The 57671-nt window shown below is 61.4% G+C and carries 49 protein-coding genes (2 of these 49 running past the window's edge); 16 read left to right on the top strand and 33 right to left on the bottom strand.

The window, feature by feature from the left end:
- On the bottom strand, positions 1-2574 hold the 5' portion of the coding sequence (locus KY494_RS12160; protein WP_219891100.1) for a PAS domain-containing hybrid sensor histidine kinase/response regulator. 102 nt of this gene lie to the left of the window's left edge; 2574 of the gene's 2676 nt are visible here — the first part of the coding sequence; its start codon is at positions 2572-2574; its stop codon lies beyond the left edge, outside the window.
- 531 nt (positions 2575-3105) lie between these two features.
- Between KY494_RS12160 and KY494_RS12155 the strand changes: the two genes are divergently transcribed.
- On the top strand, positions 3106-5337 hold the full coding sequence (locus KY494_RS12155) for a TonB-dependent receptor (RefSeq protein ID WP_219891099.1): 2232 nt from the start codon (positions 3106-3108) through the stop codon (positions 5335-5337).
- 76 nt (positions 5338-5413) lie between these two features.
- Here KY494_RS12155 and gluQRS read toward each other — a convergent pair whose 3' ends face one another.
- From gluQRS to KY494_RS12090, 13 genes are all read right to left on the bottom strand, one after another.
- Entirely contained in the window at positions 5414-6343 is a 930-nt protein-coding gene (gene gluQRS, locus KY494_RS12150; RefSeq protein WP_219891098.1) for a tRNA glutamyl-Q(34) synthetase GluQRS, read from the bottom strand.
- A 127-nt stretch (positions 6344-6470) separates the two neighbouring features.
- On the bottom strand, positions 6471-6845 hold the full coding sequence (locus KY494_RS12145) for a hypothetical protein (RefSeq protein WP_219891097.1): 375 nt from the start codon (positions 6843-6845) through the stop codon (positions 6471-6473).
- Positions 6846-6999: 154 nt separating this feature from the next.
- Positions 7000-7323: a hypothetical protein gene (locus KY494_RS12140; protein WP_219891096.1), complete on the bottom strand. Its 324-nt coding sequence runs from the start codon at positions 7321-7323 to the stop codon at positions 7000-7002.
- Between the two features lie 102 nt (positions 7324-7425).
- The gene (locus KY494_RS12135) at positions 7426-7761 is read right to left on the bottom strand and encodes a hypothetical protein (protein WP_219891095.1); all 336 of its coding nucleotides are present in this window, start codon (positions 7759-7761) and stop codon (positions 7426-7428) included.
- A 403-nt stretch (positions 7762-8164) separates the two neighbouring features.
- Positions 8165-8641, bottom strand: coding sequence for a hypothetical protein (locus KY494_RS12130; protein WP_219891094.1), 477 nt, complete (start codon positions 8639-8641; stop codon positions 8165-8167).
- A gap of 77 nt (positions 8642-8718) precedes the next feature.
- Complete coding sequence (locus KY494_RS12125; RefSeq protein ID WP_219891093.1) at positions 8719-9324, bottom strand: hypothetical protein; 606 nt, start codon at positions 9322-9324, stop codon at positions 8719-8721.
- Positions 9325-9707: 383 nt separating this feature from the next.
- Complete coding sequence (locus tag KY494_RS12120) at positions 9708-10163, bottom strand: hypothetical protein (protein ID WP_219891092.1); 456 nt, start codon at positions 10161-10163, stop codon at positions 9708-9710.
- On the bottom strand, positions 10164-15158 hold the full coding sequence (locus KY494_RS12115) for an RHS repeat-associated core domain-containing protein (protein WP_219891091.1): 4995 nt from the start codon (positions 15156-15158) through the stop codon (positions 10164-10166).
- Positions 15155-16453: a DUF2169 domain-containing protein gene (locus KY494_RS12110; protein WP_219891090.1), complete on the bottom strand. Its 1299-nt coding sequence runs from the start codon at positions 16451-16453 to the stop codon at positions 15155-15157. Before KY494_RS12110 ends, KY494_RS12115 begins: the two co-directional genes overlap by 4 nt.
- A gap of 2 nt (positions 16454-16455) precedes the next feature.
- Complete coding sequence (locus tag KY494_RS12105) at positions 16456-18597, bottom strand: type VI secretion system Vgr family protein (RefSeq protein WP_219891089.1); 2142 nt, start codon at positions 18595-18597, stop codon at positions 16456-16458.
- A gap of 77 nt (positions 18598-18674) precedes the next feature.
- Entirely contained in the window at positions 18675-19733 is a 1059-nt protein-coding gene (tssG, locus tag KY494_RS12100) for a type VI secretion system baseplate subunit TssG (RefSeq protein ID WP_219891088.1), read from the bottom strand.
- Entirely contained in the window at positions 19697-21538 is a 1842-nt protein-coding gene (tssF, locus tag KY494_RS12095; RefSeq protein WP_219891087.1) for a type VI secretion system baseplate subunit TssF, read from the bottom strand. Before tssF ends, tssG begins: the two co-directional genes overlap by 37 nt.
- Positions 21539-21616: 78 nt before the next feature.
- Positions 21617-22429 carry an outer envelope protein gene (locus KY494_RS12090; protein WP_219133472.1) on the bottom strand — a complete coding sequence of 271 codons (813 nt, stop codon included), beginning with the start codon at positions 22427-22429 and terminating at the stop codon, positions 21617-21619.
- A gap of 448 nt (positions 22430-22877) precedes the next feature.
- Here KY494_RS12090 and KY494_RS12085 point away from each other — a divergent pair, with 448 nt between their 5' ends.
- The 6 genes from KY494_RS12085 (at position 22878) to KY494_RS12060 (ending at position 30189) form a co-directional block, all read left to right on the top strand.
- Positions 22878-24392, top strand: a complete 1515-nt coding sequence (locus KY494_RS12085) for an ABC transporter ATP-binding protein (protein WP_219891086.1) — start codon at positions 22878-22880, stop codon at positions 24390-24392.
- Positions 24385-25461, top strand: coding sequence for an ABC transporter permease (locus tag KY494_RS12080; protein WP_219891085.1), 1077 nt, complete (start codon positions 24385-24387; stop codon positions 25459-25461). The genes KY494_RS12085 and KY494_RS12080 overlap by 8 nt, the downstream gene beginning before the upstream one ends.
- Complete coding sequence (locus KY494_RS12075) at positions 25454-26383, top strand: ABC transporter permease (protein ID WP_219891084.1); 930 nt, start codon at positions 25454-25456, stop codon at positions 26381-26383. Before KY494_RS12080 ends, KY494_RS12075 begins: the two co-directional genes overlap by 8 nt.
- Positions 26384-26404: 21 nt before the next feature.
- A complete protein-coding gene (locus KY494_RS12070) occupies positions 26405-27481 on the top strand; it encodes a BMP family ABC transporter substrate-binding protein (RefSeq protein ID WP_219891083.1) in 1077 nt (358 codons plus the stop codon).
- Positions 27482-27602: 121 nt separating this feature from the next.
- Positions 27603-28439 (top strand): HDOD domain-containing protein, encoded by an 837-nt coding sequence (locus KY494_RS12065; RefSeq protein ID WP_071079117.1) that lies wholly within the window; start codon positions 27603-27605, stop codon positions 28437-28439.
- Positions 28440-28575: 136 nt separating this feature from the next.
- The gene (locus KY494_RS12060; protein ID WP_219891082.1) at positions 28576-30189 is read left to right on the top strand and encodes a M28 family peptidase; all 1614 of its coding nucleotides are present in this window, start codon (positions 28576-28578) and stop codon (positions 30187-30189) included.
- A gap of 43 nt (positions 30190-30232) precedes the next feature.
- On the opposite strand, the gene KY494_RS12055 is transcribed toward KY494_RS12060, so the two are convergent.
- The 5 genes from KY494_RS12055 to KY494_RS12035 form a co-directional block, all read right to left on the bottom strand.
- Positions 30233-31456, bottom strand: coding sequence for an MFS transporter (locus KY494_RS12055; protein WP_219891081.1), 1224 nt, complete (start codon positions 31454-31456; stop codon positions 30233-30235).
- Between the two features lie 135 nt (positions 31457-31591).
- Positions 31592-32617 (bottom strand): formylglycine-generating enzyme family protein, encoded by a 1026-nt coding sequence (locus KY494_RS12050; RefSeq protein ID WP_219891080.1) that lies wholly within the window; start codon positions 32615-32617, stop codon positions 31592-31594.
- Positions 32614-34632, bottom strand: coding sequence for an arylsulfatase (locus KY494_RS12045; protein ID WP_219891079.1), 2019 nt, complete (start codon positions 34630-34632; stop codon positions 32614-32616). Before KY494_RS12045 ends, KY494_RS12050 begins: the two co-directional genes overlap by 4 nt.
- A gap of 16 nt (positions 34633-34648) precedes the next feature.
- Positions 34649-36820 carry a TonB-dependent siderophore receptor gene (locus KY494_RS12040; RefSeq protein ID WP_219891078.1) on the bottom strand — a complete coding sequence of 724 codons (2172 nt, stop codon included), beginning with the start codon at positions 36818-36820 and terminating at the stop codon, positions 34649-34651.
- Positions 36821-37155: 335 nt separating this feature from the next.
- The gene (locus KY494_RS12035; protein ID WP_219891077.1) at positions 37156-38154 is read right to left on the bottom strand and encodes an LLM class flavin-dependent oxidoreductase; all 999 of its coding nucleotides are present in this window, start codon (positions 38152-38154) and stop codon (positions 37156-37158) included.
- Between the two features lie 201 nt (positions 38155-38355).
- On the opposite strand from KY494_RS12035, the gene KY494_RS12030 reads away from it, so the two are divergent.
- Positions 38356-38634 carry a hypothetical protein gene (locus tag KY494_RS12030; protein WP_219891804.1) on the top strand — a complete coding sequence of 93 codons (279 nt, stop codon included), beginning with the start codon at positions 38356-38358 and terminating at the stop codon, positions 38632-38634.
- A 165-nt stretch (positions 38635-38799) separates the two neighbouring features.
- Positions 38800-39927, top strand: coding sequence for a peptidase M24 (locus KY494_RS12025; RefSeq protein ID WP_219891076.1), 1128 nt, complete (start codon positions 38800-38802; stop codon positions 39925-39927).
- Between the two features lie 49 nt (positions 39928-39976).
- Here the strand turns inward: KY494_RS12025 and KY494_RS12020 are convergent, their stop codons facing one another.
- Positions 39977-40414 (bottom strand): hypothetical protein, encoded by a 438-nt coding sequence (locus tag KY494_RS12020; protein ID WP_219133152.1) that lies wholly within the window; start codon positions 40412-40414, stop codon positions 39977-39979.
- A 221-nt stretch (positions 40415-40635) separates the two neighbouring features.
- Between KY494_RS12020 and KY494_RS12015 the strand changes: the two genes are divergently transcribed.
- A complete protein-coding gene (locus KY494_RS12015) occupies positions 40636-40914 on the top strand; it encodes a hypothetical protein (protein WP_219133153.1) in 279 nt (92 codons plus the stop codon).
- Between the two features lie 18 nt (positions 40915-40932).
- Here the strand turns inward: KY494_RS12015 and KY494_RS12010 are convergent, their stop codons facing one another.
- The 5 genes from KY494_RS12010 to KY494_RS11990 form a co-directional block, all read right to left on the bottom strand.
- Positions 40933-41358, bottom strand: a complete 426-nt coding sequence (locus tag KY494_RS12010; protein WP_258194815.1) for a VanZ family protein — start codon at positions 41356-41358, stop codon at positions 40933-40935.
- A gap of 542 nt (positions 41359-41900) precedes the next feature.
- Positions 41901-42665, bottom strand: a complete 765-nt coding sequence (locus tag KY494_RS12005; protein ID WP_219891075.1) for an SDR family NAD(P)-dependent oxidoreductase — start codon at positions 42663-42665, stop codon at positions 41901-41903.
- A 23-nt stretch (positions 42666-42688) separates the two neighbouring features.
- Positions 42689-43210 (bottom strand): TPM domain-containing protein, encoded by a 522-nt coding sequence (locus tag KY494_RS12000; RefSeq protein ID WP_219133156.1) that lies wholly within the window; start codon positions 43208-43210, stop codon positions 42689-42691.
- A complete protein-coding gene (locus tag KY494_RS11995; RefSeq protein WP_219891074.1) occupies positions 43210-44043 on the bottom strand; it encodes a YgcG family protein in 834 nt (277 codons plus the stop codon). Before KY494_RS11995 ends, KY494_RS12000 begins: the two co-directional genes overlap by 1 nt.
- Position 44044: 1 nt before the next feature.
- Entirely contained in the window at positions 44045-44659 is a 615-nt protein-coding gene (locus tag KY494_RS11990) for a LemA family protein (protein WP_258194814.1), read from the bottom strand.
- Between the two features lie 157 nt (positions 44660-44816).
- Here KY494_RS11990 and pyrF point away from each other — a divergent pair, with 157 nt between their 5' ends.
- Positions 44817-45641 carry an orotidine-5'-phosphate decarboxylase gene (gene pyrF / locus KY494_RS11985; RefSeq protein ID WP_219891073.1) on the top strand — a complete coding sequence of 275 codons (825 nt, stop codon included), beginning with the start codon at positions 44817-44819 and terminating at the stop codon, positions 45639-45641.
- A 109-nt stretch (positions 45642-45750) separates the two neighbouring features.
- Here the strand turns inward: pyrF and sbcB are convergent, their stop codons facing one another.
- Positions 45751-47199, bottom strand: coding sequence for an exodeoxyribonuclease I (gene sbcB, locus KY494_RS11980; protein ID WP_219891072.1), 1449 nt, complete (start codon positions 47197-47199; stop codon positions 45751-45753).
- A 145-nt stretch (positions 47200-47344) separates the two neighbouring features.
- On the opposite strand from sbcB, the gene KY494_RS11975 reads away from it, so the two are divergent.
- Entirely contained in the window at positions 47345-47974 is a 630-nt protein-coding gene (locus KY494_RS11975; RefSeq protein WP_258194813.1) for a DUF5610 domain-containing protein, read from the top strand.
- 1 nt (position 47975) lies between these two features.
- On the opposite strand, the gene KY494_RS11970 is transcribed toward KY494_RS11975, so the two are convergent.
- From KY494_RS11970 to KY494_RS11950, 5 genes are all read right to left on the bottom strand, one after another.
- The gene (locus tag KY494_RS11970) at positions 47976-48941 is read right to left on the bottom strand and encodes a GGDEF domain-containing protein (protein WP_219891070.1); all 966 of its coding nucleotides are present in this window, start codon (positions 48939-48941) and stop codon (positions 47976-47978) included.
- A 263-nt stretch (positions 48942-49204) separates the two neighbouring features.
- Positions 49205-49582 carry an HPF/RaiA family ribosome-associated protein gene (locus tag KY494_RS11965; protein WP_034781728.1) on the bottom strand — a complete coding sequence of 126 codons (378 nt, stop codon included), beginning with the start codon at positions 49580-49582 and terminating at the stop codon, positions 49205-49207.
- 195 nt (positions 49583-49777) lie between these two features.
- Positions 49778-50443 carry a DUF1345 domain-containing protein gene (locus KY494_RS11960; protein WP_219133165.1) on the bottom strand — a complete coding sequence of 222 codons (666 nt, stop codon included), beginning with the start codon at positions 50441-50443 and terminating at the stop codon, positions 49778-49780.
- Between the two features lie 42 nt (positions 50444-50485).
- Complete coding sequence (locus KY494_RS11955; RefSeq protein WP_219891069.1) at positions 50486-51736, bottom strand: MFS transporter; 1251 nt, start codon at positions 51734-51736, stop codon at positions 50486-50488.
- Positions 51737-51811: 75 nt separating this feature from the next.
- The gene (locus KY494_RS11950) at positions 51812-52837 is read right to left on the bottom strand and encodes a CDP-6-deoxy-delta-3,4-glucoseen reductase (RefSeq protein ID WP_219891068.1); all 1026 of its coding nucleotides are present in this window, start codon (positions 52835-52837) and stop codon (positions 51812-51814) included.
- Positions 52838-52849: 12 nt separating this feature from the next.
- On the opposite strand from KY494_RS11950, the gene KY494_RS11945 reads away from it, so the two are divergent.
- The 4 genes from KY494_RS11945 to KY494_RS11930 all read left to right on the top strand — a co-directional run bounded on the left by KY494_RS11945 (position 52850) and on the right by KY494_RS11930 (position 55045).
- Positions 52850-53767: an SDR family oxidoreductase gene (locus tag KY494_RS11945; RefSeq protein WP_219891067.1), complete on the top strand. Its 918-nt coding sequence runs from the start codon at positions 52850-52852 to the stop codon at positions 53765-53767.
- A gap of 65 nt (positions 53768-53832) precedes the next feature.
- Entirely contained in the window at positions 53833-54093 is a 261-nt protein-coding gene (locus KY494_RS11940; RefSeq protein ID WP_219133171.1) for a hypothetical protein, read from the top strand.
- Between the two features lie 200 nt (positions 54094-54293).
- Complete coding sequence (locus tag KY494_RS11935) at positions 54294-54563, top strand: hypothetical protein (RefSeq protein ID WP_219891066.1); 270 nt, start codon at positions 54294-54296, stop codon at positions 54561-54563.
- A 242-nt stretch (positions 54564-54805) separates the two neighbouring features.
- Positions 54806-55045: a hypothetical protein gene (locus KY494_RS11930; RefSeq protein ID WP_029496207.1), complete on the top strand. Its 240-nt coding sequence runs from the start codon at positions 54806-54808 to the stop codon at positions 55043-55045.
- An 81-nt stretch (positions 55046-55126) separates the two neighbouring features.
- On the opposite strand, the gene KY494_RS11925 is transcribed toward KY494_RS11930, so the two are convergent.
- Both KY494_RS11925 and KY494_RS11920 read right to left on the bottom strand, forming a co-directional pair.
- Positions 55127-55813: a glycine-rich domain-containing protein-like gene (locus KY494_RS11925; protein WP_219133173.1), complete on the bottom strand. Its 687-nt coding sequence runs from the start codon at positions 55811-55813 to the stop codon at positions 55127-55129.
- 181 nt (positions 55814-55994) lie between these two features.
- Positions 55995-57671, bottom strand: partial view of a CHASE domain-containing protein gene (locus KY494_RS11920; RefSeq protein ID WP_258194812.1) — the 3' portion only. Its footprint extends 186 nt past the window's final position; 1677 of the gene's 1863 nt are visible here — the last part of the coding sequence; the start codon falls outside the window, past its right edge; it ends in the stop codon at positions 55995-55997.

Genomic DNA, 57671 nt, shown 5'->3' with positions numbered 1-57671 from the left:
CGCGCTCGACTGGCTGCGGTCGTTTTCTGCGCCCCAGCCCGTCAATGCGACGAGCACGACGTTGGCGCCGGCCGGTATCCGGCGCAGCACGCGCGCCACTTCGTAGCCGTTCATGCCGGGCAAGCCGATGTCGAGGAAGATAACGTCTGGCAAGAATTGCGATACCACGGCCAGCGCCTGCGCGCCATCGTGGGCCACTTGCGTGGCATGGCCCATCATGTCGAGCACGGCGGCGAGGGTATCGGCCGCATCGACGTTGTCGTCGACCACCAGCACGCGGAAGCGGGGGCCGCTGGCGGCGCTGGCCGGCACGGTCGGGACGGCAGGAGCGGCAGGCTCCGTTGCCAGCAGGGGCAGGCGCACGCTGAACGTGCTGCCCAGGCCGGCGCCGGGACTGGCCGCCGTGGCGCTGCCGCCATGCAGCTCGACCAGGCGCAGCACCAGCGACAGGCCGATGCCCAGTCCGCCCTGAGCCCGGCCCATGTTCTGTCCCACCTGGGTAAACATGTCGAAGACGGTGGCGATCGACTCGACGGGGATGCCTACGCCGCTGTCCCTGACCTCGATCAAGGCCTCGTTGCCATCGCGTACCGCGCGCAAGCTGATATGGCCGCCCGCAGGCGTGTACTTGGCGGCATTGTTGAGCAAATTGCCCAGCACTTGCGCCAGCCGCGTGGGGTCGGCCTCGAGCGGCAGCGGGTCTTCAGCGAGTTGCATCTGGAACTGGTGGCGGCCCGCTTCGATCAGCGGCATGCTCGTTTCCACGGCGCTGGCGATGATGGTTTTCAAGTCCGCGCGTTCCAGCTTGAGTTCGATCTGGCCCCGCGTGATGCGGGCCACGTCCAGCAAATCATTGACCAGGTGCACCATCTGATTGACTTGCCGCTCCATCACGTCGCGCACTCTTGCCACGGTGGCGGGCTTGTCGGCGGCCAGGTGCATGATCTGCAAGCCGTTGCGGATGGGCGCGAGCGGGTTGCGCAATTCGTGCGCCAGGGTGGCCAGGAATTCCGTCTTGCGCCGGTCCATCTCGGACAGGTTGTCGGCCAGCTGGCGCAATTGCTGCTCCGAGCGCTTGCGCTCGCTGATGTCGCTGAACAGTATCGTCAGCAGGCGGCTGCCGGGGCCGCCCAGGCGCGCGGCGAAAACTTCGAACCAGCGCTCCATGGCGACGGCTTCGTTTTCATAGCGCACCGGCGCACCGGTTTTGAGGACCTGGTCGTACAGGTCGAACCAGTGCTGGTCGTGGTCGGGCACGAAGCTGCGGATGGTTTTGCCGATGGCATTGTCCAGACCCGACTGCTTGACGAAGGCGGCGTTGCCTTCCAGGTAGCGGAAGTCCACGGGGCGGCCTTGCTCGTCGTACAGCATTTCAATGACGCAAAAGCCCTGGTCCATCAGCTCGATCAGGGTGCGGTAGCGTTCCTCGCTGCGCCGTAGCGCATCTTCCACCTGTTTCTGGCGCGTGACGTCGAGCAGGACGCCGGGAAATTGCAAGGGCGTGCCATCGGGCGCGTATTCCGCGCGGCCCCGCGCGATGACCGAGCGGTACTGGCCATCGCCGGAACCGATGCGGTAGCTGGCCTCGAATGGCGTGTGCGCGAGTACCGCCTGGCTTATCTGCGCGCTGACTTGCTCGCGGTCCTCGGGATGGATGAGGTCCAGGTAGCGCGCCAGCGGCGCCGCCGTGGGCGCATCGGCATTGACGTGGAACAAGCGCGCCATATTGCTGTCGGCCGTGACCCGGTCGGCCACGATGTCCCAGTTCCAGGTGGCCACTTCACCGGCCTCCAGGGTCAGGCGCAGGGTTTCCTCGTTTTGCTTGCTGGCCGTCAAATCGAGCGAGATGCCGGACAGGGCGATCACGTTACCGGCGCCGTCGCTGGTGCAGGTGCCGCGCATGTGTGCCCAGTGTAGCGCGCCATCGGGCCAGCGCACGCGGATGTCGATCTCGAAATCGCTGGCGCTGGCGATGGCTGCGTGCACCACCGTTTGCCAGTGCTGCAGCTCGCCGTCGAGCATGGCGCCCGTCAGCTGCGCGTAGTCGATGTGGCTGGCAGGCGGCAGGCCCAGATTGGCCTTGAACGCGTCGGAGCAGGCCATGCTGCCGCTGCCCAGGTCGATCTCCCAGGTGCCCATGCGGCCGCCCTGCATGGCCAGGCGCAAGCGCTGTTCCGTCTGCCGTTGCTGTGTCACGTCGCAATGCGAACCCAGCCATTCAACGATGCCGCCGTCGGGCGCCAGCACGGGCAGCATGCGCACGAGCATATTGCGGTAGGTGCCGCTGACGTGGCGCAGCCGGTATTCCGCTTCGAACACGCTCGTCAGATGTGACGGCATGACGTAAGGCCTGTTGCGGTCGTCCGGATGCAGGGCATTGAGCCAGCCGCGGCCCAGCAGTTCGGCTTCGGTCTGGCCCGTGAAGGCGCGCCACGAGGGCTGGTCGGCATCGAACTGGCCGAAGGTTTTCGTGCTCCAGACGATGTCGCAATGGGCGCCCAGCAGTAAATGGGCGGCCTGGGCGGCAGCGATGGAGGACGGGGCGGCGTTGCGGTTCTGGCTCGGTTCTGGCATGGAGGCGATCGACGATGGTGCAAGGGGGGAGGGCAGGGGCCGCCGCCACACTGGAATGGGGCGGCCTTGCAACTCAATTCTGGCGATATTACAACTATTTTTACTCTCTGGGCTGTCTTGCAGGATGCCAATTCTGCTTTCTGCAGGCCACGAGAAAAAGGCGCGCCCTGCGGCAAATCATCGGGTGAAACAGCCAGGCAAGGGCACTGTTGTGGCTGAATAACCACTAGTCAGCCCTTTATGTTGATGAATGAATATTTTACATAACAATATTCTTGCAGCGCACAAGGCGCTTGAATTAAATTGGCGCCTTACTCAAAAGTTGGTGTGCATCAGACATCCCAGAGATGCGGCCGCCACCGCTGTCAGCTTGGAGGACAGCCAGGGCAGAGCCAGTGACGCCAGGAGTGGAGAAACATCCGCTCGCGCTGCTGCACCATGACAGTGCAGAGAACGCCAGCGCCGTACATAAGCCGGAGACAGGTTGGAAGACAGATTTCGCAATTCTTTTTTAAACTTCTGGGAAACAACATGATCAAGATGTCCAAGATGCACCAGCGTTTGTGCGCCAAAAGCGCCGCCATGCTGGCACTGTCCGCTGCCTTGCCTATCGGCTCGGCGTATGCTGATGAAGTCGCTGCTGATACGACCCCTGCCGCCAGCCAGCTGGAAACCGTGACCGTGACGGCGCAGCGCCGCAAGGAAAATATCCGCGACGTACCCGTCTCCGTGTCGCTGCTGCGCGACGAGAAGCTCGACGTGCTGGTATCCGGCGGACAAGACATTCGCGTGCTGGCCGGCAAAGTGCCTAGCCTGAACGTGGAATCGTCGAATGGCCGCACCTTCCCCCGCTTCTACATCCGCGGCTACGGCAATACGGACTTCAATACGTTTGCATCGCAACCTGTTTCCCTGATCTACGACGATGTCGTGCAAGAAAATCCCATTTTGAAGGGTTTCCCGATTTTTGACGTGGCCGGCGTGGAAGTGTTGCGCGGCCCGCAAGGTACCCTGTTCGGCCGCAACACGCCGGCCGGCGTGGTGAAATTCGAATCGGCCAAGCCCAAGCTGGAGAAGGTCGAAGGTTATTACAACGTCTCGACTGCAACGCATAACACCAGCAACTTCGATGGCGCTGTCAACGTCCCCCTGAGCAATGAATGGGCCTTGCGTTTTTCGACCCTGCGCCAGCACCGCGACAATTATGTCGACAACACCTTTACGGGCAAGAAAGATGCGCTGGACGGCTACAACGAACACGCCGAACGCGTGCAATTGCTGTACGCACCGAACACCACGTTCAACGCCCTGTTTAATGTGCATCAGCGCACCACGACCGGCAGCGCGCGCCTGTTCTTCGCCAATGCAATCAAGAAGGGTACGAATGACCTGGTCGATGGTTTCGACCCGCAAAAATCGTACACCAATGGCCAGAACTTCCAGCGCCTGCGCACCAGCGGCGCCAGCGCCCGCCTGAGCTGGGACCTGGACAGCGTCAAGCTGTTTTCGATCACCGGCTATGAAAAGGTCAACAATTACCTGAGCCATGGCGACATCGACGGCGGCGTGCCTGGCGCCCCGAATAATTTGCCATTCCAGGTTGAAACGGCTGGCGGCATCAGCGGCGTCACCCAGTACAGCCAGGAATTCCGCGTCGAATCGAAAAACGCCGGTCCTTTGAACTGGCAGTCGGGCCTGTATTTCTTCGATGAAGATGCCAACGGTTTCACCGACAACTTCAACAGCGACACGGGCGCGCTGACCTCGCACGTGGCCAGCCATCAGAAAAACAAGGCCTGGGCCGCCTTCGGTTCCGTCAACTACGCCGTCAACGAAGATTTCATGTTGCGCGGCGGCTTGCGCTATACCAAGGACAAGAAGGATTTCAACACGGTCGAAGCGGACCGCGTGAAGCAAATCTCCCCCACCAGCGCCGATGTCAGCAAGGGCAAGGTCAACTGGGACTTGAGCGGCACCTATAAATACAACAAGGACGTGAACTTCTACGCCCGCATCGCCACCGGCTTCCGCGCGCCGAGTATCGCGCCAGCTGGCGACAAGGTGCCTGTCACCATCGCTGATGCGGAAACCATCCTGTCCTACGAGGCCGGCATCAAGGCTGACTTGTTCAACCGCCGCGCCCGCGTCGCCTTCAGCATTTACGACTATGAGATCAAGAACCAGCAACTGACCGTGGTCGGCGGCAGCTCGAACGTCAACCGCCTGATCAATGCAGCCAAGACCAGCGGCCGTGGCGTTGAGCTGGACCTGGAAGGCTTCGTGACGCCTAGCCTGAAAATGTCCCTGGGTGGCAGCTACAACTTCACTCAGATCAATGACCCTGGCCTGGCCGTCAGCAAATGCGGTTTTGCTTCCTGCACCATTCTTGATCCGATCAATGCCGCCGGCAACGTCGTTATCAACGGCAATCCGCTGCCACAGGCGCCAAAATGGATCGTCACGGCCACCGGCCGCTATTCGATCCCGCTGGAAAACGGCGAATTGTTCCTGTTCACGGACTGGGCATACCGCAGCAAGATTAACTTCTTCCTGTACGAAGCGGCCGAATACACGGGCAAATCGTTGCTGGAAGGCGGCTTGCGCGTAGGCTACACTTGGGATGCCGGCAAGTATGAAGTGGCCGCTTTTGGCCGCAACATCACCGATACCCGCCGCATCACGGGTGCCATCGACTTCAACAACCGCACGGGCTTCATCAATGAGCCACGTCAATTTGGTGTGCAATTCAAGGGCAACTTCTAATTGCCTGATACCAGGCGCCGGCCCTTGCGGCCAGCGCCTGCCTCAACCCGCCCGGCTCGCGCCGCGGCGGGTTTTTTTATGTGTGTCCGGGAAGGCGCGCCAGCCGCTGCGCCCAGGCGGGAATGGCTTGCCGCCAGAAATCTTCCACGTCGTCGGCGCGCACGTTGAGACCGAGGAAGCGGGCCGCCGGCAGCAGCGCCGACGTCAGCAGTTCGGCGGCATCGGTGCCCGTATCGAAGGCGAGCGCGCCCGTCTGCTTCGACAGTTTCTCGCCGCTGGCATTGTTGACGACAGGCACGTGTAAAAAGCCGGGATGCGGCAAGCCCAGCAAATCCTGCAGGTACAGCTGGCGCGGCGTGGAGTCGAGCAAGTCCGCACCGCGCACCACCTGCGTGATGCCCTGCGCGCCATCGTCGACCACCACGGCCAGCTGGTACGCCCAAAAGCCGTCGCCGCGCAGCACGATGAAGTCGCCCACTTCGCCAGCCAGGTCCTGCCGCTGCGCACCATGCCAGCGGTCGGCAAAGTCATATACGGCTTGCGGCCCCTCTGGCACGCGCAGCCGCAAGGCCCGGGCCGCCTTGCCCGGCGCCAGGCCGTGGCGGCAGGTACCCGGATACACGGCGCCGCCGCCCTTGGGGGCACTCGCCTGCAGTACCGAATCGTGGATCTCCTTGCGCGAACAGCCGCACGCATACACGAAGCCATCGTCCTGTAATTGCTTCAGCGCCGCCTGGTACAGCGGCAGCCTGTGGCTCTGCCACGTCGCCTCGCCATCCCACGCCATGCCGCAGCGCTGCAGGGTAGCCAGGATCGCCATATCGGCGCCCTCGACATTGCGGTCATAGTCCAGGTCCTCGATGCGCAACAGCCACGTGCCGCGATGCACCTTCGCATCGAGATAGCTGGCCATGGCGGCTACGAGCGAGCCCATGTGCAGGGGGCCGGAGGGAGAGGGGGCGAGGCGGCCGATGTAGGGGGCGGTGGGAGAGTTCTGAGACGGCATGCTGTGAGTGTAGGCGGTGATGACAGGCGCTGATGGTTTATTGCTCATGGTGGGGAGCTTTGGCGACAGCGGCAAGTATCGTGCAGGGCGATGGGTAAGTCAAATCCTGGGCTGTTCTCGAAATTGCTTAATTGATAATAAAATGCGTAACGTTATCTTCAATATATGAAATTTCTTCTTTGCAGTAATGCGGGTCATTCAATTCTCTGAAATGTAAATCCTTGTCGAATTCCTTCATTCTGAACCTGTTACTGAGCAGTGCCACCACGCTCCCCTCATCTGGCCAGTCTGAAGAATGCAATGCTATCAATGAATTTCCCAAAGAAATCTCATTGAGAAGACAGTTTTTTATTTTTTTGGGTAGCTTCTTTAATAAATTCAGCCAATGTATCTCACTTGCTTTTGGGTAAAAAACATCACTGTTATTTATGGATTCTATTATTCGTTGCTGCACTTCTATAGATTTATCTATATTGATATGCGATTCACAATTATCATTCATTTTCAATCTGACGGGTGATTTTCTGGCTATTTTGTACTGCAAGATTATGCATGATGGAGGATATTTTTATGTCATGCTGTACGATAACGCTTCCCCACAAAAATTGAAATACTATTTCTGATAGTCCTTTCATTTTTCCGGGAATGCCAGATTTTCATTGAATTTGTTTGACTAGCGATGACTCACTCACGCCGTTGCCTACAGAATTATTTTCAAAGTAATGCATTATTATGTAATCTATTTCGGGGAAATTTTCTTTTATAATAATTAACTCGACAACGTAATCGCCTACCCATCCATTGATATCAAAAATATACAGTCCAGTTCCTGTTGTTGTGGGTTTGGTATGGAATGTATTGATAATGCTATTTATGAAATCGTTTGCTGGAGTTTTTTTCGGTAATGCAATTTCTCCATTGACGAGCAGTAATCCATCAATGAAATCAAAAATATAGCTTGGGGTTTCAAATTTTTTCATTCTGTTATGCGGAATTTTGAATGAGGCATCTCGTATGAATTATTGCAGTGATTCAGCACGGTTCGTAGAGGCAAATATTGTTCCCCATCGGATCTTCGACGTTCAGAAAACTTGCGTAGGGAGTCTGTACGTAATTGACGAAAAAAGCAGTTTTTTCCAGTCGCTCCTTGAGCGTGTCAATATTTTTCGTTGGTAAAATAGATTGATCGTGGCACCTTTGCTACCTACGCGATGCGCTTGCTCAATATTTGAAGGATGCATGAATTCTATTGAGAATTTTTTTTTGGACTCGTGCGCCATTGTCAGGCGGCGACTGGTACCTGAATCACACTGAATGATGCTATCCATCGTAATAAAAAACCCGAGATTGTCAATGTAAAATTCTTTTGCTTCGTCAAAATTCAGGCAGAGTATTCCTATATTGATTGTGTTTAACATGTGATTTTTTTCCTCTAAATAGAATGATTGATTCGTTTGCAGAAAAATATCTATCTTTAAATTTAGAGTCACGAATTATGTCCATTGTCAATAATTTTAATTTTGTGAAATTTTATCAGTTTCTTATTTTCATCAACCAGGCTTATCTTATAGTTTTCTGATTGGGCATAAAAGTAAGCGGAGAAGAAACTTGGATTTAGAAAAATGCAAAAAACATATTTCCAACTATTTTTATATGACTTTTTATTGATCAGTAGATTGATTATTTCTGGCGTGATTAGTTTTGCATTCCAAGCCTTGGATAGCTTAATATGGATATTAGTTCCATTTCTAATTTCAAACGTCATACTTGACAAAAATTCCTTATGCGGATAAATAAGAATTTTCATTTTTGCCCTTTGATTTATTGCGTATGAAAATAGTGCATATTCCAGGATATTCCAATTGATGTCATAGCTGATTGAATAGATGTTGAAGCTGAAATGTTGCCCCATAAAAAATTAAATGCGGAAAATGTTTTTTTTATCTCATCAGGATTTTTTCCCAAGACTTTAGCAAGTAGTTTGGCTAACCTGTTTTTGTCGGCTATTAATTGGTTTTCTGTCGTGTTATATCCATATTTTTTTGTATTTCCTTCATCCCACGATAGCCAAACGCTTTTCATACAATAATTCTCAAAAGTAAAATTTATACCAAATTCAAATTCATTCAAGCTTCCGCACGTTGATAAATTGTGCACATAAGTATTTGTTTTGTTGTCTTCTATTTCAATGTTATTTTCTTTTGCGATTTTAATAAGCTCAGATTCGTTAAGTGGCGCCATCATGATGCCGTCCAATAGGAGATAGCCATTTTTTGTATCAAATGATACTTTTTTCATTTTTTAAAACCTTGCCGGATGACCTGGTTACGGAGTGGTAATACGATAATCCCCAACCGGAAACTAAGCCTTGACCGCTAGCGGATTAGATTTTCGCATATCCACTCTAGAGTTTTTGCGTAGGAAATATTTCCTTGTTCCCGTTCTTGGACCGCATCATGAAGAAAAGAGTTCTTTAGTTCCAGAGTTCCATTTTGCGTGATCCACATGCAAATTGAATCAGAGATAGCATGATCTGTATTTGTTTCATCAAGTATTTTTGCCATCATATACAAGCCTTTCAAAATATGATTTTTCCACATATGAAATTCTGCCACAATCATGCGCAATCTCAGGGATTTGCTTTTTTCAAAGCAATCAAGAATTTTCTTTTGTTCATGGCTTGGTGAGTTATGTAGATAATAACTAAATATAGTTTCAATATGGCCATTGAAAACATTGTCGTCGTCGGCAGATACATTGATGGTAATGATGTTTTGTGCAATTTTTAACATGGCTGCGTTTGGCAGACTTTGCCATGCTATATCCCAGATAACCCGATGTAGTTCCGGGCTATAAAATTGCTGTTCGAGCAAGCGAGCAAAAAAATCAAGCTCGTTGCTTGTAAGTGGCGCAGTTTTCTTTGCGATAATTTTTCTTCGCAAACTTTTAAGATATTTTTCTTCCAGACGCAATTTTTTCATAATTAATTAGAGTGAACTCTAATTCATTGATAGTCTCGTTTTATCTATGATAGTTTGAACTGATGATTTTTCTCGTCTTTTTTGAGATGGTATAGGTGATGGATCTTCCTAATGATGTTTTCCCACCTAGTATTTTTTCACCGGGTGCAAAATTTGGTACGAAAGTTATTTTAATATCTTCGTTGTATCTTGAATGTATATTTCAAAATCTGAAATATTTATTTGCTCTTTCTTGAATTCATCCAAAACCATGAGCAATTTCTCAAGATTTTTCCGGAAACTTTCTCTTCTAAGTTTTCTATGTCTGGTGTGTATTTTTCCATATCTCTATCGGAATAGGAAAGGTTTATTGGAGTACTTTGTTAATTAATATTTATTCTTCATCATATGTTTGTATTTTTGCCATATATTATCATTGTTGAGCAAAGTGATGATTTTTGATCTGCTTTGACTATTATGTATCCCCACGAGAAAGAAAAAAAATCCTCATACTTTGTCGATGTTTCAACTGATTGACCTAGTGACTTTGAAATTAACTTACTTAGATATTTTTTTTCATTGATCATGTCCGAGTGACTGGAGTCATAGCCAAGTCTGTTTGTGATTCCATCTGTCCAGATTATTTCAATAATGTAAAGAATTCCATTTTTAAATCTAAGATTTACTCTTGTTTCCAGATTGAGAAATTTAATATTTTGCATGCTATATGTTTCAAATTCATTTATTTGCCCAAAACTTTCAAGAAAATTTATGTTTTTTATTTCTTTGGTTGATGTGTTTTTGTTTACGTGAAAATTCTCATTTATTTCAATATCTCCAGTATTCTTATTTATATTCATTTACGGCCTCGGAAATTTAAATATTTTTGCGTTAGCTTTGAGTTTTGATATATCTGAATCATCAATAAAGTATTGATTTCCTTCTCCTGCGCCTAGTAATGTATTTGCCAATGCTTTTCCCGTGCCTGCACAGATATCTTCCGATAGTTTGAATGCTTGAACCTGATCTCTCATCGGTCGCGCCCCTGGAGTATTTCCGGAATGTGAGATTTGCGTTAAATTATTGTATGCCAATGCGCTTCCATTTGCGGAAATAAGTGTCATTCTGTCGCTGTAATAATTTCCGGGTTTGGGACCATACGGATAAAGGGAATATAAGATAGTCCCTTTTTTTAAAACAATATTTGTATATGCATCGACCCCTGGGTAGGGCGGCTTACCTTGCCATTTTGTTGCTGAAGCTGATGGATTTTTACCAATGCAAGGATTGCATGGTGTGTTTTTTGCACATTTTTTTGCTAATCCTAATGGGTCATTCCAGCCAGTGGGATTTGGTGCATATGTATATGTATTTAATCCACCAAGCAAGCCAACTGGATCTTGCGTCACGTACCTGGCTACATCCGGATCATAGTACCGATACCGGTTATAAAACAGCCCCGTTTCCCCATCCTCATACTGCCCCTGAAACCGCAGCGGCTGCTCGATTTCTCCCTCGACGTGCAGCAAACGCCCCCAAGCCTTGTAGCGCCCGCTCCAGACCACGTTCCCTTGCGCATCCGTCAGCTCGCGCGGCGTGCCCAGGTGGTCGCAGTGGTAGTGGGTGATGTGGTCGTGTACTGCCGCGCCTTCGGCTGCTGTTTGGGTACGCTGCCATGCCGAGACATGCAGCGCTTCGGTGTCCGCCTGTTCTTGCGCGATGGCCGCCTGCAGTTCGGCGTCGTGCTGGGTGGCAGGCAAATCCCATTGCACGACGCGCGGCAGGTGGACCGTGCTGGCCTGGCGACAGGCTTGCGAAGCGATCCTGGCCAGCGGCACGAAGCTGTCCGCCTCGTACAGGTATGTGATCGTGTCTTCTTGCCCAAGTTCCTGTGCCAGCGTGTCGCCGTCCCAGACGAAGAAGGTGGTGGCAGCGCTCGTGCATGCTGGCTGGTCAGTGGCGATGGCCTGCCAATTGCTCCAGCGTGCTTCTTCTACCCGCTTGGCGATGCGGCGGCTGAAGGCGTCATAAAAGTAGTGGGCGCGGTGGCGTGACTGGCGTTCTGTCCTGGTGGCCTGGCTGAGGCGGTTTTCGGCGTCGTATTGCAGTTCCAGCTCGCTCCAGGTGGACTCCCTGCCTGGCGGATGGAAGCGCTTGCCGGTGGCATTGCCTTGCTCGTCATAGTCGTACTCCGTATCGCCATAGTTTTTCAGGACGTTACCAGGCGCGGGAGCCTTGTCGAGCAGATTGCCTGCCGGATCGAAGGCGAAGTGTTCGGCCAGGCCCGGCTGCACGGCGGCCAGCAGCTGGCCGACGGGGTCATAGGCGTAACTGAGTTTGCCAAGCGGGCCGGCAGTGGTGGCGCCTGTTTGAAAAATGGTGCTCAGGTTGCCTTGCGCATCGTATTCGAAGCGGCGTTCGCGCACGGGGGCGGGCGCATTGGGGCCGCGCGCCAGGGTCATTTGCGTGAGCCGCGATTGCGGGTCGTACTGGCGCGTGGCGAGCAAACCGCTGCTGCCCAGCTGCCGTTGTTTTTCCCGGTGCAGCTTGTCGCGCTCGACATCGACCACGGTCTGGCCCTGCCACAGCACGCCATGCCAGTGGCCGGAACCGTAGCGCAAGGTGTCGATGCGGCGTCCGTTCGGCAAGACCGTCTGGATGCGGTTGCCCAGCTCATCATAGGCGTGCGTCATGACGAAGCTGGCATCCGGCACGCGCGGGGCGTTGGGCAGCCTGCCGGCGTCGGACAGGGATTGCAGAAAATATGCGCTGCGCTCTTCGATCAGTTGGCCCAGCGCATCGTGGAAGAAACGCTGTTCGGCTTGCGGCGCGGACACGGCTGTCAACCGCCCCAGCGCATCGTAGGCGTAGCGCACCACGCCGTCCGCCGTGGTCTTGACTTGCAACAAACCGAGTGCGTCGCGCAGCAGCTGCGTGCGCTGGCTGCCGCACTCGGTGGCGGTCAGGTTGCCGGCCCGGTCATAACTGTATTGCGTGCGCTTGCCGTCAAAGCCCGTTTCCGACGTCAGCCAGCCTTCCGCGTGATACGCGAGCTGGTAGCTTTCGCCCTTGGCGTTGATCAATTCCGTCAGTTGCAGTGCGCTATCGTAGCGATACTGTAAAGACTGGCCGATGGCATCCATGCGTTCCACCGGCAATCCCTGGCCGTTGTAGCGGTAGCGCGTCTGCTGGCCGGCGCCATCCACGTGCAAGACCAGATTGCCGTCTGCATCGTAGGCGTAGTGTTCCCGTGTTTTGTCTGGTGCGATGAGCCCGGTCAGGCGGCCGAGGCCATCGTACTCATAGCTGCTGACGTGGCCCATGGCATCGCGTGCAGCCGTCAATCTTCCCTGCTTGTCGTAGCTGTATTCGCTGCTGTGGCCGGAACAGTCCGTGTAGCTGGTAAGCAAGCCCTGGCGGTTGTACTGGAAATGCTTGCTGCCGCCCCTGGCGTCGATCAGTTCCACCAGCTGGCCGCGCTGGTCGTAGCGGTAGCGCGTGACGTGGCCCAGCGCATCCGTGATGCTGACGGGACGGCCTGCCGCATCGTATTCGCGGCGTGCGGTGTTGCCCAGCGCATCCGTGAAGGCGACGGGCTGGTTCTTGCCATCGTATGCGATGTTGCTGCCGTTTCCCTTGGCATCGATGCTGCGGGTCAGGTTGCCGGCTGCATCGTAGGCGTAGCGGGTGGCGGCGCCGTTGGCGTCGATATCGGCCAGCAGCATGCCATCGCGGTCCCACTCGCGCCGGCCCAGCGAGGCGGCCTTGTCGCCATTCACGCGGCGCACTTCGGTGACCAGCCAGTTGGCGTCGAATGTGTATTCGAGGACGCCGCCGTTTTCCGTGACGCGGCTGGTGTCGTTGTCCACGTAATCGATGCGCGTATGCTCACTGCCATCCTGGGCGCGCGTGGCGATGGCGCGCGCCTGGTAGCTGTTGGCCACGGTGACGGGATGGCGCTGCGCCAGTTCCTGTTCGCTCAAGGGGGAACCGCTCCAGCGGGCGCGCAGCGCGTCCAGGTTGATCCATTCCAACTCGTAACTAAAACCCGTGTAGCTGCTGCACGATGTGAGCAGGTGGTGACGATAGCTGTAGCGGCGCGTGTCGCCCAGCGCATTCGACTGGCTGACCAGGTTGTGGCGGGGCGCGAAGAGCGGTTGTGCATCGTCCGTTTCGCTGGCATAGGCGTAGCGGACGTGGCAGAGTCGGCTGCCGTCGGGTAATACCTCGTCGATACTTCCGATGTGGATGGCCTTTTCCGTCTCCCCGCGCATGGCTTCGAGCACGCTGCCATCGTCGCTGCGCAGGCGCAGCAGCACTTCGCCCGGCTTGGCGTCGATGAAGCGGTCGATGCTGATGCCGCGTCCATCGCGCCCTTCGCTGCGCGCGAGTGCAAAGCGTTGCGTGGCGACGGGCGCGGACGGGGCCAGCATGGCGTTGACGCCGTTGTAGCCGTGCGGCAGCCAGCCGTCTTCAGCGCGCGCGTAGCGGTCGACGCTGCCGTCGCGCCACAGCACGGTAAAAGTGTCGGCGCCGTCGCGCGTCAGCGTAAAACCTTCCTTGCGGCTGTCGTGTTGCTGGCCCGGTGCCAAGCCAGGCAGGCGCAGGGCGCGGCCGCTGTCATCGTGCAACACGATGCCCACATCGCACAGCGACAGGCTGGTGGTGTAGGGCGTGGACCAGCGCGCGCCCAGCAAGCCCCAGTCTTCGCATTCGGCGCCGGAGCGGTAGCAGCGCGTCCAGGCGATGGGGATGCTGCGTTCGAGCGCGAAATCCGTCTGGTACAGGATTTCCTGGCCCGTGCCGAAATGCACGGGCTTGCGGCCCTTGACGGGTTTTTTGGCCGGGCCGCTATCCTTGGGGCAGCAGTCGGAGGGGGCTTCCGATTTCGGTTCCTTCTTGCCCCGGCTCTTGCCGTCGTCGCCGCCGTTTTTTGGGGGAGGTTTGTCGAGTTTTGGGGGCGGCTTGTCCGGTTTTTTTCCGACCAGCTTGTCCTTGACCTTGTTGATGGTCGGTGCCGCTTTCTTGCCGAGAAACTTGCTCAGTATTTTTCCGCCGGGAATCTTGCTGAACACTGCCGTTTGCAAAAATGTGCCTGCCGCATTCATGACGATGTCCGAGGCCGTATTGAGCAAATCTGGTGTCTTGCCTGTCAATATGTAAACGGCCGCCTGGTCGAGCACCGTGGCCGATGCTTCCATTGCCGTGCCTGTCGCAACGGTCGCCGTGCCGGCAACCGCGCCTGCTGCCGCCCCCGCTTCCATCGCGGCGGCAACGGGGGCGCCCACTCCCGTTGCCGCCACGCCAACGCCAGCCACGCCCAATACGGCGCTGCCTGTCAGGACGGTGCCACCCGCATCCACCAGGTCTTCGGCGGCGCCATGCATTTTCTTGGAGCCATGCTCCTTGTAGTCTTGTGCCGCTTCCCGTATCGCCGCCTTCAGGTCCTTGAGCACGGGCTTGGCCGCCTCCGCGCCCCGCTCGTAAATCTTGCCCACGGTATTGCGCGAATTCATCCATACTTCGCGCCCCATCTGCACCAGGCTGGCGCCGTTGGCGCGGTGGATGGGGCTGGCGACCTTGGTGTCGACCTGCTTGCCGACGGTGCCGCTCTTGACGCCGCCCGCCTTGCCGGCCGCGTCGCCCTTGACGGTGGGAATGATGCTGCGCTGGTGCAGGATGACGGGTTCGCTGTGCGACTTGACGTTGGGCGAGGCGTTCTGTGCTTCCGAGAATTCACCGATGATGCTGTAGGGAATAGGAGGCGTGCTGGAGCCGACGGGCGTCTTGCAAATGTCGGGGCTGAGGCTGACGCAATAGAAGCGCGATGCCTTGGTGACGGTTTCATTCGTCATTTGTCTTTACCTTGCCCGGCCGCCTTGCCCAGTGCTTCCTGGGCCTGTTCCAGCAGTTCGATGCGTGCGATCTGCGCCGGCTCCATCGCGTGCAGCAGGCGCGACGCGACCTGGCCCGCGTCGGCCGGCACGACGGCGCGCCACACCAGCTCCACGCTGGCCGCCTCAGGATCGATCAACACCGTATCGATGGCCAGTCGCCAGACGAGTAACTGGTCGTTCTTGTCCGCCAGCAGCAGGCACAGCACCTGTTGCGGCAGGGCGAAACGCAGCACCGTGTTGCCGAGCGGGTCGATGCGGGCCGAGCGATGGTCGTGGCGGCACAGGTTGGTCAGCGTAAATTGCTCCCGTCCCGCCAGGTGCGGACATTGCTGGTCCGGGGGCGTGCTGTTCCAGTAGGCGAAATCGAAATCTTCCGGCAGGGCGGGGACTTCATCGGCATCCCATTTGTCCTTGACGACGATGCTACCTGCCAGCGCGCGGCGCGGCAGCCAGCCACGGCCTATAGCGGCCAGCCCCGCCGGCGCGGGCAACTCCTTGCCGCCCGCGCCTTGCCAGAACTGGGCGGCCGTGCATGGCAGAGATGCATCCGTGATACGGGGCGCTGGCACCTCGTCGATCTGTTTCGCATCGAGGTACCAGTGCCGCGCAAAACCCCGTCCCAGCGGATTGGTCTGGCAAGAATCGTGTTGCGCCGCGGTGCAGTCATCGGCCTCGATGCGGCATTGGCCGCCATACGCGTAGGCGTAGTGCAGCGGCAATTGCAGGAACGGTTCTGGCGCCGACAAGTGCCACGGATTGGGCCGCAGCAAGCCCACGGTGGCGATGCGGGCGCAGCCTTGCGCCAGGCGCGTGAGGATGGCTTTCTTGCGGAAGGCGCGCTCGCCGCATACTTGCAGGGTCTTGTCGATCAGGGTCTTCTTTTCTGACCGCACCTTCAGGTTGACGAGAAATTGCGGCATCGCCTGCCCGCGCGGCGCGTGCGCCACGCCATTGACGATCACGTCGCAGCGCGGTTTATAGGGCGCGAAGTCGCTCTCCTGCACCGTGCCCGCCTGCGTGTCGCCATCCAGGTGCCGGTCTTCCGTGGCCAGCGGCGACTGGCGCGCCATGGGCAGCAGGCTGGCCAGGCCGTCCGCGCCGCAGGGGCCCAAGGTGTAGCCCATGCGCGCTACCACCACATGAAAGGCCTCGCCGAATTGGTCGACCATGTCGAACTGGCTGGCCGCGTGCGGCGTGCGGTTGTCGAAGAGCAGGTTGGGGATATTGAAATGGGCTGTGCCGGCGTCGTTCATCGTCAGTCCGGGTTGTTGTCGATGTCGTCGCCGTGGATCTGCACCTTCGATCTGCCGCGAATGATGATTTCATCGGCAACCAGTTCAATGCGCCCCGGCGTGATGGTGATGCTGGACGTGCCGACCGTCATCGTGTGCGAATCGGTGGCCGTGAGCGTGCTGTCGGCGCCGACGATGACGCTTTTCGCCAGGCCGATCTGCTCGGCCTGCGCCAGCACCACGGTGGTGTTCATGGCGCCGATGACGGTGGTCTGGTAGGCGGCGCCGATGGTCAGCACCTTGGCCAGGCCGATCGTTTCGTCCTTGGCCAGGGTCACCCGTTCCGAACGGTGGCCGTCGATCTGCACCTGCTCGTTGCCGCCCACGTGTTCGCGGCGGTTGTCGCCGATGTCGATGTGTTCGTCGTGGTCGACGCGCTCACGGCGGTTGTTGTGCACGGTGATGTCTTCATCGTGGTCCACCGTTTCCGTGCGGTCGCGCTTGACGTGCACGGTTTCATCGCGGTCGATGGTTTTGCGCCGGTCGTTGCCGACCCAGTGCGACTCGTCATGCTCGACTTCGATGCGCTGGTCCTTTTCCGCATGCAGCCACAACTCCTCGGCATCCTTGCGGTCCTCGAAACGCAAGGCGTTGGCGTGCGCGGCGGAACCTTTTTTTGAGGAACGGCTCAGCATGCCGCTTTGCGTCTTGTTGGCCGGTAGCTCCCATGGCGGCATATTGCGCGCGTTGTAGACGCAGCCGATGATGAGGGGCATGGCGACGTTACCGTCGAGAAATTGCACGGCCACTTCCATGCCCACCCGGGGCAGGCTGATGTGGCCGAAATTCGGGCCGGCCCAGTTCGATATCACTCTTATCCACGGCGAACTCCTGTCGTCGAAGGTACCGAGTCGGTCCCAGTGGAATTGCACTTTGACTCTTCCGTAACCGTCCGTATGGATTTCCTCGCCGGGCGGCCCGACCACGGTGGCCGTCTGCACGCCGTAGATCTTCGGTTCGCGGCTATGAAAATTGCGGCCGGGGCGCCAGGGGATGGCGCGGGCGATGCACGTAAATGTGTTGCTGTAGTGCGAGGTGGCGCCGTGCCCTTGCTGATAGTTGTTGCTGGCGTAGTGGTGCACGGACAGGATCAGGTATTCGCTGGCTGCGCTGTCGAAATGTCCGTCCAGCGTGAACCAGCGTCCCGGCTGCGCCGTGCGGTCATTGCCCTGCGCCTCGAACAGCTGGCCCTGGGCATCAAGCTCTTCCATGCGGCGCTGGGCCAGGGATTCGCCATCGTCGATGTTTTTAAAACCGTAGCTGCCCGTGTTTTCATATACTTCCAGCGACGGCACGGCGCCTTGCCGGTTCAGCGAGTCGCGGCTGGCGCGGGCGCTGCGCGGATTCTTGAAGTTGAAGCTGGCGACTGTCATCTGGGCCGGGGCCATGCGCCGCACCGTGCTCCATTGATGCACGCCATCGTCCTCCAGGGAACCGGCCTGGTGCTGGAAGGGCATGGCGTTCGATTCTCCATCGATGGGCTTGCCGGTGGTGCTGTCGTCGTCCAGCCACAAGGTGTGGCCGTCAAGGCGGTGTTCGTAGCGGTAGTGCCAGCCCAGTTGCTCCCAGTGGCGGTGCAACAGGTTATGGTCGCTCTCGTTGTGCTGGCACGTGTAGGTGATGGCGGGGTCCAGGCCGCTGGCGGCCAGCTTGTAGTCGCGCATCAGGTAGGCATCGAAGACCTTGTCCGTCAGCGCCGCCACCGTCAAGCCGTGGAAGGCGACATTGTTTTGCCGCAAGTGCAGATGCGCCAGCCATGGCTCCAGCACCATTTGATAAAAGGCGAAGCCGCCGTCCGTGCGCAGGAAGTGGAACTCGAATACATAGCCGTTGAAGTAGCGCAAGGTACCGTCTTCTCGCACCAGTTCGATGGTCACCATCTTGCCCATCACCTTGTCGAGCGCGATGGCGGCGTCGTCGGACAGCACTTCCACCACGTAGGAAAAGTCGCGCGACAGGCTTTCGCTGGCGGCCAGGCTGTTGGCCAGGAACTGGATGCCGGCAGGGCCGTCGCCATGCGGAAAGTGCAGGCGCAGCAGGCGCTGGCCCTGCATGTCGCCCGTTAATGCCATCCATGCCGCCGTCGTATCGGGGAACAGGCTCATCGCGCATCGCTTCACGGTAGGAATCGTTGACCGACTGTAGCAATAGCGAACACAGGCGTTTTGCGCGGCCGCAAGCTTCAATCTTTGAGTGAGGGCATCAATTGCATTTCGTAATGCATGTCGTCGCGGTGGCGCGGTGATGCCGCAGCGCCGAGGAAACTGTTGCAGCCGAGGCCAGCTTGCCCGGTGGCCGTCAATGCCAATCCCCGTACCTCGCTGGCGCGCAGCACCAGCACGATCTGGTAGCGCACGAGCGGCTGGCCGAACAGCATCAGCATGTGCCGCAGCGCCTCGCTGCCAGGGGCGCGCGGCAAAAAGCTGGCGTGCTGCTCTGCCGTGAGGGGGCCGAGGCGCAGGCGTACGGCCAGGTCGGGGCGGCGGCAGCGTTTGCCGACGGTGGCGCGCTGGCCCAGCACGGCATTGGCCATGCCCAGCGCCGTTTGTTCGCGCGGCGCCAGCGCATCCATGGCGCCCGTCGCTTCGTCGATGTGGCAGGGCACGCCGAAGTGGTCGCCGAGGATGCGCGCCATGACGATGGACGAGATGTTGCGCTGCTGGAGCAATCCGCTGTACAGGCCGATCGCCGCCTGGTACTGGTCCAGACCCTGGTCCTGGCCCGGCTGGCACGCGGCCAGGTCCAGCAGGCGCGACAGGAAGGCGCCGCTGTGGCCGGCCTGCTCGATGCGGTATTTTTGCCAGGCCTGGTAAAACAGGGTCACGGCGCGGCTGGAAAACAGGTCGAGAAAAGCGCGCGCGCTGGTGTCGCGCTCGCTATGCTGGTGCGCGGCGATGCGCTCCGAATAGTGGCTGGGCAAGCTGCCCTGGCAGCCCAGCAGGCCCATGAAGGCGGGCGTGAGGTGGATATGTGGTAAATGACCCGACAGCAGCGCTTGCAGCAAGGCATCGGCATCAGCCATGCCGCCTGTTGTGAGCGCCTCGACCTGGCTGGCGGGAAAGCGCAGCGAGACGCTGTTGTCGAAGCGCATGATCTTTGCCAGCGCCGTGTGCTCATCGATGCCGTGTTCGGCCAGCCATGCCAGCAGCAGGCGCAGCGCCTGAAAGCACTCGAAGCGCTGTGGCGCGTCGAGCAATTGCTGGATCACGCTGGCGTGGCGTCGGCGCTGCGTTCCGGGCATCGGATGAGTTCCTCGCCGCTGCGCTGGGACCGCAGCGTCAGTTGGCTAAAGCAGTTGAGCTGGCTGTTCAGGGCGAAATAGCGCTGCAGCACCTGGGCAAAAATAGTGATGCTGCTGCCGACGAAGGCTTGTTCGTCGATGCCCAGGCGGATGGCGATGCCGGGCATCAGGGTGGGAAACGGCACGGTCGGCATCCAGGCGCGCGTGCTGCCGTGTTCCAGCGTGACGATGCCCTGGATCAGGCGCTGCGTGGTGGGCGAACGGGGCAGGTCGTACAGGCTCAGCATTTTCTGGAATTCGCCCAGGCCCGCTTGCGTCAGGCCCGAGTAATTGAGCGACAGGTGGGCAATCAGGCGCCAGTGCGTGTCCGCCAGGAAGCGCATGCTGGGCGTGGGCTTGCGCAGGAAGCGCGCGGGGATGCCGTCGGGCACATCTTCGGCCAGCAGGTCGCCGCCGGGCAAGCCGTAATGCAATTGCGTGGGCAAGTCGCGGTTGCTGCACAGCAGCTGCGTCGAGACGGTGGCGCAGGCGGCGTTTTCCGGTGAAAACTGCGGGTCGATCAGGCTCAGGCGCATTTCATGGCCGGGGCTGATGGCCGCCACGGTTTCGTCGCGGCGCGCCAGCCAGTACTGTCCTTGCTCTGCCTGGGCACCTTGCAGCGAGGCATACAGCGGCAAAAAGGTGCTCAGGCGCTCGCCGGCCTGGTCCTTGCGCACCACGGTGACGGCCTCGATGCTGTGGATGTCGTAGGCAAACGCATGCGTGGCATCGGCCAGCAGGGCGTAGTCGGGCTCGGTATGCGTGAGGCGGATCGGCACGCCGGACTTGGCAAACAGGTTGACGACGGGCGTGCAGCCGAGCAAAAGATTATCGGGGCTGACGCCGGAGAGAAGGCGCGCCTCGTGGCTGTCGCTGCGCACGCCCTTGAGCGGCAAGTGTAAGGTGAACTGGCGGCATTGCTTCGGCAGCAAGGCCGCCAGCAGGGACCAGGCGATATCGATGAAATGGAATTTTTCCGGAAAGGCGAAATACTCGGTCAGCAGGCGCAGGGCCGGGTGCGAACGGGCGGAAATGGGGATCAGCGCATCGTCTTGGGCATAGCCGGCCGGCGCCAGCGGAATGCCGTCGACGGCCAGCCACGGGCTGTGTTCGTCCAGCGCCACGTACGCGCCCGCGCCGCGCAGGAACAGGGCGTCGAGCAGGGCCGCGCGCACGGATGGTTCGCCATCGGCAAACAGGCGCAGGCTGGCAAAACCCGGCTGATCGAGATGATAGTTGTCGCTGCTGCTGGTGAATTGAATGCTGAGCAAGGCGCTGGCGCCGTCGGGCAGGCGCAGGCCGGGCGGCGCGTCGATGATCGCTGAAAAGTGCAGGCGCGAAATGGCCAGCGGCGCCAGGGTCACGTCATACGCGCTGGTGAATTTGCAGGCCACGCCTTGCACCGGCTGCGAGCGCAGCACGGTGCCGCGCGGAACATGCGCAAGCTGGGCCAGCTGGCTGCCACCGTGCGCTTCGTCGGCGGCGATGCGCACGATGGAGCACGAAGGAAACGGCCGCAGATAGTGCGGGTACAGGGTGTCGAGCAGGGCATGGGTAAATTGCGGATAGGCGTCGTCGAGGCGTTTGGCGACCCTGGCCGTGAGCAGGGCGACGGACTGGATCAGACGTTCGACATGCGGATCTTCGCAGGTGTCGCCGGCGATCAGCAGGCGCCCGGCCGCTTTCGGATAGCGGCTGGAAAACTCGCGCGTGTACTGGCGGAACAGGCCCAGCTCGCGCTCGTAATATGGCAATAGTTGTTCCACGGTCGCGCTCTCCGCCAGCAGGAAAGCTTCATGCTGGCATCAGGCGCGACCGTGTGTGTTGATGCGTGACAATGATTCTTAGAAATGGTACTCCGCGCGTATCATCGGCGTCTTCGCCGTCTGGCCCACGTTGCCCGTGGTGGCGGGCGAGTTGCCGAACTTGTTTTTCCAGTACTGGTACTCGATGCCCACGCGGAAGGTGTTCTTCGCGCTGCCCAGGGCCGCGCCCACGTCGTACATCACTTGCATGTCGATATTCGTTTCCACCGCCGTCTTGCGCCCCACTTCATCGTTGCCTTTCGAGTCGATGAGGTTAAAGAAACCTTCGAACGAGAACAGCGGCGACAGCGGAATGCCCCAGGCGCCCGTCAGCATGGCGTGCGTTTTATACGTGTAGCGGCCCGTCACTTGCGAGATGGGCGGGAAGGCGCCGCTGGGGGCGTTGCTTTCACGCAGCAACAGCAGGCTGGTGTTGAAGAAGCCGGGCACGTCCCACATCAGCGTGGGGCCGGCCACCAGCATGCGCTTGCGCGAGTTGTAGCCGACGTCATTTTTCGTGTTGACGTCGAAACCCAGGGTGACGCCGACGCCGCGCACGGGGCCGAACTTGATGTCGCTGCCGCGCACCTTGCCGATGTCGATGGTGTTGCGGTACACCAGATACGCCTCTTGCGCGCCGGACGTCTTGCCCAGCGCACCGGGGTCCTTGCTGTCGGAGATCAGGAAGTCCAGGTTGACGAAGTTGCTGCCGTATTTGTAGCCGCTGGCATGCGTGATGGCAAAGATATTTTTCTTGATGTCATCGGGATTGAACGGCTCGCGGTAGTCATTGCCGGCGCGCCAGCTGAGCGAGGTATCGCTCCATTCGGCAGCCTGGGCGGTCGCTCCCAGGCCCAGGGTCGTGGCAAGGCACAGGCAAGGCAACAGACACGGTAAGATTTTTGGCACTTTCGGCTCCTGATGGCGGTGTTGGAAAACGGATACAAGGGATGGCGGGGCGCGTAGCGCGCATGATGCGCTGCGTTGCCGCAGAATGCGCGCCGTTCAATCCATGATGCGAGAGGCGCGGCATCAGACAATATGCAGTATTTACATACTTACTATCATTTCTTGCATATAATCATCGCATTTTCCAGCCCCTGTGGGGCAAGGCGGGGGCTGCAAAGCAGCTAATTTTTTTCAAAATTGTATACAGGTGTTGTTTTTTTGCAGAAATAGAAATGGACTGCCAAATGCCAGCCCCCAAGCATCCGCGGATGCCGATACGATAGCTATCGCGATGGCTTGATGCCGCCCCGATCGATAGACGGATAACTTGTAACGAGGCACGAAAAAAACAATGACGGCACGTCTGGAATTACACGACATCAGCAAGCGCTATCCGTCCGTGGTGGCCAATGACGGCATCCACCTCACCGTGGCGCCCGGACAAATTCACGCCGTGCTCGGAGAAAACGGTGCCGGCAAATCGACCTTGATGAAAATCATCTACGGCGCCGTGCAGCCCGATGGCGGCCGGATCCTGTGGAATGGCCGCGAGGTCGAGATCGCCAACCCGTCGGCCGCGCGCGCGCTGGGCATCGCCATGGTGTTCCAGCACTTTTCCCTGTTCGACACGCTCACCGTGACGGAAAACATCGCCCTCGGTTTGCCCGCCGGCACCAACATGGCGGAACTGGCGCAGCGCATCGAGGCGACGGCGCGCCAGTACGGCCTGGACCTGGAGCCGCAGCGTCACGTGCACACCTTGTCGGTGGGCGAATGCCAGCGCGTGGAAATCGTGCGCGCCCTGCTGGCCAAGCCGCAACTGTTGATCCTCGATGAACCGACGTCCGTGCTGACGCCGGGTGCCGTGGAGAAACTGTTTATGACCTTGCGCCAGCTGGCGGCCGAAGGCTGCAGCATCCTGTACATCAGCCACAAGCTCGACGAAATCCGCGCCCTGTGCCACACGTGCACGGTGGTGCGCGCCGGCAAGAACGCGGGCGTGTGCGACCCCACCGAGGAATCGGCGGCCAGCCTGTCGCGCATGATGATCGGCGCCGAACCGCCCGCCGTCACGCGCGTGGCGCGCACGCCCGGTGCCATCATGCTGAGCGTGCGGCAGCTGGATTTGCCGAAGAGCCACCCGTTTGCCACGCAATTGATCGATATCAATTTCGACGTGCGGGCGGGCGAGATCGTCGGCATCGCGGGCGTGTCCGGCAATGGCCAGCAGGAATTGCTGGCCGCGCTGTCGGGCGAGGACATGCGCGCGGCCCCCGCCAGCATCGTGCTGAACGGCACGCCGGCGGGACGCTTGCCGCCGGGACGCCGGCGCGCGCTGGGCTTCGGCTTCGTGCCGGAGGAGCGGCTGGGACGCGGCGCCGTGCCCGACATGGGGCTGGCCGACAACGTGCTGTTGAGCTTGCAGACCCCCGCCACCATCCGCCACGGCTTCGTGCGTCATCACGTCATCGCGCAGCGGGCGGCCGCCATCATCGCCCGCTTCCAGGTGAAGGCGGGCGGGCCGCAGGCGCTGGCGCGCAGCTTGTCTGGAGGCAATTTGCAGAAATACATAGTCGGACGCGAAGTCATGCGCGAACCCACCGTGCTGGTGGTGGCGCAGCCGACCTGGGGCGTGGACGTGGGTGCGGCCGCGCAAATCCGCGCCGAATTGCTGGCGCTGCGTGACGCCGGTTGCGCGCTGCTGATCGTCTCGGAAGAACTCGATGAATTGTTCGAAATCAGCGACCGTTTGCTGGTGATGGCGAAAGGAAAAATTTCACCATCGCTCGAGGTGGGCGAGGCCAGCGTGGCGCAGGTGGGGCAATGGATGAGCGGGCTGTGGCCGCAGGAGGTCGCCCATGGCTAAGTTTGCCTTGCGCCTGGAAGCCCGGCCAACCCCGTCGCGGCTGATGTCGTGGCTGTCGCCCGTGCTGGCAGTCTTGCTCACCGTGCTGTGCGGCGCGCTGCTATTTGTTGCACTGGGACACGATCCGCTGGCCGGACTGGCCGTCTTCTTCGTCGAACCCTTGCGCGACGCGCACGGCTGGTCCGAGCTGGGCATCAAGGTGGCGCCCCTGCTGTTGATCGCCGTCGGCCTGGCCATCTGCTTTCGCGCCAACATCTATAACATCGGCGCCGAAGGGCAGCTGACCCTGGGCGCCATCTGCGGCGGCGCGGCGGCCCTGTACCTCGATGATGGCGTCGGCGGCGCGGCCGTCATCGGCATTTCCCTGCTGGCCGGCATGGCGGGCGGCATGGCGTGGGCGGGCCTGGTGGCGTGGCTGCGCGACCGCTACAACGCCAGCGAAATCCTCGTCTCGCTGATGCTGGTCTACATCGCGCAATTGCTGCTCAGCTATCTCGTGTATGGCGTGCTGCGCGACCCGGAAGGCTTCAACTTCCCTCAGTCGAAACTGCTGTCCGACGGTTTGCTGTTGCCGATGGTGATCAGCGACACGCGCTTGCACGTGGGCATCATCTTCGCCCTGCTGGCCGCGCTGGGCGGCTGGCTGTATTTATCCAGGAGCATTGCCGGCTTCCGCTTGCGCGTGGGCGGCATGGCGCCGGCCGCCGCGCGGTATGCGGGCTTTTCTTCGCGCAAGACTTTATGGTCGTCGCTGCTGATCTGCGGCGCCCTGTCCGGCCTGGCGGGCGCCTGTGAAGTGCTGGGACCGATGGGGCAGCTCACGCCCACGGTCTCGCCCGGCTACGGCTTTGCCGCCATCATCGTCGCCTTCGTGGGGCGGCTGCATCCCGTCGGCGTGATTTTTTCCAGCTTCGTCATGGCCCTGTTCTATATCGGCGGCGAACTGGCGCAATCGCGCCTGGGTCTGCCCAGCGCGATCACGGGGGTGTTCCAGGGCATCTTGCTGTTCGCCTTGCTCGCTTGCGACGTGCTGATCCAATACAAATTGCGCTGGAGAAAACATGGATAACCTGGCCCTGACGATAGCGCCCTTGATCGCCGCCAGCATCAACGCGGGCACGCCGCTGATGCTGGCCGCCCTCGGTTTATTGGTGAATGAAAAGGCGGGCGTGGTGAACCTGGGCGCGGAAGGCATGATGCTGGTGTCGGCCATCACGGGCTTTGCCGTGGCCGTCAACACGGGCAGCCCCACGCTGGGCTTCCTGGCGGGGGCGGGCGCCAGCATGCTGCTGTCCGGCTTCTTTGCCTGGCTGACCGTGTGGCTGGGCACGAACCAGTATGCGACGGGCCTGGCCTTGTCGCTGTTCGGCGCGGGTGCGTCCACGTACATCGGCCTGAAGTACGTGGGCAACAGCTTGCAGAACGGCCGCTTCGGCATCCCTTTATTGGAAGACATTCCCGTGCTGGGGCCGGCCCTGTTCCGCCAGCATCCGATGGTGTATCTGTCGCTCTTGCTGTGCGTGGCCATCGCCTGGTTCCTGTACCGCACGCGGGCGGGACTCGTGCTGCGCGCCGTGGGCGAGTCGCCAGCGTCCGCGCATGCGCTCGGTTACCCCGTGCGGCGCATCCGCCTGGCGGCCGTGCTGTTCGGTGGCGCCTGCTGCGGCCTGGCCGGTGCCTTTTTGTCGCTCGTGTACACGCCGCTGTGGGTCGAGGGCATGGTGGCGGGGCGCGGATGGATCGCGCTGGCGCTGACCACGTTTGCCACCTGGCGCCCCGCGCGCGTGGTGGGCGGCGCCTATCTGTTTGGCGGCATCACGATTCTGACCTTCCACGCGCAGGCGCTGGGCGTGCCCATCGCCTCGCAGCTGCTGTCGATGCTGCCGTATCTGGCGGCCATCGTCGTGCTCGTGCTCATTTCCAGCAATGCCAATTACATCAAGCTCAACATGCCCGCTTCGCTGGGGAAAAATTTCAATCCCGGAAATTAATCACTCACCACAAGGAAAACCATGTCCAAGAAATTACTGTGCGCCGCCGTTTGCAGTGCCATTCTGATGCCTGCCATGGCCGCCGCGCCCGCCGCCGCTCCATTGAATGTCGGTTTTGTTTACATCAGCCCCATCGGCGACGCGGGCTGGACCACCCAGCATGACCAGGCGCGCAAGGAAATGGAAAAGGCGCTGGGCAACAAGATCACCACCAAGTTTGTGGAAAACGTGCCGGAGAGCGCCGATGCGGAACGCGTGATCCGCGACCTGGCGCAAACGGGCAGCAAGCTGGTCATCACGACTTCGTTCGGTTACATGAATCCCACCTTGAAAGTGGCGAAGCAATTTCCTAATGTGAAGTTCATCCACCTGACTGGCTACAAGACGGCGCCGAACGTGGCCAACACCAATGCCCGTTTCTACGAAGGCCGCTACCTGGCCGGCGTGTTGGCAGGCAAGATGAGCAAGACCCATGTGGCCGGTTATGTGGCGGCGTTTCCCATCCCGGAAGTGTTGCAGGGCGTAAACGCCTTCACGCGCGGCATGCGTAGCGTCGACCCGAAGGCGGAAGTGAAAGTGGTGTGGGTGAATAGCTGGTTCGACCCGGGCAAGGAACGCGACGCGGCCATCACCCTGATCGGCCAGGGCGCGGACGTGGTCACCCACCACACGGACTCGACCGCCGTGGTGCAGGCGGCGGAAGAGAAGGGCAAGTATGCGATCGCCTACCACTCGGACATGAAAAAGTACGGGCCGAAGGCGCAGCTGGCCGCCGTCACCCACCATTGGGGCGAGTATTATACGAAGCAGGCACAGGCCGTGCTGGACGGTACGTGGAAGTCCAGCAGCACCTGGGGCGGCATCAAGGATGGCATGGTCAAGCTGGAAGGAATCAACGCCGCCGTGCCCGCCGATGTGAAACAGTTTGTATTGGCGCGTGAGAAAGACTTGGTTGCTGGCAAGCTCAATCCTTTCAGCGCGCCGATCAAGGATAACGATGGCAAGGTGCGCCTGGAGAAAGGCGTGCTGGACGATGCGGCGCTGACGAAGATGGATTATTTTGTCGAAGGCGTGGCAGGGAAAGTTTCCGGAAAGTAATAGGTTTGAGTTTGAACTTGCTGTAATATTGCCGGAAACGGGAACAAGGCCGGGGATACATGCGCATTCCCGGCCCATCCACATAGCAGAGCCTGCATAGGCCCGTACCGGAGATCGACCCATGGACAGATTGGAAGTATTCAAGATTATCGCGCTGCAAGCGAGCAAGGGCGAGCTGACGTTCCCCGCCAACGTCAAGGCCACCTTGAAGCTGCAGGAAGCGCTGGACGACCCCGATTGCCATATCGAGGCGGCCGCCCGCATGGTCATGGCCGAGCCGCTGCTGTCGGCGCGGGTCGTGGCCTTGGCCAACTCGGCCGCCTACAACCGTTCCGGCAATGAAATCGCCAATGTGCGCGCAGCCGTCTCGCGCCTGGGCTTTGCCACCTTGAAATCGATGGTGGCGTCCGTCATCGTGCGCCAGCTGGGCAGTCAGATCACCGACCCGCAATTGCGCGCCAAGGGGGCCAAGCTGTGGGAGCACACGGCCCACGTGGCGGCATTGAGCCAGGTCATCGCGCGGAAAGTCACGCATGTGGATGTGGAAACGGCCATGTTCGCCGCCATCGTGCACGAGGTGGGCGGCTTTTATCTGCTGTCGCGCGCCGAGGAATATCCGGGCTTGCTCGACGACAACACGGAAGACTGGATCGAATACGGCGAAAAACTGATCGGCCGCGGCGTGTTGCGCCAGCTGCAAGTGCCCGACATGGTCTTGCAGGCCGTGGAAGGCATGTGGCACGGCGGCAGCCCGTTCCCGCCCCGCACCTTGGGCGCGACCCTGGTGCTGGCCAACGATCTGTCGCCCGTCGGCTCGCCCCTGCACCCGCCGGAAAGCGCCGAGCGGCGCCTGGCAGCCGCGAAGATCGACTTCGGGATTGGCGGCAGCACCCTGCACACGATACTCGAGGAATCGGCCGAAGAGATCGAATCCCTGGCGGCCGCCTTGCTGGTGTAAATTACGCCTCAATGAAATCCCCGCCCTTGCTGCGGGGATTTTTTTCGTCCGCATTTTGCTGCGCCTGCCCCATCGCATACAATCGCCGGCCCGGCTATCCGCCGGACTGAACGTCTCCTCTTACCCAAAGGATCTTATGCAGAAGCTGTTTTCTTCCCTCGCCTTGACTGCGCTGGCGTTTTCCGCCCAAGCCGCTACCGTTTTGCCCGTGGTACAGGAAGCGCCGCTGCGCGCCCACCTGGCCTTCCTGTCCAACGATTTATTGGAAGGCCGGGGCACGGGTCAACGCGGTGCCGACCTGACGGTGGCGTACCTGGAAACCCAGGCGCAGATGGCCGGACTGCAACCCGTGCGCGGCAACAGCTACCGCCAGAGCGTGCAGATCGCCGGCGTGAAGTCGCTGCCGGCCGAGAGCAGCCTGCAGGCGGTGGCGGGCGGCAAGGCCGTGCCGCTGGCGTTCGGTCCGGACTGGGTCTGGGCCACGGGCGACTCCGTTGCCGCGCACACATTCGATGCGCCGCTGGTGTTCGTCGGCTACGGCATCACGGCGCCGGAAGAGGGCTGGAACGATTTCAAGGGTGCCGATGTCAAAAACAAGATCGTCGTCATGCTGGTCAACGACCCGCAGCCGACCGCGCTTGATCCGAACCGTTTCGCCGGCAAGGCGCTGACCTATTACGGCCGCTGGACCTACAAATTCGAGGAAGCCAAACGCCAGGGCGCGGCCGGCGTCTTGCTGATCCACACGAAACCGTCCGCCTCGTACGACTGGAGCGTCGTGCAGAACAGCTGGAGCGGCAGCGAGCGCTTCCAGTTGGCCGATCGCACTGCCGGCACTCCCCTGCAGGGTTGGATCGCGGAAGACGCGGCGCGCCGCTTGTTTGCGGCCGGTGGACAGGACCTGGACGCCTTGCGCGCGCAAGCGGAAAGCAAGGATTTCCAGGCCGTCGCCTTGAACGCCAAGTTGTCGGGCGACATGAAGTCCATCGTGCGCAAGGTGGAACAATTCAATATCGCCGGCATGGTGCCGGGTACGGACCCGGCATTGAAGGATGAAGCCGTCATCTACAGCGGCCACTGGGACCATCTGGGCCAGCAGGGTAATTCGGGCGACACGATTTACAACGGCGCCGTTGATAACGCGTCGGGCACGGCCGGCCTGCTGGCCATGGCCCAGGAAGCCGTGAAAAATCCGGCGAAGCGCACGCAGATTTTCCTGTGGGTGGCGGCCGAAGAGCAGGGGCTATTGGGCAGCGCCGCGTATGCGGCCGATCCGCTGTGGCCTTTGAACAAGACGGCGGCCGCGCTGAACCTCGATAGCTTGAACTTCGTTGGTGCCACGCATGACATCGGCGCGCAGGGCAGCGAGCGCACGGAGCTGGGGGCGATGGCGGAGGCAACGGCCAAAGCCATGGGCATGCATATCGCTGCCGCGCGTCCCGACCTGGCCGGCGGTTATTTCCGCAGCGACCATTTCAGCTTTGCCAAGGCGGGCGTGCCCGCGTTTTCCATCAATGGCGGCCGCGAGTACATCAAGGACGTGGCAGAGTCGAAAGCCAAGGCGGCCGCCTACGGCCCCCGCTACCATCAGGTGACCGATGAGTACGACGCCAGCTGGGATTTGTCGGGCATGACGCAGCAGGCGCAATTCACGCTGAACCTGGGGCAGGCCGTGGCGAATGCCGCCAAAATTCCGGCCTGGAAGGCGGGCGATGCGTTTGGCAAGGCGCGTGAGCAAGCCGCGAAATAAACCCGGGGTCAGACCCTCAACACCGCCAACATCAAGATTAGCGCTAACTCACCCGGGGGTCTGACCCCAGCTTTCGCTGCTCGAATCGGTACTTGCTCCACACGATCAGCAGCAACAGCGGCATGGCGCCGCCCACCATGCACAGGGCGGGCCAGCCGCCGGCGGCGAAGCTGGCGCTGGCCAGGGCCGAGCCGGCCGACGCGCCGATGAAGCCGCCCGCGATGAACACGGTGGTCACACGCGCGCGCGCATGCGGCGCCAGCTTATAAATGATGGACTGGTGCGTCACTTGCAAGCCCATCACGCCCATGTCCAGCAGGACGATGCCAATCAGCAATAGCACCAGCGAGTGCGCGCCGAAGCCGATCAGGGCCCAGCCCGCGATCGAGGCGACGGCCAGCAGCCAGGTGGCCTGGCGCGCATAGCCGCGGTCGGCCATGCGGCCCGCCGTATTCGCGGCAAAGGCGCCCGTGGCGCCCGCCAGGCCGAACAGGCCGATCTGCATTTCCGAATAGTGGTACGGTGCGCCGCTGAGCAAGAAGGTCAGGCCCGTCCAGAACACGCTGAAGGTGCCCAGGCCCAAGCCCGAGAACAGGGCGCGCTGGCGCAGCAACGGTTCCTGGCGGATGATATCGGCCAAGGAGGCCATCAGTTTGCCGTATTGCAGCTTGCCACGCGGCGCTTCGTTCGGCAGGATGCGGCGCAGCATGACGAGCAGGGCGGCCACGACGATGGCGGCCAGCACGTAGACGCTGCGCCAGCCACCGCTGATCTGCGACACGGTGCCGGACACGGTACGCGCCAGCAAGATGCCCAGCAATAAACCCGTCATGACGGTGCCCACCATGCGGCCCCGGCTGTGGTCGGGCGCATACGAGGCCACCATGGCCGTCACCACCATCAAGGCGCTGGCCGTGATGCCCATCAAGACGCTGGCGATGGCAAAGACGACGATGTTCTGGCTGGTGGCGGCCAGCAGCAGGGCACCGATCTTGGCGATCAGCATCCACGTCAGCAATTGGCGGCGGTTCAGCACGTCGCTGAGGGGTACCAGGAACACGATGCCCAGCACATAGCCGATCTGCGTGGCCGTGACCAGGTAACCCGCTTGCGGCACGCTCACGCCAAACGAGGCGGCCAGCATGGACGTGAGCGGCTGCACGTAGTACAGGCTGGCGACGAGCACGCCGGCGGACAGGGCGAACAACAGGATGCGGGTGGAACTCAGCAGGGTGCTGGCGTCGATATGCGAGGGTGCGGATTTCATGCGATACAACTTTCTTGGAATGACGCTTTTGGATCAGCATGATAGCGGGGCTGCGCATTTCTTGCCGGGCAGGGCCGATTTTGACCTTGCCCGGCATGCTGATCAGCAATCATTCAAAGGCCATACAACCACCATTCAGCTGTCGCGCAGCACCGTGCGAAAGCCGATATGCGCGGCGCCCAGGTCCGCTTCCTGCGCTTCGCGGGCCGAGGCGCGGTAGCGCACGCAAAAGTCGGGCGAACACAGGAAGGAGCCGCCCTTGATGACCATGGGCTGGTTGGGCTGCAGCGGCAGCGCGCGCCGCGACACGGCGGCCACGGCGGCCGTGTCGCCATTCGCGTGCGCCTGGTGCGCGCCGCTGTAGGCGTCGCGCGTCCATTCCCAGGCATTGCCGATCATGTCATACAAGGCAAAGGCGTTGGCCTGATAGCAGCCGACGGGCGCCAGACCCGCGTGATGGTCTTGCTGCGTATTGAGCAGAGGGAACGCGCCTTGCCAGTAATTGGCCGTCGGCTGGCGCTGGCTGTCGACGGGCGCCTTGTCCAGCTCGGCGTCGCTGCGGCCCGCCTTGGCCGCGTATTCCCATTCCGCTTCCGTGGGCAGGTCGCGCCCCAGCCAGCGCGCATAGGCCAGCGCATCGGCTTGCGTCACCATGGTGACGGGCGTGTTGCCGGCAGGCGCGCCAGATGCGGGACCGGTGGGATGGCGCCAGTCGGCGCCCTTCACATACGACCACCATGCGTAGGGCCGCCGGGCCAGCTCTTCCTGCGTGGGCTGCTGGAAGACGACGGCGCCGCCTTCCTGTTCCGCCTGCGTCACGTAGCCGGTGGCCTGCACGAAGGCGGCGAACTGGGCGTTGCTCACTTCCGTCTGGTCCATCCAGAAGCCGGCCACTGCCTGCGACGCCGTGGCCGGGCGCTCATCGGCATAGCCTTGCTGGCTGCCGAGGGTAAAGTCGCCCGATGGTATCCAGGCCATGCCCGCCTGTTTCTGCCGGCCCCAGCTTGCGGGCAATCCTGTACCCGCCGCGCACAGCGCTTCGCTGCCCAGCGCCGCCGGCACGGGCCGGGCGGCAGCCTGGGCGGTAGCCAGCCGGTCGCAGCCGCTCAGCTGCAGGCCGGCCAGCAGCATGGCGGCCAGGGAGGCGATGCGCAGCCTCATGGGTGGCCCGCCGCGGCTTTTTTATCATCGTTGGGCTCGGCGGGGAACTTGGTGCCGTAGAAGCCGCCCGGACGCAGCGGTTCGACGCCGCCCACTTGCCGCATATAGGTCTTCCATTGCGCCACCAGCTGCGCCGTCAGTGCCGCATGCTGGCCCGCCACGTCATGGTTTTCACCGCGGTCCGTGTGCAGGTCGAACAGCTGCCAGGCGCCGGAAACGGGGCCTTGCGGCGGTTCCGCCCAGACGGCTTTCCAGCGGCCATCGGCGCTGAACAGGTAGGCGCGGCCATACGACTCGTCGCCGAACGGCGCCGTGTGCACGGGACCGGCATGGCGCTCCTGCAGCAGCGGCAGCAGCGATTTGCCCGTGATGGGGTAGACATGGCGCGCGCCATGCACGACCTTGCCCAGGTTGCGGTCGCGTCCCGTCTTCGCGTCGATGTCGGCCGGCGCCGGCTGCGAGGGCGCGGCGATGCCGGCCAGGTCGAGGAAGGTGGCCGTATTGTCCGTCACGAAGGTAAAGGCGCGCAGGGGCGCGGCACCCTGCTGCTGGCCCGGCAGGCGCACGATCAGCGGCGTCGAGACGCCCCCTTCGTGGAAGTTGCCCTTGACGTTGCGGAACGGCGCCGCGCTCACCTCGGCCCAGCGCAAGCCGTACTGCAGGCGCTGCGCGCTGGCCTTGCCATTGTCGCGGCCCAGCTGCGCATAGGCTTCGGGCTGGGCGTTGGCTTCGTCGGTGCGTTTCGGATCGTCGCCGCCATTGATGGGCCAGCCTTCGGCGCCGTTATCGGACTGGAACATGATGAAGGTATTCTCGTACTCGCCGATATCCTTCAGGTGCTGGATCAGCAGGCCGATGTTGTGGTCGAGGTTATCCACCATCCCCGCGTAGATTTCCATGTAGCGCGCCTGGGCTTTTTTCTCCAGCGGCGTCAGGCTGTCCCAGCGCTTGTTGACATTGCCGGGGCCATGGTCGACATAGCCCAGTTCCGCGCCATGGTTGGCGTTCACGTAGCGCGCCCGTGGCGTGTCGTTGTTGGCGCTGGCCGGCGTGCGCGTGGGCAGGTCGGGCACGCCGCCGAACGGCGTGAAGTCGGCGGGAATGATGCCCAGTTCCTTCATGCGCGCGATGCGCGCGGCGCGCACCACCTCGTAGCCCTGGTCATAGCGGCCCTTGTATTTGCTCAGGTAGGGCTCCGGCACTTGCAGCGGCCAGTGCGGCGAGGTGTAGGCGGCGTAGGCAAAGAAGGGCTTGCCGTCGCCGCGCCGGGAATCGATGTAGCTGATCAGCTTTTGCGTATAGAAATCGGTGGAATAAAACGCTTCCGGGCTGCCGCCCGGCGTGCCGGGCTCGCCGGGGCGCACATAGCGGCCGTCTTCCGTGTAGTTGCGCGAATCGGCCGGCTCATGGCCGAAGTGATTGCGCGCCGCGCCCGGCAACAGGGCGTAGCTGCGCTCGAAGCCCCACTGGTCGGGCGTCTTGCCCTTGTTGGCGGCGCCGCCGACGATGCTGGAACCGAGGTGCCATTTGCCGGCCATGTAGGTGTGGTAGCCGCCATCGTTGAGCAATTGCGCCACCGACAGGGCGCTGTTGTTCAGGTAGCCCTCGTAGCCGGGCAAGCCGCGCCGCTCGTCGCGCGGCGCGCCCATCGTGCCTTCGCCGACCAGGTGGTGGTCGGTGCCGGAAATGAGCATCGAGCGCGTGATGGCGCAGACGGTGCCCGTATGGTGGTTGGTCAGCAGGCGCCCGCCGCGCGCCAGGGCGTCGAGATTGGGCGTCTCGATTTCGCCGCCAAAGGCGCCGATGTCGGAATAGCCGAGGTCATCGGCCATGATGTAGAGGATGTTCGGCCTTTTCGCCGCCGGCGCGGCGGGCGTGACGGGTGTAGCGAGGATGGTGGTAGTGGGCGTCACGTCCAGCGCGCCATACGCGCTGAGGGTGGCGGCCAGGCCGCTCAGGGCCAGGATGGTGCCGATCTTGCGGCCATGGCGGCGGGGGAGGGCAGGAGTGGTCATATCAGCTTTCCAGGATTTAAAGATCGATGCGGGCATTCAACGAAATGGTGCGCGGCGCGCCGGCCTGCAGCGCGTTCGAGCCGGTGGAATTCCAGTAGGCGCGGTTGGCCAGGTTGCTGATTTCCAGGCGGTAACTGACGGCGTTTTCGCCCAGGCGGCTGCGGTAGGCGCCGCCCGCGCTGGCCAGGGTGACGGCCGGCACGCTCCAGGCATTGGCGCTGTTGGCCGCCTGCGCGCCCACATAGCTGGCGTTGGCATGCAGTGACAGGCCGGACACGGCACGCACCTTGGCGTTCACGCCCAGCGCCGCCTGGAAGCGCGGCGTGCTTTCGATGCGGTTGCCGACGATGGCGGGACTGGTGGCCTGATACGTGGCGTCGAGCCAGGTGGCGCCGGCCGTCGCTTCGAGGTCGCGCGTGAGGTCAGCGCGGCCGTTCAGCTCCAGCCCCTGGTAGCGCAGTTCGCCGCCCTGCACGTAAATGCCCTGGCTGTTGCTGCTGTAGTCGGCGTAGGCGGCGCCGCGCCTGATGCGGAACAAGGCGGCGCTGGCGCCCCATTTCGCGTGGTCGGCCTTCAGGCCGAATTCCACTTGCCGGCTTTTCAGCGGGGCCAGCACGGTATTCGCATTCGCGTAGACATTCGAGACGGTGCCGCCGTCTTCCAGCGCTTCCACGTAATTGCCGTACACGGTCAGCTGGCTTGACGGCTGGTACAGCAGGGCCACGGTGGGCGTGAGCGGTTTCTTGTGATAGTGGCTGGTGCGCGCGCCGCTGGCGGCGAAGTTGTTGTTCTCGTAGTCCATGTAGCGCAAGCCCGCCAGCAGCGACCAGTGCGGCGCGAATGCCACCGTGTCGCTGAGGAAGACCGATTTCTGCGTGTAGTCGGAAATGGTGTAGAAGGCCTGGCGGTTGACGTTCGAGGTATCGACCAGCACGGGTGGCGCCTGGTACAGATTGCCCGTGGTCTTGCCGCTGAAAATGCTCAGCGACGGCGTCACGTTGAGCGTGCGGTCCAGCGTCTGATAATTGAAGCCGGCGGCGATCTTGTGCACGATGGCACCCGTGTGAACGTTGCCTTCGAGCATGCCTTGCAGCGAGTCATACGTCAGCGTGGGCGCGTAGAACGGGTTCAGGCGGTTGCTGTAGCCGCCCGACTGGCTCGTCAGGTACAACGTCTCATAGGCGCTGTCGATGCGCTTTTCCGTATGGCCATAGCTGACATTGGCTTGCCAGTCGCTATTGATCTTCCACGCCAGCGCCGTACTGGCCAGCCACATGGTCGAATCATAATAGGTGCTGGCATAGGCGCCCAGGTCGCGCTTGCCGCTGACGGGAGCGGGCAGGGCGCTGCGCACGGGATACACGGCCAGCGACATGGTCGGCACGCCGCCTTGCAAGTCGCGCTCCTGGTACAGCAACTGCGCGCTCCAGGTCAGGCCGGGCTGCAGGCGCGCATCGACGGCCAGCGCGCCCGCCTTGCGGCGCAGATCGGCGCCGTTGTACGTTTCGCCCTGCTCGTGCGACAGGTTGACGCGGTAGCCATAGCGGCCATCCTCGCCCGCGCGGCCGCCCACGTCGATGTGCTGGCTGAACACGCCGCTGTCCGTGTAGCCGATGTCGGCGCTGAACAGGGGATGCTCGACGGGCTTTTTCGAAACGTAATTGATGATGCCGCCCGGCGCGCTGAAGCCGTACAAGAAGCCCGTGGCGCCTTTCAGCAGCTGCACCGATTCGAACATCTCCAGCGGCAGTTCGACGCCATACATCTGGAAGGGCTGGCCATCGATCTTGTAGCCGTTGGTGAAATCGAGGGTCAGGCCGCGCACGCTGACGGCGTAGGCGCTTTGCGTGTAGGTGCCGCCTTTCGACGCCACCGAAGCGTCATCGGCAAACAGCGTGCCCAGGCTCTTGATCTGCCGGTCCTCGATCTGTGCGCTGCTGACCTGGGCCGTGGAAAACGGCGTTTCCAGGTCCGAGCGCGCACCGAGGGCGCCCGCCGCCAGCCGCTCCGCCGGGGCGCGGTCGCCGTTGACGGTGATGACGGCGATTGGGCCGGCCGCGGCGGCGGCCGATTCCGCCGCCGCGTCCGCCGTATCGCCTGCCGCCTGCGCCTGCAGGCCTGCACCCAGCATCAGGGTGGTGAAGAGGCTCAGTGTGCGGTAGCCTTGCGCTGCCTGTCGTTGCTTCATTGCGTCTGCTTTCATGTCAAAGGTGCGGTCAGCTCATGCGGACAGGCGTGTCGCGGCCTGGCCGGCGTGGCCATGGAAAATGGAGAGGGTGATGCTGCGTGGTGCCCGGTGCTGGTAGCAGGGGCGGGGAATCAGTGCGCCGCCATGGCGCGCCATGGTGCTTCAGCCGTGGTAACGGCTGTTTCAACGAGAAACATCATAGAGGCCGCCTGACGCCGATGGAACGACTGATTTCGTATAAGGTAAGCCGGTAAATGTTGCAGGCAAAAAAATCCCGGCGATCGTTGCCGACGGCCGGGAAAAGGGTATACGGGGATATACCGAGGGAGGAAGATTTACTGCTGCTGCGCCAGCTCCGCATGCACCTGCGCCGTGATTTCATACGAGCGCAGGCGGTGCTGGTGCTCGAAAATCTGCGAGGTGATCATCAGCTCGTCGGCGCCCGTTTCGGCGATGAAGGAAGCCATCTTCGCCTTCACCGTTTGCGGCGCGCCGATGGCCGTGCACGACAGGACGGAATCGAGCATGGCGCGTTCCTGCGGGCCCAATTGCTCCAGATAGCCGGGCACGGGCGGCTGCAAACGCGACGGGCGGCCCGTGCGCAGGTTGACGAACGCCTGCTGCATCGAGGTGGCGCGCAGGTGCGCTTCGGCATCCGTGTCGGCGGCGAACACATTAAAGCCCAGCATCACATACGGTTTGGCCAATTGTTTTGACGGCTTGAAGTGCTCGCGGTAATACGCCACCGCTTGCAGCATCATCTGCGGCGCGAAGTGCGAGGCGAACGCATACGGCAAGCCCAGGTGGGCGGCCAGCTGGGCGCCGAACAGGCTCGACCCCAGTATCCACACGGGCACTTTCGCGCCCTTGCCGGGCACGGCCAGCACGCGCTGGCGCGGCTCGTCGGACATGTAGTCGATCAGTTCCAGCACGTCCTGCGGAAACTGTTCCGCGTCGGACTGCAGGTCGCGGCGCAGCGCGCGCGCCGTGGTCTGGTCGGAGCCGGGCGCGCGGCCCAGGCCCAGGTCGATGCGGCCCGGGTGCAGCGCTTCCAGCGTGCCGAACTGTTCCGCGATGACGAGCGGCGAATGGTTCGGCAGCATGACGCCGCCCGCACCCACGCGGATGGTTGTCGTGCCGGCCGCCACATGGGCGATGACGACGGCCGTGGCGGCGCTGGCGATGCCGGGCATGCCGTGGTGTTCGGCCAGCCAGTAGCGGTTATAGCCCCAGCGTTCGCCGTGCTGCGCCAGGTCCAGCGTGTTCTTGAACGACTGGCTGGCGTTGCTGCCTTCGGCGATGGGCGCGAGGTCGAGTATGGAAAATGGAATCATGGTAGCGATATCGGGACGTGGTGGAAAATCACAATGGACGATTTGTCTATCCCCTGACGCTGGCAGGGTCACCCAGGACAGCGTGGCGGGGAAGACAGGCTGGACACATGATAATGCGAATCGGGAATTTGCGTACTGATCGGTAAAAAACTCGTATCGATTGGAAATCGGTGCGGGCGATACGTCAGGAATTATGGTGAAATGATGAAGAACATAGAAGCTGGAAAATTGCCGGGACGGGGCACGGAAAACGGCGTCAACGCCATCAACATGCTGGCCGACGCGCTGGAACTGAACATCAATTTACGCCGGTTTCCCAACGCCGTCAGCTTCGGTCCGGCCATGCCGCATGCGGTGTACAGGGGGCATGCCGAAGACGAGTTCATCACGGAAAAACAGCTGCTGCTGAACTTGCAGATATACGGCCGTGCTGATCGAGCTGGCGAAATAGCGGCTTGCAAAAATAGAAGGAAGTCATAGACTGCAAGCCTGAGACAAATCCGGGCGCCGAACTTTTTATGCGCATGCCGGTCTTACGTTTCCATGTAGGAAGGGAGCAGCTATGCATGCACAACAGGAAGCCCGGCTGGCGCCAGGCAGGGCAGGCGGGATCGTGCCGCGCCTGAACCCGGACGAGGAGTGGTCATGAACTGGCCGCTGGAACTGGAAGTGGCGCACAAGCTGGCGCAGATGCGGGGCTGGCTGGAACAGGAGCGTGCCGGTGCCGTGCGCCTGCGGGGCGTGGACTGGTTTGCGTGGGCCACGGCGGGCGCGTCGAACAGCCATTGTCATACGGCCGAGTGCGGCTGCGCGGAAGTGCTGGTGACGCGCGACGCGGCCTACATCCTGACGGACGAAGCCGAAGCCATGCGCATGCGCGAGGAAGAAGTGCGCGGGCCATGGACGTGGCAAGTGTCGCCCTGGATGCAGCCGCAGCTGTATGAATTGCGCGAGCATTTCGTGCAGCATGTGGCCGGTGGTGCGCCTGTCCTGTCCGACCGGCCAGGCTTGCACGAGCGCAGCCTGCCCGTGGCCTTGCGCGAAGAGCGGCTGGTGCTGCTGGAATCGGAGCAACTGCGTTATCGGCAGGTGGGGCAGCTGGCTGCCGGCGCGGCCGCCGATGCGCTGCGCCAGGCCCGTCCCGACTGGAGCGAGCTGGAACTGGCTGCCGCCTGCGTGCGCGCGCTGTGGCTGCGGGGCTTGCAAGCCGTGCACGTGCTGGTCAGCGGCGAGGAGCGCCAGCAGCGGTATCGGCGCGCGCCGCCGGCCCAGGTGGTGCTGGGCACGCAAGCCGTGCTGGCCCTGTGCGCGCGGCGTTTCGGCCTGTGCGCCAGCCTCAGTCGTCAACGCCGCTTCGGCCCGGCGCAGCATCGCGCCGATGGCGTGGCGCTGGTGATGGGCGATGCCGATGCCGCCATGCTGGCGCTGGAAGCGGTGGCGCTCGACGCTTGCGAAACGGGCCATGCGCTGAGCATGGTGTATCACGCGCTCGACAGCGCCTACGCGTACGCAGGCCAGCCCGATACGGTGCGTACCAGCCGGCAGGGCGGCATCCATGGCTACCTGGCGCCCGAAGTGGCGGCCGGCGCGCACACGGAAATCCTCCTCAAGCGGGGCATGGCGCTGGCCTTCCACCCCAGCTTGCCCGGCAGCACGGTGGAAGACACCTTTCTGCTCGACGGTAACCAATTGCATAACCTGACGCATGACCCGGCCTGGCCCTCGGCCATGGTGCAGGGGCGCAGCCGCCCGCTGACCCTGGCCTTGGCCTGATTGATGCGGCCGGCCATGTGCGCAAAATATCGGCAAACCCCGGCACCTGTCAATAGCGCTGCATCACGCCTTTTTGCACGCTGACCCGGTCGCCGATCTGGAAGGCGGGCTGGGTGTTTTGCATGAAGGTGCGCGTCGTGCCGTCGTCCAGGCGCAAGGTGACGCGGTACAGCATATTGTCCGCCGCGCCCGAGGTGCTGCCGGCGGTGCCCGATGTGCCCGCCTGCATGTCGGCACTGCCTTGATCCATGCCACGCGGTACGGTTTCTATCGACTGTACCGTCGCTGAACTGATGTTCATGCTGGACTGATCCGTATCGCTGCGCATGCCGCTGGCTGGCATGCTGCTTTGCGGCGTCGTGCCGGCCGGTGCGGCATAGGTCTCGCCGCTATTGCTGCGCGCCAAGCTGGTACTGTCCGTGGAATGACAGGCTACCAGCAAGGTACAGGCCAGGCCGGCCAGCAGCAGGGTTTTTTTCGATCTCATCTTGGTCTCCTCATGGTCGAACACTCAGGATCGGCACCCGCGATGATGCGGATAGCAGCGATGGCTGCATGTAAGAGCGTGGTGGCGCACGGATGTTCTGCAGCCGTCATCAGCGATTGAGCTAGATCAAGTGTCTAATTGCCGTGCTTGGTATAAACGATGCTGGTAATCACTAGGTCGTGCACCCCGCACGATTCCTCACTGTTGAACCGGGAGAAAAAATGTCATCTGGTCCTACCGCAAAACTGATCGATGAGTTGGTGCTGGCTGTCGTCGGCACTGCGCGCGATGCCCGTGCGCGCCATGTACTGGCGCAGGCCTTGCATGGCCTGGTGCGGCTGGCGCGCTCGGAACAGTTGCTGGACATGCAGCGCGATGCTGCACGCGCCATGGGGGCCGGCAGCCGGCGCGAGACGCGCGCCCTGATGCGGCGCCTTGGCGCGCGCAGCCAAGGGCAGTTGCCGCTGGCATTGCAGGATAGCGAGGCAGACCGCGCCTGACGGGCGGTCATGCCCGCTTCAGGCGTTCGCTTGCGGCGTCCCCTTGCCGAGGGCAGAGGCGACCATTTTGGGCCAGAGAAAACACAGCGGCAGGCAGACCGCCGCGGCGGCCGTGATATCGACCACCCAGTCGCTCACGGCGCCATGGCGGTACGGCAGGAAACTCTGGATGAATTCGTCCAGCGCGCCCATGGCCGCCACCATCAGCAGCGACAGCAGCGCCCGGCGGGCCATGCCGCCGCCCGTGCCGCTGAACAGGATCAGGGCCAGTACGCCATAGCCGAAGGAATGCAGCACGCCGCCCGACGCATATTGGCCCACGTCGGCGCGCACGCCCGGGATGTCGCCGATCAAAATCACCAGGGCATACAACACCAGGGCCGTGCGGTAGCGCAGGCGTGCGTAGCGGTCGGAAAAACAGAGTTCGGGCAAGGGTACAGGCATGGTGCGTCAGGACAGGTGGAAAGGCAGTCACAATATCATGGCCATGGCGGGCCACCGTGTTTTTGCGCAAGAGCTTGCCGGACAGGCAAAAAAAGGCCCGCGGGGGCGCGGGCCAAAAACCCAAATGAAATGGGTCAAGAGTGAGAGTTGCTCGGTACTCACCATGTCGTGCGCCTTGCCGGCGCCCGCCACGGTCATGAAAGGGGAGTGGTGTGCCATCGCGGCACACCTGTCTGTAGTCAGGCATATCGGTTGCCTGTACAGCAGATGAAGCAAGTATAGGGGGCGAAAATGACGGGCCTATGACACGCCGCAACATTTCTTACAGCGCAGGCATATTTACTGGAAAAATCGGGCGACATGGCAAAAATGGCCATGTTTCATTCGTGATAGCAAAAAAAAAGCCCGCTGGTGAAAGCGGGCTTAAAACTATTTTCTTGGAGGAGAATAGTGGAGACAGGTGCATTATGCTGCGTCGCACGATATGTGTCTAATGGTCTTTTCAGATATCTATTATGCTTTTTTGATATAACTTGATTGTTTCACTCTTTCACGGGCACCGTGTAGTTGAGCGCCATGCGTCCGCCATCGACATAGATGGTCTGGCCCGTCATGTAGGTGGCGTCGTCGCTGGCCAGGAAGGCGGCGATGCCTGCCACTTCTTCCGGTTCGCCGCAGCGGCCCAGCGGCGTGCGCGACAGGATCGTGTGGCGCGCCTCGGGACTCGACAGCACCGCCTGCCTGGCCAGTTCCGTCAGGATGGTGCCCGGGCCGATGCCGTTCACGCGCACGCCATGCGAGGCAAGATTCAAGGCCATGACCTTGGTCAGCTGGTTGATGGCGCCTTTCGACACCACGTACGGCACCTGGTTCGGAATCGCCAGCTCCGCATTCACGCTGGACATATTGATGATGCAGCCGCTGTTGCGCTTGACCATCTCGCGCGCCACGGCCTGGCCGCACAGGAACATCGATTTCAGGTTGATGCGCATGACCCGGTCGAAATCGTCTTCGCAGACATCGAGGAAATCGGCCGCGTGCGTCACGCCCGCATTGTTGACGAGGATATCGATGTGGCCGAACTGCGCCAGCGTTTCCTTCAGCATGGCGTCCACGTCCGCCTTCTGGCTGACGTCGGCGCAAAAGAAGCGCGCCTGCGGGCCGAGCGCGGCCGCCGCCTGCGCGCCCTCTTCCTTGATGTCGACCAGCATCACTTGCGCCCCTTCGGCGATCAGGCGGGTGGCGCAGGCCAGGCCGATGCCTTGCGTGGCGCCCGTGACGATGGCGGTTTTATTGACAAGTTTCATGTAATCACCTCGGCGGAAAGGAATCAGAGGAGGATGGGTTCGTTCGGCAACTGGTTGCCGCGCGTGCCATCGGCGGGGAAGTGGCTTTGCAGCAAGGTATTCAGCTGCTGCAAGGCATTCAGCGTGCTGTCGTGGTAATTGCCATCCTTGAAACCTTTGGTCATGGTGCGGCATACGCCTTGCCATTGCTCCGGCGTCACGCGGCGGCCCACATTGCGGTCGGCGACGATATCGACCTGGTGTTCGGCCAGGTTGATATAGATCAGCACGCCGACGTTATCTTCCGTATCCCACACGCCATACTGGGCGAACAGTTCGCGCGCCCGCTCGCGGTTGCTCACGCCCTGGTAGGCCATGCCCGGCGTCAATGCCGCCTCGACGATCAGGCGCACTTCCGCCCGGTGCATCGCTTCACCGTCGGCAATCGCCGTCTCGATGGCTTTCAGGGTGCGTTCGGGAAAGGACTGGCGCGCCGTCGCCGGCGTGCCGCGCAAATGTTTTAAAGCGCGTCCGCAGCGCTGTCCGAATGTCAGATGTTTCGTCATTACCAATCTCCCGAGGCGCCGCCGCCGTCAAAACCGCCGCCGCCGCCACCGAAACCACCGCCACCGCCACCGCCAAAACCACCGCCGCCGCCGAAACCACCGCCGCCACCGCGGTTGTTCAGCGCCTGGCTCAAAATGCTGCCCAGCACGACACCGGTGGCGCCGCTGGACCAGTTGCTGCCGCGCTGCAGCCGGTTCGGCCCGCCGCGCGAACGGAACACGGTCACAAGCACAAGAAAGCCGAAGAACAGCAGCGGCAACCAGAAGGTCAGGCCGCCCGCTTCCACTGTGGCCGGCGCCTTCTGCTGTGCGGGAGCGGGGAATTGCTCCTGGTTCAGCAGGGTGGCAATCGCGCCCACGCCGGCGACCAGGCCGCCGTAATAGTCGTTTTGCTTGAAATGGGGGGCGATCACGTCTTGCAGGATGCGTTTCGATTGCGCATCCGTCAGCACGCCCTGCACGCCGCGGCCCGCTTCGATGCGCAGGCGGCGCAAGGACGATGGATTGTCTTTCGCCACCATCAGCAGCACGCCGTCATCGACGCCTTTGCGGCCCAGCTTCCAGGCATCCGTCACGCGGATGCTGTATTGCTCGATGGCTTCCGGTTCCGTGCTCTTGACCAGCAGCACGGCGATCTGGCTGCCCGTCTTGGCTTCGTAGTCGGCCAGCACGCCTTCCAGCGCCGCTTTTTGCTTGGCATCGAGCATGCCGGCGTTGTCCGTCACGCGCGCGGCCAGCGGCGGCACGGGCTGCAAGCCCTGCGCGCCGGCCGGCGGCATCGTCCACAGCAGCAGCGCCGTCGCCAGCGCCGCGAGGTAGGACCAGGCTTTCATCTTATTTGCCAAAGTTGACGGTCGGTGCGGTCGAGATCGCTTTTTCGTTTTCCACCGTGAACGATGGCTTGACCTTGTAGCCGAAGACCATGGCCGTCAGGTTGTTCGGGAAGCTGCGCGCATGCACGTTGTAATCCTGCACGGCGACGATGTAACGCTGGCGCGCCACCGTGATGCGGTTTTCCGTGCCTTCCAGTTGCGACTGCAAGTCACGGAAGCTGGTATCGGCCTTCAAGTCCGGGTATTTCTCGGACACCACCATCAGGCGCGACAGGGCCGACGACAGCTGCCCCTGCACTTGCTGGAATTTCTCGAACGCGGCCGGGTCGTTCAGCACTTCGGGCGTGATCTGGAAACTGGTGGCGGCGGCGCGCGCCTTGGTCACCGCTTCCAGCGTTTCGCGCTCGTGCGTGGCATAGCCCTTGACGGTATTGACCAGGTTGGGGATCAGGTCGGCGCGGCGCTGGTACTGGTTGACCACTTCGCCCCAGGCGGCCTTGGTGGCTTCATCCTTGCTCTGGAAGTCGTTGTAGCCGCAGCCCGTCAGGATGCCGGCCAGGATGGTGATGCTCAGCGTCAGGCGCAGCCATTGGGTGAATTGTTTGGTGATTTGCATGATGGTTTCCGTGCAGAGTAAAAGGGATGCGGCAAATATACCTGAAACGGCCCGCCATGTCGGTTTAATAAGCGCCAGCCGCTGCCACCGGCTGACTTGACAGGTCCGCGCCGCGTTACAATACGGGGTTTGCAACTGAATATAGAGAAGGTGTGCCGTGAATTTCATCAATAAATTATCCGCCGCATGGACGGCCAATAATTCCCTGCTGTGCGTGGGACTGGACCCAGATCTGGCGAAACTGCCGGCCGAACTGCGCGATCTGCCCGATGGAATCACCACCTTTTGCACGCGCATCATCGACGCCACGGCCGACCTGGCCTGCGCCTTCAAGCCGCAGATCGCGTATTTCGGCGCGCTGGGCGCGGAAAAGCAGCTGGAAGACATCTGCCGCTACGTGCGCGAAAATTACCCGCACATCCCGCTGATCCTCGACGCGAAGCGGGGCGACATCGGCGCGACGGCCACGCAATACGCGCGCGAAGCGTTCGAGCGCTATGGCGCCGACGCCGTCACCGTGAATCCCTACATGGGCGAGGATTCGCTCGATCCCTACCTGGCGTGGCAAGACCGCGGCGTGATCATCCTGTGCCGCACCTCGAACCCGGGCGGCTCGGACCTGCAATTCCTCGACACGGACGGCGTGCCCCTGTACCAGCGCGTGGCGCGCCTGGTGGCCGAGAAATGGAACAAGAATGGCCAGTGCGCACTCGTCGTCGGCGCCACTTTCCCTGAAGAACTGGCGCAAGTGCGCGCCATCGTGGGCGACATGCCGCTGCTGGTGCCCGGCATCGGCGCCCAGGGCGGCGATATCGCCGCCACCGTCGGCGCGGGCCAGACGGCGAACGGCATGGGCATGATGATCAGCTCATCGCGCGCCATCATCTACGCCACGCCGCAAGCGGGCGAAGATTTCGCCGACGCGGCCCGCCGTGTGGCGATTGAAACGCGCGATGCGATCAATCAACACCGCGCAGCGTAGGTCGGACTAGCGGCGACGCCGCGTAATCCGACAACACCGGTAACGTCAACAATGTTGTCGGATTACGCGGGGCCTTGCCCCGCTAATCCGACCTACCCGGCCTGGTCCTTCAGTCGCGCATGGGCGCCACCATCTCCGCGTAATCGTACAGTTCACCGAGAATCTCTTCTCCCCGCTCATCGACGGATTCCGACAGCACGTCGATTTCCGTAAACAGCATTTCGATGGTGCGGGCACCGCCGTCGCCGTCGAACAGGCGGGCGGCGCGGTGCTGTTCCCAGCGCAGGCTTTCCGCTTCGCTCAGGGTTTGCGGGAAATTGCGCGCGCGATAGCGGAACAGCAATTCCTGCAGGCGCTCGTCGGCAAACGAGGGGCGGGCCGTGGCCAGCCTGGCCGGCGTGTCGCGGCGCAGCGATTCGAGCAGGCGGCGGTCGTCGTTGCTGACGAAACCGTTGTACAAATCCTCATCCACGTCCAGCGCGACGTTCGCGCCCGGACGCTGGAACACTTCGGCCCAGATGGCGTCCATGTTCGGCGCCGTGGCAGCCAGCTGGGCGTTGACCTTCGCCGCATCCACGTCGATGCCCCATTGCGCGGCCATGGCGGGCGACAGGGTCTTTAAATTGCCGACCAGCATGGGTGACTTGTTCAGGTGCACGCTTTTCACGGGCAGGCGCGTCATGCCTTCCGGCATGGCTTCCTTGCGCGCGAACAAACGCGTGCGGATGGTGTCGGCGTCCAGGCTGAACAGTTCGCGCGGATCGTAGGCGCAATCCCAGACGAGAATTTCATTTTTGTTGCTTGGATGCGTGGCCAGCGGCCAGACGATGCCCAGGCAGCCCCGTTCGGCGGGGAACATGCCGGACACGTGCAGGAAAGGCTGGCGCTCGCCAGCGGCCAGGTGCATGCCCATTTCGCTGGCGACCCGGTCCTTCTTGTGCAGGGCCAGGCAGAATTCGAACAGTTTCGGCTGTTTTTCGCGGATCAGGCGGGCCAGGGCGATGGTGGCGCGCACGTCGGACAGCGCATCATGCGCCGCTTCGTGGGCCAGGCCATTGGCCTTGCTCAAGTGTTCCAGCTTGAAACTGGTCTGGCCATCGTCGCGCTTTGGCCATTGAATGCCTTCCGGGCGCAGCGCGTGCGTCATGCGCACCACGTCGAGGATGTCCCAGCGGCCGCAATGGTTTTTCCATTCGCGCGCATACGGGTCGATCAGGTTGCGCCAGAACAGGAAACGCGTGACTTCATCGTCGAAACGGATGGTGTTGTAGCCGACGCCGATGGTGCCCGGTTCCGAAAAGGCCGCTTCGATGGTGGCGGCGAACTGGTGCTCCGGCACGCCCAGCTGCAAGCATTGCTGCGGCGTGATGCCCGTGATCAGGCACGCTTGTGGATCGGGCAGGAAATCATTTGCAGGCTGGCAATACAGCATGATGGGTTCGCCGATCTCGTTGAGTTCGGCATCCGTGCGGATGGCGGCGAACTGGGCCGGGCGGTCGCGGCGCGGCTGGGCGCCAAAGGTTTCGTAGTCGTGCCAAAGGAAAGTCTGGGTAGTCATTGATGTCGTTGCTTAATTGGTTATCTGGGCCGCTCAAGGAGTCGCTGCTACAGTTTTCTGAAAACCTGCCGATACTACACGAGAGGATGGTCATCACCGCGTTTCCCGCATGGTGGCATACATTGTCCGTTCAAGGAGGTCTATCGTGTCAATTCCCATCGCCGCAAGCGGCAATTCCACCCCTTCCGTGACTTCCGTCAGTACGGGTGTTGCCGGCAAGGACGATAAAGTCCAACAAAAGGACGGCGTCAACACTGAAATGAGCGTGAACGACCGCACCAAGCTGCAGTTGAATGCCTCCATCATGCAGGCGTCGCTGAATGTCTCGATCGGTTCGGAAAACGAGCCGCTGGCGCTGCTGTACAAGACGGCCATCACGAATATCAATGAAGCGCTGAAGGGCCAGTACGGCGACGATGCGATCCAGAATGCGGCCTCGCAAGACAATAGCGCCGAAGCGACGGCGAGCCGCATCGTATCGCTGTCGACGGGTTTTTTTGACGCGTTCAAAAAACAGAATCCCGGCCTGGACGACGATACGGCCCTGACCAAGTTCATGGACACCATCAGCGGCGGCATGGAAAAAGGCTTCAAGGAAGCGCGCGATATCCTGGGCGGCTTGAAAGTGCTGAATGGCGATATCGCCGGCAATATCGACAAGACGTACGAGCTGGTGCAGAAGGGTTATGCGGATTTCATCGCCGCGCACAGCAGCAAGAAGGACGACGCCGCCAAGCCGGATGCGGCCAAGCCGGCCGATAGCAAGGCTGCCTGAGCTACAGCATGACCCGGTTGCGGCCGCCAGCCTTCGCGCGATACAAAGCCGCGTCGGCCGTGGCGATCAGCGCCTCGTCGTCCTGTTCGGCCGCCAGGCTGGCCACGCCGAAGGAACCCGTGATGTGCGGCAGCGCGCTGCGCATGTCGGCGAAGATGACGGCCTGCTGCATGCGCTCGCACAGGCGCTCGGCCACCCGCAGGGCCACGTGTTCGTTGGTATCGGGCAAGATCACCATCATTTCCTCGCCACCATAGCGCACGGCAAAATCCGTGGGCCGCAGCGCTGCACCCAGCACTTGCGCGGCGATGCGCAGCGCCTGGTCGCCCGCCTGGTGGCCGTGCGTGTCGTTGAAGCGCTTGAAATGGTCGAGGTCTATCATCACCAGCGACAGCGGCGAGCCGCTGGCGTGGGCCGTGATGATCATGTTCGGCAGCAAATCAGTCAGCCAGGCACGGTTGTACAGGCCCGTCAGGCTGTCGACCATCGACAGCTGGCGGTAGAATTCGCCCAGTTTCTGACGCCGGCGCAGCAGGGCATTGGCGGCGCGGATGCGGAAGGACAGCAAGCGCAACAGGTTGCGCGCCAGGCCGTTCGATTGCTCGATCAATTCCCAGACGACGGCCGCGTCGATCACCAACAAGTCGGTTTCTTCCAGGGCGGAAATGGCGGCCAGGTTGCTCGCTTCATCGAGCACCGATTGTTCGCCCACGCTTTCGCCGGGCAAGACCTTGCTGACGGTGCCGTCATCCATGCCCGTGTGGGTGTCGGCCGCCACGGCCAGCGAGCCGCGCAGGACGATGTACAGGCTGGTGCCCTGGCTGTCGGCAATGGCTTCGCCCGCTTCGAGGCGCATGACGGGGCAGGGCGCCAGCATGGCGGCCGTCTGGCTGTCCGCAGCATCGCTAAATAGCTGTAAATCGCCGATGTTGCAGCCTGAAGCGCCGAAGTTACCGATCTGTTCCACAATCACACTTTCAAAAAGCCGGTGCGCGCGAGCAGAGGACCGGTGTCTTCATGATAGCGTAAAGCGGCCTTGGCTGTAACGGCAAAGGCTTGCTTGATGTCACTTACTGTGGGAAATACGACAATTATTTCATTGCCGTGTCAGTAAGCTGGAATGCCGCTGGTTCTGGCATTGTTGTTGCCGCGCGCGAAAGGCGGGGCGGATGTGCAAAGGCAGCCTTGAACGGCTGCCTTGGTCACTGAAGAGTGCTGCAGTGGGGGAAGTTACTCGGCGGTTTCTTCCGCTTCAGCCGTATCGATCACGGCATTCTTGCCGGTGGCGTGGCGCTTGCTGTCTTGCAGGCGGCCCAGGGCGCTATCGATGGCGCGTTTCAGTTTGTCGGTGGCGCCGGCAACGGATTGATGCACGGTGGCGTTCTGTTCGGTCACGGCAATCGGTTGATAGCCAGCAACGCGTGCTTCCATGACGCAGCGGATATCGTCGGCGCCGCCTTTCGGGCCATTCGTGTCGCTGATGTGGACTTCGATGCGGGTCAGGTTGTCGCGGAAGCGGTTCAGTGCGCTTTCAAGTACGGATTGCACATGTTCGTTCAGTCCAGCGGTGTTGGCGATGGTGCTGTCGGTATGAATATTGATTTGCATATGCTTACTCCTGTCAATTCAAAAAAAACCCATCTCAGGCGTGCTGCGGCCTGGTTGTTGCTTCATGCACATGACCTCTGTGCATGGAACTTATCTTACTCCTCTTTCCAGTATTTCAAGAGAGTGCGCACGATTAAGATGAGCTTAACCCTTCAGCCAGGTCAAGTTTCCTTCTGGAATCTTTTTTCCTGCTGTTTATCCATTGATCAAGCCGGCGGCAATATTGATGGACAGTCCCAGCACGACCAGGTTGAAGAAAAAGCTCAGCACGGATTGCCCCAGCACGATCTGTCGCATCAGGCGCGTCTGCACGCACACGTCCGACGTTTGCACGGCCACGGCGATGGTGAAGGCGAAATACAAAAAATCCCAGTAATCGGGGTTCTGCTCGTCGTCGGGAAACTTCAGCGGGCGCAGCGCGGGGTCGGCCTGGTAATACAGGTGGGCATAATGAAAGCAGAACAGGGTGCCGACGAGGAACCAGGAGCCGACCAGGGTGAGGATCGTCAAGCCGTAATGCAGCGCGCGCTCGTCCGGCGCCATGTCTTTCATCGAAGACAGCTGCGAGACGATGGCCACCAGGCTCATCACGGATGCGACGGACAGGGCCGACAGCACCGTGGCCGCTCGCTCATCCTGGCGCGCCGCCATGGTTTTGACCTTGTGGTGGTTGGCGCGCATCATCATCCAGGCCATCGTCGCCAGGTAGAACCAGACGGCCACGTTCCACGCCGTCAGCAAACGCGTCATCTGTTGCCAGGACGAGGGCAGCAGCAGGCCGGCCGCCACGCCGATGGCCGTGGCCATGCTCAGGTGGGGGCGGCTGCGGATGAAGCTGTGCAAGGGAAACGTGATTTTCATGGTGCAAGTTAGTCAGTCAGTGGCAATAGCGCATCTTAGCTGTTAGCTTGCGCTTGCGGTGGCCGTTCTGGCGGCCGCTTCCTTTTCGTGGTGGGGGAAGCGGTCCATGCGCGACAGCACGGGGAACAGCACGGCCCAGATGCCCGTCACGGCCAGGGTGGCGGCGCCGCCGAAGAGCACGGCGCGCACCAGGCCGAACCAGCCGGCCGTCAAGCCCGATTCGAATTCGCCCAGCTCGTTCGAGGCGCCGATGAAGACGGCATTCACGGCGCTGACCCGGCCGCGGATCTCGTCGGGCGTCTCGAACTGCACCAGCAGGTGGCGGATGTAGACGCTGACCATGTCGCCGGCGCCCATCAGGAACAGCGCCGCCAGCGCCAGCGGGAAATAGCTGGTGCTGCCCAGCACCAGGGTGCCCAGGCCGAAGACGGCCACGCCGCCGAACATCCAGGCGCCCACGCGGCGCGTGATGGGAAAGATGGCCAGCGCGATCGAGCACAGGGCGGCGCCGGCGCCCGGTGCCGTGCGCAGCAGGCCCAGGCCGCTGGGGCCGATATGCAGCACGTCATGCGCGAGCGCCGGCAGCAGGGCCGTCGCGCCGCCGAACAGCACGGCAAACAGGTCGAGCGAAATGGCGCCCAGCACGATGGGTTTCGACCAGACGAAGCGCAAGCCTTCGAGCAAGGTGTGCCAGCTGACGGGTTCGCGTTTCACCACTTGCGGTGCGGGCGTGGTGGCGCGCATCAGCAAGACGGACACCACCAGCAGCGCGGACGAAATCAAATACACCACCTTGGGGCCGAAGTAATACAGCAGGCCGCCCAGGGTAGGTCCCAGGATGATGGCCACGTGCGAGCTCGACGAGCTGAGCGCGACGGCGCGGCTGAAGTGTTGCGTGGGCACCATGTTCACCAGCACGGCTTGCGTGGCCGGCATCATGAAGGCGCGCGCGCTGCCGAACAGCACCAGCACGGCAAACACGGGCCAGACGATGGAAATATTGCTTAACGTAAACGCCAGCAAGGCCAGCGCGCAGGCCAGTTGCGCCGTCAAACACCAGGCGATGATGTTGCGGCGGTTGTAGCGGTCGGCCACGTGGCCGGCCGGCAAAATCAATACGAGGAAGGGCGCGAACTGCGCCAGGCCGATCAAGCCCAGGTCGAACAGGCTGCCCGTGATCTGGTACACCTGCCAGCCGATGGCCACGCTTTGCATCTGCACGGCCACGGTGCCCAGCACGCGGGCGGAAAGGTAACAAGCGAAATTGCGGTGACGCAGGATGGCGAGAGACATGACATTTCCAGGAAACAGCGGGGTGAGGCGGTGCGGCAACGGATGCCGCGCCAGCAGCCCCCGCTGTCTGGAGGCTTACTTGGCCAGGTCGGCTTCCGTGGTGAAGGCGTCCGCGTAGAACTCGTCGGCTGGCAACTGGCACAGTTGCACGAAATCGCGGTTGGCCGACTCGACGACGATCGGCGCGCCGCAGGCATACACCTGATACGCGGACATGTCGGGCAGGTCGGCCATGACGGCCTGGTGCACGAAGCCCGTGCGGCCGCTCCAGGCGTCTTCCGGCAGCGCTTCCGAGACGACGGGCACATAGGTGAACTGCGGCAAGTCGGCGGCCCACTGGCGGCACAGCGCATCCATGTACAGGTCGTGCGGACGGCGTGCGCCCCAGTACAGGGTGATCGGGCGCGGGGATTGCTCGTTGATCATGTGTTCGATGATGGCTTTCAGCGGGGCAAAGCCCGTGCCCGAGGCCAGCAGCACGACGGGCTTGTCGGAATCTTCGCGCAGGAAGAAGGTGCCCATCGGGCCTTCGAAGCGCAGGATGTCGCGCTCCTTCATGCTGCCGAACACCTGGTCGGTGAACAGGCCGCCCGGCATGTGGCGGATGTGCAGGCTCACGGGGCCGCCGTCGACGGGCGCGCTGGCCATGCTGTAGCTGCGGCGTTTGTTATCGCGCAGCATGATTTCGATATACTGTCCGGCGCGGTAGTGCAGGCGCTCGCTGGCCGGCAACTGCAGGGTCAGCACGACGACGTCGGGCGCGACCTTTTCAATCGTGGTCACGCGCGACGGCATTTTCTTGATCGGGTAGTCGCTGCTGCCCGCCACTTCGCGCGCCTGCACCACCAGGTCGCCCTGCGGCACGGCGCAGCACAGCAGCGAGTAGCCGGCCGCCGCTTCATCGTCCGTCAGGGAGCGGGCCTGGTATGGCTTATGCTGTACATTGCCGGACACGATCTTGCCCTTGCAGGAGCTGCAGGCGCCGCTCTTGCAGCTATACGGCAAGCCCACGCCGGCGCGGATCGCCGCCGACAGGATGGTTTCGTCCGCTTCACAGCTGAATTGGTGGCCGCTGGGCTGAACAGTAATTTGAAAAGTCATACAATCCTTGAGATGAAAAATATGTTAATGCACTCTTTGCGCAAGCCGGTGGGCTTGCCTCGCCTGCTGATCCTGGGTTGCGGCGACGTCGGCATGCGTCTGCTGCCCCTGCTGCGCGCGCGCTTTCGCGTCTTTGCCGTCACCAGCCAGCCGGCGCGTTGCGCGCAGCTGCGGGCGGCCGGTGCCGTGCCCATCGTGGCCAACCTCGACGACCGCGCCAGCCTGAAACGGCTGGCGGGACTGGCGACCATGATCGTGCACCTGGCGCCGCCTCTGTCGTCGGGCTTGCTGGACCGGCGCACGCGCAATCTGGTCGCCATTTTACCCGAGCATGCACGCATGGTGTATGTGAGTACCAGCGGCGTGTATGGCGATTGCGACGGCGCCTGGGTCGATGAAGCGCGGCCGGTGGCGCCGGCGAATGCGCGCGCGAAGCGGCGCGTCGACGCGGAACAGGTCTTGCGTGGCTGGGGCGCGCGCCGCGGCGCCAAGGTGGCCATCCTGCGCGTGCCCGGCATTTACGCGGACGACCGCCTGCCCCTGAAGCGCCTGCGCGAAGGCACGCCGGCCCTGGCCGCTGGCGACGATGTGTACACCAATCATATCCATGCCGATGACCTGGCGCGCATCATCGAACGCGCCTTGTGGCGCGGCAAGCCGGGACGCGTGTATCACGCCAGCGATGACAGCGAACTCAAGATGGCGGAATATTTCGATGCCGTGGCCGATGCGTTTGGCCTGTCGCGCCCGCCGCGCCTGCCGCGTGCCGAGCTGCGGCAAGTGGTCACGCCGATGCTGCTGTCGTTCATGTCCGAATCGCGCCGCCTGCACAATACGCGCCTCAAACGCGAGCTGGGCGTGCGCCTGCGCTACGCGCGCGTGGCCGATGCCTTGCAGTCGCTGTCTGCCGATGCGGCCGGCATCGGGTAAAATGGCCGGTTATCTGCGCACTTTGCCGGACCGGTGCGCAGCGCCATTCACTTAAGGATTACAGCATGACCACCCTCAATTACGAAGAATACCTGGACGAGGTCACCACCGTCCTGACGGAACTGTATGACCTCGACGACGACGCCGCCATCAAGCTGGTCGTGGCGGCGCAGGATGCCGAATTTTTTGTTCCGCACGATGCGCATGAGGAAATGCGTACTGCCGAGCAAGCCAAGAAAGATGCGGTCACCCTGTTCGAGCGCAAGCAGAATCGCCAGCAAACGCAGGAAAAACAGCAACAGCGCGTGCGCCAGCAAAAGAAATAAGAGCCAGCCATCGGCCGCCAGGCCGCTGGAGCATGGCGCAGTGTGGGCTTCGGCGCAACACCGGGGCCTTGCCATTTGATGCAACGCAAACGCGTCATGGCGCGCTGGCGATATGGTGAGCAATGTCGTCACGCGTCCTGGCTAGTTGTGGCGGGCTCTACAATTAGTGCGACGCTGTTTCCCGTCAGCAGGAGCGATCCATGCGAGCTACGAGTCACCCCAGCAAGGAACAGGTGCGCGCCTATATGCGGCGGCGCGAACGTGCGCTGCAGCCGCCGCCGCCGCCCGATGAAATTCGCCGGCAACTGGCCTGGTGCCGCGTGGACGCCTTCCCCGGCACCTGCCTGACGGCCACCCCGGCCGGCGTGGCCGCGCAAGGCTGGCATTTATCAGCGGACATGGCCCGCCTGGGCACGCTCATGGCGATTGCCTGGCTGATGCGCAGCGGCGTTCCTCATTGTAAAAATTGATGACTTGCAGCAAACTTCCCCGATTTGAGTTATCCTCTAGCACATTCAAAGTGCGTCAATTCTCTTCAATTATCACAATTTTGCTTTAAGTTACGCAAAAATCAACAATAGCGTGTATTATATTGTTTTTGGCGTAAAAGCCGCATAAGTGATGGCGCTTTTTAGTGTGTTTACCCTGAATTATTGCAAAAGAGACATTCGGTTTCTTTTTGCCTTAATACAACAAGTACGGATTTTCGATCATGTCTCTCAAACAAATTACCTCTTTGCCTACCTACAACCCGAATCGCGTCCTCGATGCGATCATCGACAAGCTGCAACTGAAAAACGATGCCGCCCTGTCGCGAGCGCTGGAAGTGGCGCCACCGGTCATCAGCAAGATTCGTCACAACACCTTGCCGATCGGCGCCACGATCCTCATCCGCATGCATGAAATCAGCGATTTCAGCATTCGTGAACTGCGCGAGTTGATGGCTGCCTAAGAGCGCCTGACAGACGGCAAACTGAGAGGTGCCGTCTGGGTAAGTCAGGCTTGCCGCGTGCGGCAGCCACATCTGTTTTTTCTATTGCGGGTCGCCGTTCAACACCGGACGATCGACATAGAAACGCCCCATTTCCAGGCCGCTCGAAGACGACTTGAGCAACGCTGCTGTCAAGGTTGCGGGTGCGCTGGAAAATGCGGTGCTGGCAGCGCCCGTCGCGCGGCCCGAATACGCCGTCGCCTGCACCGCCGCGCTGGAAAACGCTGTTTGCACGGCCCGGCCCGAGTATGCGGTCGCCTGTACCGCGCGCCCTGAATATGCGGCCTGCACGGCCCGTCCCGAATACGCCGCCTGTACGGCGCGCCCCGAATATGCCGTTTCTGCGCGGATATAATCTTCCCCGAACGTTTGCTCATACAGCTGTTTCATGCGCTCGCCCACGCGCTGGTGCGCCGCTTCGTCGTCTTCGCCGCGCAGGCCGATGTACGGGAAGTGATGGAGGAAGTAGCCGAACACCTGTTCGCAATCCGCCGCATATTTCAGGGTATCGAGGATGTGGTAGTGCCAGAAGGTATCGACGTCCATCAGCGGCGCCGTTTCTTCTTCCGGAAACTGTTTCATCAGGATCAGGAAACGCCGGTATTCGAATTCCACCGCATTCGCTTTCTCCAGGCTCCATCCTTCGCCTGACTCCCGGTGCATCAGCTTGACCTTGATCGCGTCCAAATTCAAATCGGCAATTGTCTTGAAACTGTCGTTCGTATCCATGAATGTCCTTGTGGTAAAGAGTGTTGTGGGAAATACAGTGAAACAAAGGTGGGTGTGTACTCCTGGCAAGTCGTCGAGGAATGCCTGGCCCATGGCGGGCTGGCGCTGAGTTGTTCTACATCAATATTGCATCTAATTACAAAATACGCAAGCTGAGCTTGTTTCAAGCGGAGCGCGCCTGTCAGGCGCTGGCCCGGCCATCTTCCTGGTAGGGAAACGCGGTGGCGTCCGCGCTCAGCGGCACGCTGACATGCACGCTCATGCCTGCGCCGGGGCTGCTTTCGATGTAGAAAGTGCCACCCAGCAACTTGATGCGCTCTTCGATGCCGACCAGGCCAAATGAGCCCAGCTTGTTGCGTCCGTCGATGGCCGCGCCCACGCCGTTGTCGCTGACGCTCATCGATACGGTGTCGCGGCACTTTTCCAGCTTGACTTGCACGCGGCTGGCATTCGCATGCTGGGAAATATTGCTGAGTGACTCTTGCAGGATGCGGAACAGGGCCGTGGCGCACTGGTCGCTCAAATAAATATCGTCATGGCTTTCGCTGATTTCGCAGGCGATGCCCGTGCGCTGGCGAAATTGCGCCACCTGCCATTCGACGGCCGCATTCACGCCCAGGTCCAGCACGGTTGGGCGCAAGTCGTTGATGATCTGCCGCACGCTTTTAATCGTGGCGTCGATCTGCTCCAGGGTCGAGCGGGCGCGGGCGTTCAGGCGCGGATGGCGGCGCTGCGTGCGCGAGGCCAGCATGTCGGCGTCGATGCGCAAGACCAGCAGGTTCTGTCCCAGGTCGTCGTGGATTTCGCGCGCGATGCGCTTGCGCTCCTCTTCCTTGATCTGGTCGGCGTGGGCCGCCAGGCGGCGCAGTTTCTGGTGCGACAGCTGCAGGCGGATCTGGCTGGCGCGCAATTCCGCCGTCATGCCCGTCGCCATCTGGATGGCGCGCCGGCGCGACGACGCCAGGGCATGAAACAGCATGTACAGCAGTATGGTGCTGGCAAAACCGGTCAGTAGTGCCAGCCACGGCAGGAAGGCGTCGAAGCGGGTATACAGGTCGCTCTTGCGCACGCTGAACAGCGCTTGCCACGCGCGGCCATTGTGCTCGATCAGCATCGTGCTGCTCAGATAGCGGCCCGAGTTGCCGGGTAGCCACCATGGCGCATGCATGCCCGCCGTCGTGCTGTCGAAGATGGGGCGCATCTCGTGCGGCAGTTGCAACGGCAAGTCCGGCTGTTCAAACGGCGCCTGCGGGCCGATATCGAACAGGGTCAGGCGGACATTGCGCACCGGCATGTCGGCCAGCGCGCTGCGCATCATCGTCACTAGGTCGTAACCGATGCCGACGGAACCCTGGTAAGCCGCGCGCCTTTGCTCCAGCGTGCCGGTCGGCATGCCGAAGCGGTACACGGGCAGGCGCATGGCCATGCCCGTCAGCTGCGGCCGGCCTTCCATCGGCACGGGCACGCCGGAATTGCTGATTTGCCCGGTATCGCGCGACTGCGCCAGTGCTTCGGCGATCAGGGGCCGCGCAGCGATGTCATAGCCATATTTTTCCGGCGCGCTGGCAATCGGCTCGATGTAGACCAGTACGGAATAACGGGGGCGCGGGCCGGGCGGATGAATGGCAAACGCCGGATAGTCGTCGCGCCCGGGCGGATAGTCGCGCTGCATGGCCGCTTCGAAGGCGGCGCGCTGCGACTCGCCGAGTTCCCGGCTGTAATTGAGATTCATCACACCCGGGTAGTTCTGTTGCAAGGCGAGGTTCGCCACGTAGCGGTGGAATTGCTCGCGGCTCACGTGTTCATTGGCGTGGAACAGGCTGGCCGTGCCGCGCAGCAAATTGGCATATGACTTGCC

The sequence above is a fragment of the Janthinobacterium sp. PAMC25594 genome, from assembly GCF_019443505.1.
Classification (GTDB): Bacteria; Pseudomonadota; Gammaproteobacteria; order Burkholderiales; family Burkholderiaceae_D; genus Janthinobacterium.
Note: the sequence above shows the minus strand (reverse complement) of the source record. Positions and strands in the feature narration are given on the sequence as shown.

What these genes read in the sequence shown, in the direction of transcription:
- KY494_RS12155 (WP_219891099.1), top strand. Translation starts at nt 3,106, where the DNA reads ATGATCAAGATGTCCAAGATGCACCAGCGTTTGTGCGCCAAAAGCGCC.
- gluQRS (WP_219891098.1), bottom strand. Translation starts at nt 6,343, where the DNA reads ATGCCGTCTCAGAACTCTCCCACCGCCCCCTACATCGGCCGCCTCGCC.
- KY494_RS12145 (WP_219891097.1), bottom strand. Translation starts at nt 6,845, where the DNA reads ATGAATGATAATTGTGAATCGCATATCAATATAGATAAATCTATAGAA.
- KY494_RS12140 (WP_219891096.1), bottom strand. Translation starts at nt 7,323, where the DNA reads ATGAAAAAATTTGAAACCCCAAGCTATATTTTTGATTTCATTGATGGA.
- KY494_RS12135 (WP_219891095.1), bottom strand. Translation starts at nt 7,761, where the DNA reads ATGTTAAACACAATCAATATAGGAATACTCTGCCTGAATTTTGACGAA.
- KY494_RS12130 (WP_219891094.1), bottom strand. Translation starts at nt 8,641, where the DNA reads ATGAAAAAAGTATCATTTGATACAAAAAATGGCTATCTCCTATTGGAC.
- KY494_RS12125 (WP_219891093.1), bottom strand. Translation starts at nt 9,324, where the DNA reads ATGAAAAAATTGCGTCTGGAAGAAAAATATCTTAAAAGTTTGCGAAGA.
- KY494_RS12120 (WP_219891092.1), bottom strand. Translation starts at nt 10,163, where the DNA reads ATGAATATAAATAAGAATACTGGAGATATTGAAATAAATGAGAATTTT.
- KY494_RS12115 (WP_219891091.1), bottom strand. Translation starts at nt 15,158, where the DNA reads ATGACGAATGAAACCGTCACCAAGGCATCGCGCTTCTATTGCGTCAGC.
- KY494_RS12110 (WP_219891090.1), bottom strand. Translation starts at nt 16,453, where the DNA reads ATGAACGACGCCGGCACAGCCCATTTCAATATCCCCAACCTGCTCTTC.
- KY494_RS12105 (WP_219891089.1), bottom strand. Translation starts at nt 18,597, where the DNA reads ATGAGCCTGTTCCCCGATACGACGGCGGCATGGATGGCATTAACGGGC.
- tssG (WP_219891088.1), bottom strand. Translation starts at nt 19,733, where the DNA reads ATGCCCGGAACGCAGCGCCGACGCCACGCCAGCGTGATCCAGCAATTG.
- KY494_RS12085 (WP_219891086.1), top strand. Translation starts at nt 22,878, where the DNA reads ATGACGGCACGTCTGGAATTACACGACATCAGCAAGCGCTATCCGTCC.
- KY494_RS12080 (WP_219891085.1), top strand. Translation starts at nt 24,385, where the DNA reads ATGGCTAAGTTTGCCTTGCGCCTGGAAGCCCGGCCAACCCCGTCGCGG.
- KY494_RS12075 (WP_219891084.1), top strand. Translation starts at nt 25,454, where the DNA reads ATGGATAACCTGGCCCTGACGATAGCGCCCTTGATCGCCGCCAGCATC.
- KY494_RS12070 (WP_219891083.1), top strand. Translation starts at nt 26,405, where the DNA reads ATGTCCAAGAAATTACTGTGCGCCGCCGTTTGCAGTGCCATTCTGATG.
- KY494_RS12065 (WP_071079117.1), top strand. Translation starts at nt 27,603, where the DNA reads ATGGACAGATTGGAAGTATTCAAGATTATCGCGCTGCAAGCGAGCAAG.
- KY494_RS12060 (WP_219891082.1), top strand. Translation starts at nt 28,576, where the DNA reads ATGCAGAAGCTGTTTTCTTCCCTCGCCTTGACTGCGCTGGCGTTTTCC.
- KY494_RS12055 (WP_219891081.1), bottom strand. Translation starts at nt 31,456, where the DNA reads ATGAAATCCGCACCCTCGCATATCGACGCCAGCACCCTGCTGAGTTCC.
- KY494_RS12050 (WP_219891080.1), bottom strand. Translation starts at nt 32,617, where the DNA reads ATGAGGCTGCGCATCGCCTCCCTGGCCGCCATGCTGCTGGCCGGCCTG.
- KY494_RS12045 (WP_219891079.1), bottom strand. Translation starts at nt 34,632, where the DNA reads ATGACCACTCCTGCCCTCCCCCGCCGCCATGGCCGCAAGATCGGCACC.
- KY494_RS12040 (WP_219891078.1), bottom strand. Translation starts at nt 36,820, where the DNA reads ATGAAGCAACGACAGGCAGCGCAAGGCTACCGCACACTGAGCCTCTTC.
- KY494_RS12035 (WP_219891077.1), bottom strand. Translation starts at nt 38,154, where the DNA reads ATGATTCCATTTTCCATACTCGACCTCGCGCCCATCGCCGAAGGCAGC.
- KY494_RS12030 (WP_219891804.1), top strand. Translation starts at nt 38,356, where the DNA reads ATGATGAAGAACATAGAAGCTGGAAAATTGCCGGGACGGGGCACGGAA.
- KY494_RS12025 (WP_219891076.1), top strand. Translation starts at nt 38,800, where the DNA reads ATGAACTGGCCGCTGGAACTGGAAGTGGCGCACAAGCTGGCGCAGATG.
- KY494_RS12020 (WP_219133152.1), bottom strand. Translation starts at nt 40,414, where the DNA reads ATGAGATCGAAAAAAACCCTGCTGCTGGCCGGCCTGGCCTGTACCTTG.
- KY494_RS12015 (WP_219133153.1), top strand. Translation starts at nt 40,636, where the DNA reads ATGTCATCTGGTCCTACCGCAAAACTGATCGATGAGTTGGTGCTGGCT.
- KY494_RS12010 (WP_258194815.1), bottom strand. Translation starts at nt 41,358, where the DNA reads ATGCCTGTACCCTTGCCCGAACTCTGTTTTTCCGACCGCTACGCACGC.
- KY494_RS12005 (WP_219891075.1), bottom strand. Translation starts at nt 42,665, where the DNA reads ATGAAACTTGTCAATAAAACCGCCATCGTCACGGGCGCCACGCAAGGC.
- KY494_RS12000 (WP_219133156.1), bottom strand. Translation starts at nt 43,210, where the DNA reads ATGACGAAACATCTGACATTCGGACAGCGCTGCGGACGCGCTTTAAAA.
- KY494_RS11995 (WP_219891074.1), bottom strand. Translation starts at nt 44,043, where the DNA reads ATGAAAGCCTGGTCCTACCTCGCGGCGCTGGCGACGGCGCTGCTGCTG.
- KY494_RS11990 (WP_258194814.1), bottom strand. Translation starts at nt 44,659, where the DNA reads ATGCAAATCACCAAACAATTCACCCAATGGCTGCGCCTGACGCTGAGC.
- sbcB (WP_219891072.1), bottom strand. Translation starts at nt 47,199, where the DNA reads ATGACTACCCAGACTTTCCTTTGGCACGACTACGAAACCTTTGGCGCC.
- KY494_RS11965 (WP_034781728.1), bottom strand. Translation starts at nt 49,582, where the DNA reads ATGCAAATCAATATTCATACCGACAGCACCATCGCCAACACCGCTGGA.
- KY494_RS11960 (WP_219133165.1), bottom strand. Translation starts at nt 50,443, where the DNA reads ATGAAAATCACGTTTCCCTTGCACAGCTTCATCCGCAGCCGCCCCCAC.
- KY494_RS11955 (WP_219891069.1), bottom strand. Translation starts at nt 51,736, where the DNA reads ATGTCTCTCGCCATCCTGCGTCACCGCAATTTCGCTTGTTACCTTTCC.
- KY494_RS11950 (WP_219891068.1), bottom strand. Translation starts at nt 52,837, where the DNA reads ATGACTTTTCAAATTACTGTTCAGCCCAGCGGCCACCAATTCAGCTGT.
- KY494_RS11945 (WP_219891067.1), top strand. Translation starts at nt 52,850, where the DNA reads ATGAAAAATATGTTAATGCACTCTTTGCGCAAGCCGGTGGGCTTGCCT.
- KY494_RS11940 (WP_219133171.1), top strand. Translation starts at nt 53,833, where the DNA reads ATGACCACCCTCAATTACGAAGAATACCTGGACGAGGTCACCACCGTC.
- KY494_RS11935 (WP_219891066.1), top strand. Translation starts at nt 54,294, where the DNA reads ATGCGAGCTACGAGTCACCCCAGCAAGGAACAGGTGCGCGCCTATATG.
- KY494_RS11930 (WP_029496207.1), top strand. Translation starts at nt 54,806, where the DNA reads ATGTCTCTCAAACAAATTACCTCTTTGCCTACCTACAACCCGAATCGC.
- KY494_RS11925 (WP_219133173.1), bottom strand. Translation starts at nt 55,813, where the DNA reads ATGGATACGAACGACAGTTTCAAGACAATTGCCGATTTGAATTTGGAC.